Origin of the sequence: Chitinophaga sp. ARDCPP14 (genome assembly GCF_051362515.1) — a bacterium.
In the GTDB taxonomy this organism is placed as follows: Bacteria; Bacteroidota; Bacteroidia; order Chitinophagales; family Chitinophagaceae; genus Chitinophaga.
Genome location: NZ_JBKIXB010000003.1, coordinates 230687 through 288357, shown reverse-complemented (window position 1 = coordinate 288357; position 57671 = coordinate 230687). Strand labels below are relative to the sequence as shown.

Below are 57671 nucleotides of genomic sequence, written 5' to 3'. Positions count from 1 at the left end.
ATATTTACCATTTCTAAAAGGACAGGTCATGGAAGTAGGAATAGATAGCTTTGCCGCTACGAATGGTTTAAATAACAAGTCGGCTGCAGAAAGTAATATGGATGAAATGGCAGATCTGCTGGAGAGGATAGTGATGGCCGATCATGCCGGGCTGGATATATTTGGCATCGGCGAGCATCACCGGAAGGAATTCCTGGATTCCGCGCCCACCGTTATCCTGGCGGCTGCCGCAGCCCGTACAAAACATATCCGCCTGTCCAGCGCGGTAACTGTGCTCAGTGCCGCCGACCCGGTAAGGGTATTCCAGAATTTCGCCACACTGGATATTATTTCGCGTGGCCGCGCAGAAATGGTGGTAGGCCGTGGTTCCTTTATAGAAGCATACCCGCTTTTTGGTTATAGTCTCCAGGATTACGATGCGCTCTTCATCGAAAAACTGGATCTGCTTCTGAATATCCGCGATAATGAAGTAGTTACCTGGAAGGGCCGTTTCCGGCCAGCGCTGAATAATATTGCTATTTATCCGCGACCTGTACAAGACCCGTTGCCTATTTGGCTGGGTGTAGGCGGTACGCCGCAATCATTTGCCCGTGCCGGTACGTTGGGACTACCGCTCATGGTCGCTATTATAGGAGGGGAAACCCACCGTTTCCGCCCGTTGGTTGACCTCTACCGGGAAGCCGGCAGAAAAGCCGGGCATTCGCCCGATAAATTAACGGTAGGCGTGCATTCGTTGGGGTATGTTGCGGAAAACAGGCAACAGGCTGTCAGCGATTATTTCCCAGGCTACGCCGAAACTTTTACAAGGATTGGAAAGGAGCGGGGATGGCCGCCGGTTACACGAGCGCAGTTCGATGCCCAGGTAGGTCCCACCGGCGCGTTGCTGGTAGGCGGCCCGGAAGAAGTAGCGGAAAAGATCCTTCGCCACAGTGAAGCGCTGGGAGGCATCTCCAGGATTACATTTCAAATGGACAACGCAGGATTATCCCATGAAAAATTGCTGAAGTCCATTGAATTGATCGGCAAATACATCATCCCGCTGGTGAATATTGTTTAATGATTATGCACCCAGTTCGGTAGGCAAGCCATCCATACTCACCAGGTTCTTCTCGGCTTTATAGGCTTCCAGGCCTTCGGGACCTTTCTTTTCCGCCCATTTGGCGGCATGATCCCGCTCCCCGGTGTATTCATACAAGGGAACGCCAAAGCCACAGGAGGTTTGTACTTTATGGATATCCGCCACAATAATCTGGCGGGTGGCAGGCAACATCGTAAACAGGGCTGATAATTCCGGCCATTCCGCATCACCGGGCAACACCGTATAGCCTTTACCGTATAAGCGCAAAATATTAGGCGGTCCATCGAAGGCACAGAACATAAAGGTGATGCGGCCGTTTTCACGGAGATGTGCTGAGGTTTCATTCCCACTTCCAACAATATCGAGATAGGCGACCTTACTCGGGGAAAGCACCCGGAAGCTGTCCAGCCCCTTCGGTGAAAGGTTCACATGGCCCTGATCACTCAGCGGTGCGGAGGCTACAAAAAACAATTTCTGCGCAGCAATAAAGTCCTGGTGTACGGGCTTAATATCGTCAAAAAACTTTCCCATATAAGCGGCATTTAAGTGGACGTTAAAGGTACGAACATTTAACTACAGCAGTTTTTTCGCTGCATCTTCCCAATCCATGATCCGCTCATAACCTTCTACATGTACATTGTGGTGTCCATGATACAGCAACGGCCTGCCTTTGAAATTGCTGAAATTGCGGATCAGGTCATCTATCATGATGTCTGTTTGAACAATGGATTTATCGCCGCACAGGCAGTACTGCCGCCATTCCAGGAAAGGAAAATGTTCCTGCAACCAGTCGTATTTGTCTTTCAGGGAGGTAGGAAACTCCATTGCAGCAGAAACGATATACAATTTATATTTCTTATTCAGCTCTCTGATTACTTCCACTGCGTTCGGGAATATTTCCAGGTCACGGAAAAAGCCGGGTGTATTCAGGTATTCCTTAATCTTCGCTTTATGTTCTTCCGGCAAAATATCTGATAGTGTTTTGCCGTGCAGCTCTTCCGTGGTAAATGTTTTGCCGAAGTCCCTGTAGTACCATGCCCTGGCTTTTTTAATCGGGTCGGCAATGGTTTCGTCCATGTCTATGGCGAGCGATAATTGCATTGTTTCCTGTTTTTGTGGGGCTAATATAATAATAAAAAGGCAGTGAAAACGGAGGTATCCGGTAAGTCACTGTCATAAAAGAAAAAACGGCTGTAGTAATGGCATCAACATACCATCGCCGCAACCGTTTAATCAAAAAAATAAAATCCTAAAAAATAAAATCCTAAAAGAAAAATCAAATAAAATCCTAAAAAACAAAATCCCCCAAATCAACATAATCAGCGTAATCCTGAGAAAGACAACCTCCGCGTCTAAAGCCGCTTCAGCATAATATCGCGGTATTCCACTGTCATAGGCGGGCCCACATGCACCTGCACGCCCAGCAATCCTTTGGACTTCCCGTTTACAGTGTCGTTGTCGGTTACATCACTCATCAGTACACCGTTGATATAGTGTTGGAGATGGTTGCCTTTTACAACGAGCCGGCATTTATTCCAGTCTTCGCTTTTAATCAATGTTTGCAGCGAGTCAGAGCTACCGAGCGAACCGGTCACCACGGCGGCGCTCCAGGCGTTGTTTTTTACGCCGTTCTTCAGCGAGTCTGTTGCTTCCGGAATGGTGGTTTTCTGTCCGCGGTAGGCGAGGGTAGTACGTCCTCTTTCTTCGTAATTCTGACCGGTGTAGCGGTTGGCGCCATCAATATCGGCCTGGTAGCCTTTCAGCGCATGCGGCACATTCTCCACCATTACGCTGCGGTAGTTGATGCCGCTGTTGCCGCCGCTGGTGATTTTGAATTCACAGGTGAGTTCGAAATCAGCCGGCTGATCGCCCTGCCAGATGAGGAAGGTGTTGGTTTTAAGTAACGTTTCGGGAGTTACCTGACCAACAATATGACCGTTTTCTGCCCGCCAGTGAATAGAATCGCCTACCCATCCATTGAGGGTTTTGCCATCAAAAATCTGTACGAAGCCTTTATCGTTACCTGTGCTGTCGCCGGTATGGCTGTCGCCTGTTTTGCCCGCGCCATTCTGGCAACTGGCTGTCGTAAACAGCAGGCTGGCTGCGGCCAGCGGGATAAGCATTGCACTGGTTTTTTTCAGCATAATTAATATTTTATTGTGTTTTGTATTTTTTCGTATATCCTGGGGAGATAGAAAGAATGATGCGTATAACCGTTACCGGTAGTTAGGCAGCATTGGTATCTTTCCAGGTACCGGAAGCGGCAGAATCGAGTACGGCCTCACACACTTTTTGCGTTTCCAGCGCTTCTTTAAAAGTAGGAGAACAGGGTGTGCCGGTTTCCAGGCTTTTCAGAAAATCAGCTACCTGGTGTACAAAGGAATGCTCATAACCGATACCCAGCCCGGGTACCCACCATTTATCCATATAAGGCTGATCGCCATCTGTTACATGGATGGAGCGCCATCCGCGCACCGTAGAGGCGTCGGCGTTATCAAAGTATTCCAGCCGGTTCAGGTCGTGCAGGTCCCAGCGGATGGAGGCATTTTCGCCGTTGATTTCAAACGTATATAATGCTTTATGTCCGCGTGCATAACGGGTTGATTCAAAGAGGCCGAGCGATCCGTTGCTGAAGCGGCACAGGAAGGAACAGGCATCGTCGATGTTTACTTTTTCCACTTTACCGGTGAGCTGATGCATACGTTCTTTTACAAATGTTTCGGTCATGGCAGTTACGTTGGTAATACTGCCATTCAGCCACAATGCGGTATCAATGCAATGGGAGAGGAGATCGCCCACAACACCGGAACCGGCTACGTCTGCATCCATGCGCCAGAGGCCTTCGCCGCCCTGCGGCAGGTTGGCGTTAATGGTCCAGTCCTGCAGGAAGTTGGCGCGGTAGTGGAATATACGACCCAGCTTGCCGGAGTCAATGATCTGCTTGGCGAGGGTAACAGCCGGCAGCCGGCGGTAGTTGTACCACACGGTATTGGGCACGCCTGCTTTTTCAATTGCATCTACCATGCCGGCCGATTCTTCCAGTGTACGTGCCAGTGGTTTTTCGCAGAGGATCATTTTGCCGGCAGCAGCTGCGGCGATGGCTATTTCAGCGTGTTTGTCGTTCGGCGTACAAATGTCCACAGCATCTATATCATCGCGTGCAATCAGGGCTTTCCAGTCCGTTTCCACGGATTCATATCCCCATTGGGCGGCGAACGCTTTGGCCTTGCTTTCCGTGCGGGAACATACTGCTTTCAGTACCGGCTGATATGCCAGGTCCGGGAAGAAGTTTTTCACGCGCAGGTAGCCATTGGAGTGGGTTCTGCCCATAAAGCCACATCCTATTAATCCTATCCTCAGTTCTTTCTTTGTTGTCATAGTTGTCACGGGTTATAATTAAAAAACTATTCCTGCCAGCCGTGCTGTTGCCTTACAGCGATCATGGCGGCGAGGATATCGTTCCAGGTTTTCGCCTGGGTCATCACGGCGTTAGGGAACATACAACCATCCCAGCAGATATGTTTCACTGCCTTCGTGAGTTCTCCCTTGTCGTCGCGGAGCCAGAAGCCTGCATCTTCTGCAATATTCAATTTCCCGTTGGGATCAGTGGCGAGGCAGTGGCGGCCGGTTTTATCGTGGGAGCCGGTGCCATGCACGGTACCGTCATTCTGTGCTACGTGGAAATCGATCATCCATGGACGAAGGGCCTGTGTGAGCTTCCGGAGCCCGGCTTTGATCGCCTCGCGGTCGCTCCATTCAAAGTCGGCCGGCAGTATCCTGTCTTCCGGACTGTTATAACCCAGCAGGTACAAAAACGTATGCGACATATCTGCCTGGAAACCGATGTTGGGCCGGTCTACTGCTTCAAGGGTATCCAGCATTGCTTTCCAGCTGTGCATACCACCCCAGCAGATCTCACCTTCTGCGGCGAGTCTCTCGCCATAATCGGCAGCAACATCACATGCTTCCCGGAAGGTTTGCGCAATCAGCTTTGTGTTGCCTGCGGGATCTTTGGCCCAGTCTTCCGGGCTGCAGGCAGAGTCGATGCGTACCACACCGCTCGGCCGGATGCCGAGGTCACGGAGGCGTTTGCCCACATGGCACGACTTCCGCACCTGTTCTACAAATTTAGCCCTGTCTTCTTTGCTGCCCATTGCGGAACCGCCGCTGGGAGGCCAGATCGGCGCCACCAGGCTGCCTATCTCCAGGTTATAAGAGGAAACTTTTTCTACCAGTCTTTTCAGGTCATCGTCGGAGCTGTCTGCGGATACGTGCGGGTCAAACAACCCGATATCGATACCGTCAAACTTAACGCCATTGACTGCTGCGTTGGCTGTCATTTCCAGCAACGTATCAAACGAAATGATGGGCTCCGCGCCATCTCCTTTTCCTACAATGCCCGGCCAGGTGGCATTGTGCAGCTTTGGATAATTATTATCTTTCATAACGTCGTTTTTAAAAGATTATAACACGAGGTCGGGGTTACCCGGACCAAAATGTTTCAGCATCACAATCGGATCAGTAGCGGAGTGGTTGACGATTTTCACTCCTGCAACAGCCGCTGCTTCACTGATAAAAAACTCATCGTTGGTTAACTGTCCGTAGCGGATCAGCGCCGGCGTATCAATATCCCATACGCCCATTTTGCCGTGTCCCTGCATGAGGATGATGCCATAGGCGGCGCTGTCTTTAATGACTACCGTGGCGCCGGGCGCTACGGTTAGCTCTTTGGCGCTGAAAGCATCCGATTTATAGCATACCCAGTTCTCCGTATAACCATCCCCGTTAGCTGCTGTTACAGGCGGCATGAACCGGTTCTGGAACTGGTTGGGATCCACGTTCAATTCCCAGTCAATCACGTCCATCAATGCATCATAATCGCCGATGCTCTCTTTGGGCGTGCCGTTCCAGAGCAATACTTCGGGAACGATGGCTTCGTTTACGAGCGACTGATACATCGCAAATACATCGGAAGCTTTTTGTGGTTCGTAAGTACACAAGCTACCCGGCGCATGCAGCAGTCCCGGCGGAACATCCCATCCGGTGCCCGGTTCCAGGCGATAAGCCTGTGAGTAGTTCGTGATCTTATTATCTCCCTTGGTAAAATTCAACAGGCATTCCTTGATCTGTTCGCGGGTGGTGCCGGGAGCAATACCCATGAAAGTATAAGGGAAATCACCGCCATGATTATTCAGCTGTGGCGGAAAGTAGTAAGCCTCGGGCTTGCCGGCCTGTCCGATCAGCGCTGCCTTTTCATCATTGTGATGAATATGGTGGGGGAGCGGTCCCATGTTATCAAAGAACTTGGAATACATCGGCCACGCGCCATAAGTATCCCATAAACGTTTCCCGATCAGTTTATCTTTTAACGCACTAATGGCATCTTTCAGTAAAAATTGCTGCGTACCACTACTATCGCTTACTACCACCATGCTTAGACCTTCATTTTCGCCTGTTAAAGGGCCGTTCTTTGCCGGAGTGGTAGACGACAACCAACGTTCATCGATGCCGCCACGTTCGCCTCCCAGGACGTAATAATCGTCCGGGTGTAATTTGATCCGCCGTCCTGGCACGCAAAATGATCTGGGTACCCAGTTTGGTGCCAGCCGGAGAATCCCTTGTCCCTGTTCGAGTGCTTTTTCTGCTAAGCTTGTTTTTTCCATGAGCTTTAAAATGATTATAAAAGATCAGTGAGAAATGATTTGATGTCTTCGTTGGTATGCAACAGGTCTATCTGCAATTCATATTCACGGCGTTCGCCCGGTTCCATGAATAGCAGCGTACCTTCCCTGCGGGCCTTTGCCTGCCCGGTAGGCGGATGGGTGCCGGGTTCCAGCCCCATCACATATTCGCCCTTGCCCCAGTGCTGCCAGTTGGTAAGCACCGGTAACTGCGCTTTTTTAAACCGCAGTGAAAAAGCCAGTTGGAGCGCCGCGTTGTGTACACCACAGGTGCACCATCCGCCGGCATCCGCCACGGGGTCAATGATCGCGGCTTCTTCACCGCTGCCGGCATGACTATCCAGCGGCGCGAGGCATTTTTTATAGTTGTGATCCGCATTAAAAATGTGATCCGGATTGCCTTCCCGGGAAACCCAGTTCCCCTTCCAGCAAATGTCCGCCCCTTCGTCTACCAGCGGCCAGCCGAAATTGAAATGATACAATAACATATGCGGCGCCGTGATATTGCCCCTGTTCGTCACTTCATCATGTACCCGGATCTCCGCTTTACCGAGTGTGCCGGAAATAGTACGTTTCAGCATCAGCTTTGCGCCGAGGACGCTGGTTTGCAGCATGATCCCGGTAATGCTCATGTCCATCTGCCCGGCCACCGGGTCGGGTTGTATGATGGAAACAATTTCAGCAGGCGTATTGCTGATAGGTCCATGCAAACCACGTTCTCCGTATTCATCGGTTTCCGGACCGCCAACATGCATTAGTCCGCAGGTGGTAATCAATCCACCGCCAAAGGTTTGGAGCCAGTCCAAACCTTTGTTCGCCCCGCGGGTAGGTGCAGTAATACCGCCATGACTTAACCAGGCCAGGCTATGCTGATGATAAAACGCATCTGCAATATCCATGGCCCGGTCGATGACTACCTTATAACGCAGCCCGGTACCGGTATTGATCCAGGCAATGCGGGTGCCCCTTCCGGGGCCGTTGTCCAGCACCGCCGTTTCTATACCTCCCAGTTGAAAATGATTCGAGAGTTTATGTTGCCACGACTGATTATTCAATGCCATCCGCGCGTTATTTATCTTCCAAAAAAAATTATTTACGACCCAGCTGCTTGGGAGCAAGGAAAACAGAATCCTGTTTGTTGCCGCCGGATTTCAGATAAGCCATTAAGTCCCTCAGCTCTTCTTCATTCAAACGGTTAATTAACCCCGGCAGCATCACTGAAACTTTGGATGCTTTTGTTCCGGTTACATCTTTCTTCAGCAGTTCGCGCTGATCCTGTGTGGCAAATGGATTCTGTGAAATCACATACTTATCCTTGTCCTGGCTTACCAGCCGTCCTACTACGGAGCTGCCGTTCTTTAAAGAAAATACGGTGGCTTCGTACTGGTCGGAGATGGTTTTGCTGGGTTCAATAATTGCTTCGAGAATATCTTTATTGGAAAAACGTGTACCCAGCTGCGTTAGATCCGGTCCGGCTACGCCGCCTTCGCCACGCATACCATGACAGGAGCTGCACAAGGCAGTGGCAAACATTGCCCGGCCCTGTTCAAAGTCACGTTTGCCGGTAGTGCTGTCCACTATTTTAAGTGCTTCGTCTACTGTCCATCTTCTGCCCGGACCTTTCGGCTGCGCAAAGCCTGCGGCCAGGTTACCGCCGCTGTTTAACAGCGAATCGCCGGAAATCTGGTTGAAGTGTGCAAACTCTTTTTTCGGCACATTGGCTAACGCGTTTTTCCTGGCGTTGTTGATGAAGCCGATAAAACTATGCCCGCCTTTAAAAGTGAAGGCATTATAAAACCAATGGAAATATTGTTCCTGTAATTCAGGTGTCCAGCCGCTTTTAGCCTGGCTTAATACCGTTGCATACCAGGTTTGTTGTAAGGGTGGCATTTTAGATAACATACCGGCAATGTCCAGTCCATACTGCGGATTACGCATGATCAGGTCGGCTGATTTCATGGCAGTTTTGGCGGCAGCGGTATCATCTTTGGCGCTGGCCAGCAAGGCCATTGTCTTTTCTACCGCATTGGGTGCATTGATATATACCAGTACTTTACTCAGCGACCTGTTCAGATCGTTGGTAGTGGCAGGATACTGCGGATCAAGGTAGGCGGCTATTTGCGCAGATTGTTCTGCATCTGGTTTACCCATGCGTACAAATACGAGTTCAAAAGCACGCAGCAGGTCAATCTGCTGGGAAGGCGACAACTGCCCATAGTTGATAGTCATCAGTTGCGGCAGCAGGAGCTTCTTTACATCTTCCTTGCCCTGGCGTGCGAGCGCTATCGCTCCCTGGATCAGTGTTTCAGGATCTTTTTCCTGTAATACTTTATTCTGCCACTGACTTACCGGTTGATTTTCGATGGCTATCCTTGCAGCGAACCGGATAAAGCGGTCACTGTTTTTCAGGTAAGGCCATGCAAACTCAACTGCCCCTTCTTTTGCACCGCCGTGGTAGGCTTCCAGCTGTTTGCGGATCTTAGCGCCCTCTGTAGGCGCTGCTGCAGCCAAAGGTGCGTTATCTTCCTTATTGTCTTTATAGTATACGCGGTAGAGATCAGACTCCAGTCTGCGGCCACCGGTCAGGAAATACAATGCACCGTCAGGGCCGATCATACCATCCGTTAATGGCAGTGGAGAACCCGACAGGAATTCTTCTGCACCTGCCCTGTAAGAAGCGCCATCCGGTTGTAAGCTGATGGCATAGATGATACCAAAGCTCCAGTCGAATGCAAATAATGATTTGCGGTATTTCTCCGGGAACCGTGCATTGCCGCCATAGATCAGGTTGGTAGGGGAGCCCTGACCAATGTTGAGCAGCGGTGGTAAGTTATCGGGATAGGCGGGAGACCATTTCTCCGTACCCGGACGCCATCCGTATTCGCTGCCGCTGGTTACCTGGCATATACGGGTAGGACGGTACCAGGGGGTACCAAAATCCCATTCCATATCTGAGTCATAGGTGAACATATCACCGGCATCATTAAAAGTAAGATCAAAGGGATTACGGTAGCCGGAGCTGATGAGTTCCCAGTTGCTGCCGGTAGAATCGATGTGCGCTATCCATCCGCCATGTGTATTCACCGTATTATCATGACCGTTAGGATCTTTGATAAATGGTAACACGTTGTCGATGTTCCAGGATGGCGGCACTTTATAGTTATTCATCTCCGGAATTTTGGTAAAATTACCGGCAATCACATAGATGGATTTTTTATCCGGAGATAATACAATGCTGTGCGGGCCGTGTTCTCCTTCGCCTTCCAGTGCTTTCAGCAGGGTGATCTTATCAAACTGGTCGTCGCCGTTGGTATCCTGTAAACGATACAATCCGCTGCCTTTGTCGAAACGGTCGTCACTGTTGTGATTCACCATTACATACAAGCTGTTGAAGGCATACAGCAGCCCCTGTGCATAACCCATAGATACTTTCTGTGTGGAAGTATCATTGCCAATCCTTAGCTGTTCTATTTTCAGCTTGGCAGAATCTTCCCCTACGGCAGGGAGCTGCAACCGGTAAAGAAAACCATACTGATCGGACACGATCATGCGCCCTTTGTCATCAAAGGCCATTGACACCCAGGAGCCCTGGTTGTTGTCGCCCGGACTGTACAACCGCTCTGCCTTAAAATTATCAGGTAATTTCAGGGCATCGATTTTCGGATTGCCGGTTAGCTTGGTCTCTGACGTTGAGTCGTTTCCGTTATTGCAGGCCACACCGGTCATCAGAACGGTGGAAACCAACAACAGCAGCGGGAAAGCTCTTTTACGTAACGTGGTCATAATATAATCTTGAATAGGTTCCTGAGTTGATGCTATTGATATGGGAAAACGTTTACTATAGCTGTAGTAATATAGTAAACGTTTTCCCGTTTTTCCAACTTTTTTTACCAGCCGGTATTTTGTTCAAATCCATTCAACCTGATTTCTCTTTCAGGAATTGGAAATAATAACTGGAACGGCTGTATGTTATATGATGCCGGGCTGAGCCTGGTCAGCCTTTTCTTTTCTTCTATTCCGTGGGCAGTCATTACGGAAACGGCTTTACCGGTGCGAAGCAACTGATACCAGCGATTGTCTTCAAAGGCGAGTTCTACACGCACCTCGTGAAAAACAGTATCGCGGAAAGCGCTCTGACTTAAAGCCGGTAAAGGATCCAGCCCAGCCCGTTGACGCACGGGATTGATATACTGCAGCGGATTGCCGGTACCGGTTTCATTGATGGCTTCTGCAAGCATCAGCAACACCTGGGAGTAACGGTACACCGGCCAGTTTTCATTCGCACGGCCATCAAGCGCATAAGGCGGATGATAGAACTTCCGGATCAGCGGCAGTTTGCCACCAAAGGCAACTGATTCTGCGAAAGCAGCATTGGTCGGACTGGAGTACATAAAAATAGATGCATCCTTTCTTTTGTCCTTTGCATCGTACGCATTCACAATACTGGGAGTGGGCATGTTTACGCCGCCCAGGTTGCCATTGAAGCCGGTCAGGTCTTTTTTACCGTTGCGTGGACCGAAGTTGAAAATATAATTGCTGCTTTCTGTTTCGATGCCGGAGTTGTACTGAACTGAAAAAATGGATTCTGAATTGTTCTTCTTCGCCGGATCAAAATTATCTGCGTAGTTATCTACCAGTGAATAGTTCAGTGTGGTTACCTGTTGTAAGGTGGTTACTGCCTTTGGATAATCTTTCATGGTCAGGTAAACCTCACCCAGTAAAGTAAGTGCAGCACCTTTGGTAGCCCGGCCGATGTCGCCGCCGGAGTAGCTGGCAGGCAGGTTGGCAGCGGCTTCTGTGGCATCCGCAATGATCTGGGCATATACTTCTTCCACGGTGGCTTTTTTCGGAGTGGAAGCCTCATCCGGGCTTGCTACTTCCTTCACCAGCAACGGCACGCCGCCAAAAAGGCGCACCAGGTGAAAGTAGTACAGGGCCCGGAGGAATTTAGCTTCACCGAGATACTGCTTTTTAGTTGCGTCGTTGGAAAATTTTACGCCATCAATACGGGTAATGATTACGTTGGACTGCTGTATGTTTCGGTATATCTGCGTCCATACATTGTTCACATAGTTATTGGTAGGAGTGATCAGGAACTCGTCGATTTCTTCGCGTTGCTGAGCCCCACGGTCACTTTCATCATACTGGTAGTTGGTATTATCAGCTCTCATTTCCGCCATCGCCCAGTAGTCGCCGGTATAAAATTCCTGTAGTACGCCGTAGCAGCCATTCACCGCACGGAGTACCTGTGCTTCGGTAGTATAATAGTTGGATCCGCTGGAAAAAGAATTTGGCTTTACATCCAGCATGTTAGTACATCCATTCAGTGCGATCGCAAGCAGCGCGATAAAAGGTATCTTAGTTTTCATGTTGCTATTCTTTTTTTGACTGAATTAAAAGGAGAGATTGGCGCCCAGTGAATAAATTCTTGGAACCGGGTAACTGGAGTAGTCGATTCCAGGTACCAGTGCGCCGCTTCCACCTTTGCCCATGTAGTTGGTTACTTCAGGGTTACCGCTGTAGTTGGTAAACAGGATGGCATTCTGCACACTTACATATACCCTGGCACTTTCCACAAATCCCATCTTAGGAAGGCTGTAGCCTAGTGTAATATTCTTCACCCAGGCATAATTATTTTTCTCTACAGTCAATGAACTTACGTCGCGGTACATTACCCTGCCGCGGCCGGAACCATTGGTAGTAGGTACTTTGCCGTTGCCGGGGTTGGATTCTGATCTCCACCTGTTGGCTACATCTTTACGTACATTAAATACGCCATCGATATTGCCGTTGTAGTCATTAGTGGCATGTAAGCGATCGGCGCCCATAGAACCAACCACCAATACACGCAGGTCAAATTTTTTGTAGTTCAGGATATTGGTTAAACCCCAGTTAAAGTCGGGATATGGATTACCGATGATCGCGAAATCTTCCCGCGGATTAATCACACCATTGCCGCTGATATCTTTAAAGCGGATATTACCCGGAATAGCGCCGGGGAAAGCAGGGCCTTTATCTACTTCCGCCTGGTTCTGGTAAATGCCGTCAAATACATATCCATACAGCATGGCGAGTGGCTGGCCTACAATACTTACGTTGGTAGGATTGCCTTCACTGCTGTTACCGGAATAGATAGGGGCATTGTCTTTTCCTAATGCCAGCACTTTGTTGCGGTTGAAGGCAATGTTAAAGTTGGTGGTCCAGGTGAAAGATTTGGATTCTATATTACGGGAGGAGATACCAATTTCCAGTCCCTTGTTTTCCATGTCGCCACTGTTTTCTGTTACGGTGGTAAAGCCGCTGGACTGCGGTACTTCCACGTTTAACAGCAGGTCCTGTGTATTTCTTTTATAAGCATCGATGGTCAGGTAGATGCGGTCTTTCAGCAAACCAACGTCAACGCCTATATTTAATTCACGCATTTTTTCCCAGCCAAGATTCGGATTGCCGAGTGTGTTCATTACACGGCCACCATTCAGCGCACCACCCAGTACATAATCACTGGTGCCGATGCTGCTCATGTAGGTGTAGTTACCGATATTGAAGTTCCCGGAGAAGCCATAGGATGCCCTTATCTTCAGGTCGCTGAACACACGGGAGGACTTCATGAAATCTTCCTGTGAAACACGCCATCCCAATGCCACGGAAGGGAAGGTACCCCAGCGGTTGTTGGGGCCAAAGCGGGAAGAACCATCACTTCTCACAGTAGCGGTTACCAGGTATTTATCTTTATAAGCATAGTTTACCCTTGCCAGGTAAGATAATAATGCCCACTCTGTTTTATCTGTTACATTAGGATTATTGGTGAGGGTAGCTGCACCGTTGATGGTTTTAATATCATCGTCCGGGAAGTTGGCCGCATTGATGCCCACATTTTGTTCCTTCTGTGATTGTACACTGTAACCCAGCAACCCGGTAAAGGCATGCCCGCTGCCGCTGGTGTACTGGTAAGTGAGCGTATTTTCATTCAGCCAGTTCAGGTAATTTCCGGTGATGTAACCTCCGGAAGGAATACTTGGCGGCGCTGCATTGGTGTTACCAATAGTGGAAGGCCGGAAGAACTCAGCGCTTCCTTCCTGGTAATCTACGTTGAAAGTGGATTTAAATTTCAGGTTCTTTATAATTTCATATTCTCCGTAAGTGTTGAAAAGGATACGGGTGCTCTTGGATTTGTTGGTCACTTCATTGAGCATCATTACCGGGTTCGGGAGACCAAAAGTGCCCGGGCTCTGGATGTATTCATTATAACTGCCATCTGCTTTATAGATAGGCTCTATAGGACTCGCAATACCAAAAACGCCTTCACGGCCTTCCCCGTTGGTATTACCCTTGCGCGTGGTATAAGAAGGGGCTACGTTAAAGCCAACCTTGAACCTGTCGGAGAGATTGGCATCTACATTGGCTCTTACTGTGAAACGTCTGTAGCCGGAGTTGATGATCACCCCATCCTGGTTGTAATAACCAGCGGAGACATAGGTCCTGATTTTATCGGTACCACCACTCACGCTCAGGTTAATATCCTGCATGGGTGCTGTTCGCGTAATGGCATCAAACCAGTCGGTGCCTTTACCGATCAGTGACGGATTGCGGTAAACTTCGGGTATGTCAGCATCAGTAGGTTCGCGGTGTTCGGTGAAACGGATATTATCTTCAATCGCTTCTTTTCTGAACTGCGCAAATTCCTGTCCGTTCATCAGGTTCGGACGTCCTTTATCAGGGATGGTCTGAACGCCGTAATTGGCTGAAAGCTGCACCCGGGGAATACCGGAGCTGCCTCGTTTGGTAGTGATCAGCACTACGCCGTTGGCGCCTCTTGAACCATAAATAGCTGTTGCAGAAGCATCTTTCAACACCGCCATGGATTCGATATCCTGCGGGTTAATAGCGTTCATCGGATCAGATACCTGGTCGGAAGAAGATGCCAGCGGATAACCGTCCACTACGTAGAGGGGCTGGCTGCCTGCACCCACTGCGCCGATGCCGCGTACCTGTACCTGCGGACCGCCACCAGGAATACCATTGGAAGTACTCACCTGGATACCGGCAATCTGGCCGGCTAATGCCTGGTCGGGACCAGCCACCGGCATGTCTTTAATATTTCTCATGGTAACAATACCCACAGATCCCGTTACATCTTTTTTCTGCTGGGTACCATATCCTACAACCACTACCTGGTTGAGTACTTTATTACTTGGCTCCAGTTGTACGCTGATGCGGGTACGGTTGCCCACAGCATAAGTTTTGCTGGCATAACCGATGATGCTGAAAACAAGGGAGTCTGACGGACTGGCGGAAATCGTGTATCTGCCGTTGGCATCACTGAATGCACCCTGGCTGGTACCTTTAACGCCAACGGTTACACTTGGAAGCGGGGAACCCGTTCCTGCATCTGTTACCTGACCGCCAACGTTATTCTTCTGTGCATAGGTGAAAGTGCTGATGAATAACAGAGCGGAGCAAGTGATGCCAAAACGTGCGTGAAAGAAAGATCCTTTTTGATAAAGGGTGGAAGTTCTGATCATAACGAGTGGAATTTGGTTTGATGAAACGGCATTACTTAACGGAAATAAATTTAGCGGAAGAATAATACATTCCTGTCCTGTTGCGTCCTGTACTGTCCTGTACTGTCCTGTATCAGGGCATGTTAACGGTTATCAAAGAGGCGTTTGTAAAAGCCGGGAAAATATTGTTACTTTCCGTTGCATTTATTAAAATGCAGATAGTTAAAAACCTGATGTATGATCATGAACAGAAAGAGCCTGACACTGGTAGCCCTGTTTGCCATATTGGGCACTACGGCTTTTGCACAGAATACCACGGACGCTGATGCCGCCGCAAAGGAAAAGAAGCAGCGTGAGGAACTGATGAAGCAGGACTGGGCCTGTTTAAAGTGTTTTGAAGAAGCGAATGCCCAGGTAACCCCGCCCAAACCAGGCGAACAACGGGTGGTATTTATGGGTAATTCCATTACCATCGGATGGGGGAAGCTGAACCCGGAGTTTTTTGAAGGCAAGCCCTACATCAACCGGGGTATCAGCGGACAAACCACGCCACAGATGCTGATCCGCTTCCGTCCTGATGTGATTAACCTGAAACCCAAAGTAGTAGTGATCCTGGCAGGTACCAACGATATCGCGGGCAATACCGGCTTTACCCCGGTGGAAACAATTTTCGGGAACATTGTATCGATGGCGGAACTGGCCAAAGCAAACGGTATCAAAGTGGTGTTGTCTTCCGTAATACCGGCATTTGATTATCCATGGCGCAAGGGACTGGAGCCGGTTGGAAAGATCGCCGACCTGAATCAGCGCCTTAAAAACTACGCTGCTAAAAATAATTGCGTATACCTGGATTATTATACGGCGATGGCTGATGAAAGAAAAGGCCTGAAAGCCGAGCTCACCTACGATGGTGTACACCCTAACAAAGCCGGCTACCTCGTGATGGGGCCACTGGCGGAAAAAGCAATTGCCACCGCATTAAAGAAGCAATAAATTGAAAAGCCGTTCATTTATTCTTACCAGCGTTCTGGCAATGGCTAACAATTATTTACATAACTCCGCTGCAACGATATGTTATTTTTTTGTTGTAACGTTTTCTAATTTAGATATTTTGTTGTAGTTTCATTATTCACCAAAGAAAAGGAGGTATTCATGCTATCTACAGAATATTCATGGACACCTAAGGTTAATTTAGTTTAACCCGGGCGGCTCCATTAAAGAATCTGTTAACGCTTTGGCGTTAAAGGCATCCTGGCATAGCCGGGATGCCTTTTTCTTTGTTATATAATATTTTTTATATTTTTAGGAGATGTATAACGCGTTGGTGACCCCAAGGTAACAAACTATAACACATGGCTTTTATTATGGTGGACGTTGAAACAGACGGTCCCATTCCCGGCGATTACTCTATGATTTCTTTTGGCGCCGTGCTGGTAAATGAACAACTGGACCAAACTTTTTACGGTCAGCTGAAACCCATTTCCGATAAATTTATTCCCGAAGCACTGGCAGTTTCTAATCATACGCGGGAGGAAACCCTGGGCTTCAATGATCCCGCACAGGTGATGCAGGATTTTAAACAATGGATTATCTCCGTTAGTAAGGACCGGCCCATTTTTATCAGCGATAACAACGGGTTCGACTGGATGTTTATCTGCTGGTATTTTCATCACTTTACCGGTGAAAATCCATTTGGATTTAGCTCCCAAAATCTCGGCAGTTTGTACAAAGGCATTACAAAAGATACTTTCCAGACTTTCAAACACCTGCGCAAAACAACCCATACACATCACCCGGTAGATGACGCGAAAGGCAATGCCGAAGCCCTGCTTACCATGAAACGCGAAATGGGGCTGAAAATTAAACTGTAGCTACATCCGTAAACTTTTAACCGGGTTCGCCAGCCCGGCTTTCACCGACTGGTAAGCGATGGTAGCTCCTGCTATCAATACAGATACCAGGATGGCAATAATGAAAATGCCGCCGCCGATATGGGTCTGATAAGCGAAATTGTCTAACCAGCGCGCCATTACAAACCAGGCCACAGGTGCAGCAATGACGAAGGACACGATGATCAGCACAATAAATTCTTTTGCAAATAGCCCAACGATGTTCAGGAGGGAAGCGCCCAATACTTTACGGATACCCACTTCTTTGGTGCGCTGAACCGCTGCAAAGGCCACCAGGCCGTATAATCCAAGGCAACCGATCAGTATGGCAAGAGACGAAAAAAGCTTGAAGGCGGTATATAATTTTTGCTCCTGGTTATATAAATTGGCAATCCGGTCGTCCAGAAAGTCGTATTCAAACAGGTTCTCCGTAAAGAGCGCAGACCAGGTTTTATCAATACCAGAAAGGGTATTGCGCATATTTGCCGGTTGTATCTTTACGCAGGCGGTTCTAAAACCATTGGAGCTGTATTCCAGCACACAGGGTCTTCCTTTTTTATAACGTGATTCGCTTTGAAAGTTCTGTACCACACCCATAATCTGGGAGGGGCTGCCATTGATGTAGAAACGTTTACCAATGGCTTTTTCCGGTGTTTGTATGCCAATTTTGTGTAGCAGGGTTTCATTGACCAGCACCCGGCGCACGGTATCTGCATCTGTTAATTTACGGAGGTTTTCACCTGCCAGCAGTTTGATGGAAAACATATCCAGGTATTGTTCATCAATGGCTTTCATCTCTGTTACATCATCCTTGATGACACCGGCTTCAGGGCAGGTAAAGGCGGCATAATTACTGCCACCTACCGGCGGTCCGGAAGCAAAGCTCAGCTGCTTTACACCTGGATTGGATAATAATTGCTCCCGCAAAATATCGCGTTTTTCTTTGTCAGGAACCCGGAAAGAAACCACGGCATCTTTATTAAAACCCAGGTCCCGGTTCTGGAGGAAGTCCATCTGGTAGCCAACGATCAGCGTACCTGCAATCAGGATCTGTGAAATACCAAATTGGGTGGATACCAGGATCTTTCTTAAACCCAATCCCCGGAAGGTAATACCCGTATTGCTTTTAAGGGAGGCTGCCGGCTGAAAAGCAGACTGTACAAAGGCGGGGTACAGGCCCGCTAAAAGTATAACCGTTACCGTTATTGCTGCCAGCAACGCTGCAATGACCGGCTCCATCAATTGTGATACCCCGATCTTCACGTTCATCCAGGTGGCCACAAAAGGCAGCAAAATGCCTGCAGCTATTGTTCCCAGCACAACGGCAATCAACACCAGTAATGCGGTTTCAGACAGGAACTGGCGGATGAGTTGTCCACGGTAAGCCCCCAGCACTTTACGTACGCCTACCTCTTTAGCACGGCGTATCGCCTGTGCGGTTGCCATGTTGATGAAGTTAATACAGGCGGTAATAATGATAAACAATGCCACCATAGCAAGGCCCCAATAGGTTTCCCGGCTGGTGGTAGGACTGTCAGGACTACTCTGGTAACGCTGGTCAAAATGGATTTCTTTCAACGGTTGCAGCAACAGTTTTGTTCCGGCGGCAACATCTGCGCCCCAGTTTTTGGTAATAAAGGCGGGCATCCTGGCCTGCAACTTCGCCACGTTATAGTGTTCCGGCAGCAATACAAATGCATTGCCTCCATTGATGCTGTAAAACGAGGCCTGTGCCAGCGCTTCCTTCCGGATGGTTTCGTAGGAAACCAGGAATACGAAAGGCTGACTGGTATTGCCCGGCACATCTTCAATAACACCGGTTACTTTAAGATTAAACTGGTTGTTGAGGTTGATCACCTGGCCCAGCGGGTCTTTAGTGCCAAAGTATTTTCGGGCCATACTTTGCGTCAGTATCACCTGGTTCGGCTCCGACAACGCAGTACGTGCATCTCCTGCCAGCCAGTGGTAATCAAATATCTGCAGGAAGGCAGCATCTGCAAAAGCAAATCCTTTTTCATTGTATCGTGCATCACCGGCTTTTACCAGCCCGGTACCCTGGTACCAGTATTGCGATACCTGTTCCAGTTCCGGAAAATCGTTGCGCAGCGCAGGTACTACCGCCAGCGAGGTGCTGGGGTTATAATCGAGGGCATTGAATGTTACCCGGTAAATCCGGTCCGCTTTTTTGTGGAAGCTGTCGTAACTCAACTCATTTTTTACAATGAGAAAAATGATCAGGCAGGCAGCAATGCTAAGCGTTAAGCCAAATACATTCAGAAATGTATAGCTGAGATTCCGCGTGATCGTCCTGAAAGCTGTTTTAATGTAACTGCTGAACATGCAAATGCAATTTATAGGATGGAGCTAACTTGCTGCGAAGTAAATGCCATCATATTAAAATGCTGGTTTTCAGTATGTAAAGAAAGATTAAAAGAGGAGGGATGTCCGGTTTTGAAAAGGTGCGTGTCCGGTTCCGGACACTACTTTAATAACTTCTTCCGTAAAGAATATACATAAAAATCCTCCACCTTTTTACGCGCCCATGGTGTTTTACGGAGGAATTTTAAACTGCTCTGCACAGAAGGATTGCTGATGAAGCAGTTGATCCTTACCTGGTAGCCCAGTTCTTCCCAGCCATAGCTTTCGTAAAGATGTGTCACTATTTTTTCCAGTGTTAGTCCGTGCAGCGGGTCTTTGGATGCGCCTGGTGTTTCCATGTTGTTCCGTTTTTGATAGCCAAAGGTAAGGTAATTACAAAGATGCCCGCATGGTCACATAAAAGGGTACCTCTATCTGTGCCCTGGAGTTATCCAGTATCAGCTGTGCAGCCATTTCTCCCATACACTTAAAGTCGGTGGAAATAGTGGTGATGCCGTTGAGAATAAATTTTTTCAACGGTGTTTCATTATAGGAAATGATCCCTACATCCTTGCCTATCTTCAGGTTTAAGGAGATGATCCTCTCTATCAATAATACCAGGTCATTTTCCCGCAGGTTAATATATACATCTCCCGGCTGAATATCTTCTTCTCCTATCTCTTCCACCTTCTTGCTGTTGAAGGCATAGTTCTGACAGAATTGCATAAATCCTTCGTAAATTTCTTCCGGGTAATAGGTATTATCGGGGTAAATGATTTTTATAGTGTGGTATTGCTGCAGCTTGTCCCTGGCCTGTTCCAGGGCGCCGTAAATATCTTCCTGGAAATTCTCGTATACTGCGCCGTATTCGCCGGTTACGCCTTTTAGCTTTTTATCCAGCAAGATGAGTTTTTCTTTCGGGATGGTATTGATCACTTCATCTACGTGCTCCCATCTTTCCCGGAAGTGCGGAAGTATCACAATATGTGTATATTCATTAATATTCTGGGATAACAGTTTTTTAAAGAGACTGAAATCGCTGTTATAAATATAGAAGTCGATATTGGCCTGTTCTCCCAGCTTGTCTGCAAACGAATCATAGATGATTTTTTTGTGCTCGCTCAGTTTGTTGAACAGCAGCAGTATCTTAAATTGTTGGTCAAGATTGGTTTGCGACACATAGTAGCCTTTTCCGGGAACGGACCCCAGGATACCCAGTCCTTTCAGGTATTTGTATGCTTTCTCTGCGGTATCCCTCGAAATTTCAAAAGCGTAGCTGACTTCATTGATGGACGGCAGTATATCATCCTGCTGCACTTTTTTGTCCACAATAGCTTTGATGATAGAGTTGGCCAGCTGGTAATATTTAGGCGTGGCAGAAAAATCATCAATAAAAAGGTATTTAAAGATCGGATGTTGTTTCATGGCTCATCAGGTATTAATCCGCGGAATTAGCTATCAGGTGCTGACATGGCTGTTTTCACGACAATGATAGTGATTTAATTCTACAATTACTATCTCCTGCCGGAACCATGACAGTCCATGACAGTTTTAAAAGTTACATGTTTTATTTTTATGGAACATTCGTTTCCACGTTACAAATTACTACATCATTATGCAGGCTTTACTGGGAGTTTTATTTCATTTCATAGGTGGGTTCGCATCGGGAAGTTTCTATATCCCTTACAAAAAGGTAAAGGGGTGGAGCTGGGAAAGCTACTGGATTGTGGGCGGGATCTTCTCCTGGCTGGTAGTTCCGCTGCTGGCTGCCTGGTTAACCGTTCCGGGGTTTATGGATATTATCCGTAATACAGAAGGCACTGTTCTTTTCTGGACTTATTTCCTGGGGGTGCTGTGGGGTATTGGCGGTTTAACGTTCGGTTTATCCATGCGTTACCTCGGTATGTCGCTGGGAATGGCTGTGGCACTGGGCTTTTGTTCCGCCTTTGGTGCACTGATACCACCTATTTACCGTGGACTGTTTACAGATGACGCTAATACACTGGGGGCCATGTTTCACAGCAGCAGGGGATTGTACGTGTTATCAGGCGTGGCGGTATGCCTGGTGGGGATTGCCATTTGCGGGAAAGCCGGTATGTTGAAAGAAAAGGAACTCACCGGTGAACAGAAAACCGAAAGCATCCGCGAATTTGACCTCCGCAAAGGACTGGCCGTAGCCATTGTTTCCGGCATCCTGAGCGCCTGTATGAGTTTTGCCATTACTGCCGGCAACAGCATGGGCAAAGCCGCAGTAGCGAATAATGCCAACCCTTTGTTCCGGAACAATGTTATTTTTGTAGTGATTATGCTGGGAGGGCTCACCACCAATTTTATCTGGTGCATGCTGCTCAACAGGCGTAACCGCTCGTTCAACGACTATACGAATAAAAACACCCCGCTGGTGAAAAACTACCTGTTTGCGGCGATCGCGGGTACTACGTGGTTCCTGCAATTCTTTTTTTATGGAATGGGAGAAAGTAAACTGGGTAACGACGCCAGCTCCTGGATCCTGCACATGGCTTTTATTATCCTGATTTCCGGTATGTGGGGTTTTGTGCTGAAGGAATGGAAAAATGCCAGTAAAAAAACATTCATTACTATTTCCCTGGGTATATTCACCATTATTCTTTCTGTAGTCCTGGTCGGATATGGTAATTCTTTAGAAAATTAACCCTCCGCATTATCGCAATTAAAAACGTAAAAATTATAGAGTATGTCTTTAGATGGAACTACCACGCAATTCAGGCATGTCAGCTATTTATGGGATGAAGCAACAGCGGCCGCTATGGCTGGTGATGAAGTAGCCTTGCTGATCTATCGTTCCAATTTACTCGGCGCAGACCTCCGGTTGACCAACTACGGTGGTGGCAACACCTCCTGCAAAGCCACCGCAAAAGATCCTTTAACGGGAGAGCCCGTAGAAGTGATGTGGGTAAAGGGCTCCGGCGGGGACCTGGGCACGCTCAAAAAAAGTGGCCTCGCCGCTTTGTATGTAGATCGTCTTCGCAGCCTCCAGCATATTTACCGGGGAATAGCGCATGAAGATGAAATGGTGGAATTGTTTAACCACTGTATTTATGATCTCGCCTCAAAAGCGCCTTCCATTGATACCCCTCTGCATGGTTTTCTCCCTTTCAAACATATCGATCACCTCCATCCGGATGCTGCCATTGCTATTGCAGCGGCAAAAGATGGCCGGAAAATCACACAGGAGCTCTTTAACGGCACTATCGGCTGGGTACCCTGGCAGAAGCCCGGATTTGACCTTGGATTGCAATTAAAGCAGTGCCTCGACGAAAATCCCGGTATCCGCGGTATCATGCTGGGCTCTCATGGCCTGTTCACCTGGGGCGATACCGCCTACGAAAGTTATATCAATACCCTGGAAGTAATTGAACGCTGCGCAGAATACCTGGAAGAAAACACCGGCCGCCATAAACCGGTGTTTGGCGGCGCAAAAATACAGTCATTATCGCCTGACGACCGTAAAACCCAGGCCGCTGCGCTGGCGCCGGTTTTACGCGGATACTGCTCTTCCCAACAGAAAATGGTGGGCCATTTTACAGATGACGCGAGAGTGCTTGAATTTATTAATTCCAATGATCTTGACAGGCTCGCGCCCCTGGGCACCAGCTGCCCCGATCACTTCCTGCGCACGAAGATCAGTCCGTTAGTACTGAACCTGCTGCCGGATGCGGACCTGAAAGATATAGCCGCCATTAAAACATCCCTGGCGCCGTTATTTACCGCCTACCGGGAAATGTATAAAGAATACTACGATACCTGTAAACATCCGAACAGCCCGGCTATGCGCGATCCTAACCCCGTGGTGATCCTGTATCCCGGCGTGGGCATGTTCACGTTCGCAAAAGATAAACAAACCGCCAGGGTGGCCGCTGAATTTTATATCAACGCCATCAATGTAATGAAAGGCGCGGAAGCCATCTCTGAATATACTTCCCTGCCACGGCAGGAAGCATTTAATATTGAATACTGGTTGCTGGAAGAAGCCAAGCTGCAACGCATGCCCAAGCCTAAAGCGCTTACCGGCAGAATAGCACTGGTAACCGGCAGTGCCGGCGGTATCGGTAAAGCGATCGCTAAAAAGTTTGCGGAGGAAGGCGCGGTGGTGGTCATCAACGATAACGATGCGCAGCGACTGGCCTCTGCTACCGAAGAGTTTAATAAATTGTACGGGAAAGATGTGTTTGCCGCTGACCTGCTCGATGTAACCGATTCCGCATCCATCCGTAAAACCTACGACACGGCCGTGCTGGCCTTTGGCGGCATCGATATCATCGTAAACTGCGCCGGGTTATCGATCTCCAAACCACTGGAAGATCATACAGAAAAAGACTGGGACCTGCTGTACGACGTACTGGTGAAAGGACAGTTCCTCGTTACGCAAGCCGGCGTGGACATCATGCGCAAGCAGGACACCGGCGGGGATGTGCTGAACATCGTCAGCAAAAATGCGTTGGTTTCCGGTCCTAACAATGCAGGTTACGGATCTGCCAAGGCAGCGCAGCTACACCTGAGCAGGCTCAATGCCGCCGAGCTGGGAAAAGATCGTATACGCGTAAACGTTGTAAATCCGGATGCGGTAATTTCCGATAGTAAAATATGGGCAGGCGCCTGGGCTGAAGGCCGGGCCAAAGCATATGGCGTAAAGGTGGAAGAACTGCCCGCATTTTATGCGAAACGTACGCTGTTAAACGAAATCATTGTACCCGAAGATATTGCCAACGCCTGCTATGCTTTTGTAGGCGGCTTACTTAACAAGGCAACCGGCAATGTACTGAATGTAGATGGTGGAGTAGCAATGGCTTTTGTGAGATAAGTATGTTATTTTATCTACGTAAAAAAAGATTATCATGAGAATCGAAAAATACAGGATAGAAGAGCATAACCAGGCAGGAATGGCGGCGCAGCAGCGGGCATTTGAATATCTCTCGGGGGAAATTAAAAATGTTCCTGAAATATTGCAGCAGCTGATATCTTTCCAGGTGGGCATTCCCAGCTGGGCGCTGGGAACCGGCGGTACCCGCTTTGGGCGTTTCCCCGGCGGCGGTGAACCCAGGAACCTGGAAGAAAAGATCGAAGACATCGGGTTGATTCATCAGCTGAACCAATCCAGCGGCGCCATTTCCCTGCACATACCCTGGGATATTCCGTCCAATCCCGCGCATATTAAAGCCATGGCGGCGCAACACGGCCTCCGCTTTGATGCGATGAATTCCAATACTTTCCAGGATCAGCCCGGGCAGCAGCTGAGCTATAAATTCGGCTCGCTGCAGCATGTCAACAAAGACATCCGCAAACAGGCTATCGAGCACAACATAGAAGTGATCCGTCATGGTATAGAACTGGGCTCTGATGCACTCACCGTGTGGCTGTCCGATGGTTCCTGCTTCCCCGGCCAGCTGAATTTCCGCCATGCTTTTCAGAACACACTGGAAGGTTTGCAGGAAATTTATGCAGCGCTGCCGGATAACTGGAAAATGTTTGTGGAATATAAAGCCGCGGAACCAAATTTTTATTCCACTACGGTGGGCGACTGGGGGCAGTCGCTCCTGTACGCCAATAAACTGGGCCCTAAAGCCTATACGTTGGTAGATCTCGGGCATCATCTGCCTAATGCCAACATTGAGCAGATTGTAGCCCTGCTGCTGATGGAAGGTAAACTCGGCGGCTTCCATTTCAACGATTCAAAGTACGGCGACGATGACCTCACCGTAGGCAGCATCAAGCCCTACCAGCTGTTCCTGATCTTCAACGAACTGGTGGAAGGAATGGATGCCCGCGGCATGAATCATACTACAGATCTGGGATGGATGATAGACGCCTCGCACAACGTGAAAGACCCGCTGGAAGATCTGCTGCAATCTGTGGAAGCAATCATGATCACCTACGCACAGGCGTTGCTGGTAGACCGTAAAAAATTGCTGGCTGCACAACAGCACAACGATGTGGTTACCGCACAGGAAATACTGCAACAGGCGTTCCGTACAGATGTACGCTCTTTGGTAGCTGCCGCCAGGATACAGGCCGGCGGCGCATTGAATCCGCTGGCGTTGTACCGTGCTGAAAAAGTGAGGGATCACCTGATCCGTGAAAGAGGCGCTAAAACAATGGCGACTGGTTTGTAATTTAAATGTGTTTATGAGCGAAATTCCCGTTATTGCTATTTTTGATGTTGGAAAAACCAACAAAAAACTGTTTCTCTTTGATGAACAGTACAGGATCATCTTTGAGCGCACCGCCCGTTTTACGGAAACCGTGGATGAAGATGGCGCGCCCTGTGAAAACCTGGAAAGCCTCCGGCTTTCCGTATTTGATTCCCTGCGGGAAGTATTCAGCAGAAAAGATGTAACGATCAAAGCCATCAATTTTTCAACGTATGGCGCAAGCCTCGTATACATCGATGAAGAAGGGCGCCCATTAACTCCATTGTACAACTACCTGAAAGAATATCCGGAGACTTTAAGTCAGCAGTTCTACGGCAATTACGGTGGCAAAACCGCTTTCTCCGTGCAAACGGCGTCGCCGGTATTGGGAAGTCTCAACTCCGGCATGCAGTTGTACCGGTTGAAATATGAGCAACCCGAAGTATTCAGCCGCATGAAGTATGCATTGCACCTGCCGCAATACATGAGCTTCCTGCTGTCGGGTGTTGCCTGCTCAGATATCACCAGCATTGGCTGTCATACCAACCTGTGGGATTTTAAACAAAACAATTATCATTCGTGGTTAATAAAGGAAGGGGTGCTGGAAAAGCTGGCGCCTCTTTTTTCTTCGGGAGAAGTAATGCCCGCGGCCTTTCCGGGCAACAGCTATGCAGTAGGTACTGGTCTGCACGACAGCTCCGCCGCACTGATTCCATACCTGGTAAATTTTCATGAACCTTTTGTACTGATATCTACCGGCACCTGGTGTATCAGCTTAAATCCATTTAATGATACGCCGCTTACACCGGAAGAACTGGAAGCGGATTGTTTATGTTATATGTCTTTCCAGGGCAAGCCGGTAAAGGCTTCCCGGCTGTTTGCCGGTTACGAGCACGAACAACAGGTAAAGCGTATTGCAACACATTTTGATCAGCATACCGGCAGGTATCGTGGAGTAGAGTACGATGGAAACATCATCCGCAAGCTGAAGGAAAGAAATAAACAGGATGCGCCGCAGCTGGAAGCCGACAAGCAACGGATGCAGGCATCTGTATTCGGGCAGCGGGATCTGGATAGTTTTTCTTCGGATACAGAAGCCTATCATCAGCTGATGCTGGATATCGCCAATCAGCAATATATCGCTACCAGCAGGGTACTGAAAGGAGCCCGTGTAAAACGTATATTCGTTGACGGTGGATTCAGTAAAAATGCCATCTATATGAATCTGCTGGCTGCACTGTTTCCTGATATTGAAATCTTTGCCGCCTCCATGGCCCAGGCTACTGCGATGGGAGCCGCACTGGCCATCCATTCCGCCTGGAACAGCAAGCCCATGCCCAACGACCTGATAGAACTGAAATATTATTCGGTGACACATGATGCTACTTTATGAAGTTTTGATTATCATTACTGCCAATAAATAAACTTATGCGTGCCCTCTTTATCCTGCTCTTCAGCTTCGTTACCATTGTTGCCAACGCGCAAACCATAATGCCTTTATATAATGGCCTTCCTCCCGGCGGAATTGCCGCACCGGATGAGGAAGTAACCGACAAGGACAATAACCGTACAAATACCAGTGTACCTACTTTAACGGCTTACCTGCCGCCCAAAGACAAAGCTACCGGCACTGCGGTGCTGATTTGCCCCGGTGGTGGCTACCGCGCAGTAGTGCTGCAGCGGGAAGGTCTCAATATCGCCGAATACTTTGTAAAGCAGGGCATCGCTGCCTTTGTACTCAAATACCGCCTGCCAGATGATAAGATCATGCAGGATAAAAGTACCGGCCCTTTGCAGGATGCGCAGGAAGCGATGAAAATGATCCGGGCGCATGCCGCTGAATGGAACATCGATAATAATCGTGTAGGCATTATGGGTTTCTCTGCCGGCGGGCACCTCGCTTCCACAACAGGTACGCACTTCAATAAACCGGTGCTGGCCGCCAATGCCGGCATCAATCTGCGCCCCGATTTTATGATCCTGGTATACCCGGTGATCAGCATGGAAAAGAACCTCGCACATCCCGGTTCCCGTTTGCGGCTGCTCGGCAGTCAACCGGGAGAAGAAGCTATAAGGAATTACTCGAACGACCGGCAGGTAACGCCTCAAACACCGCCAACTATCCTCTTTCATACCGGCGATGATACTGTAGTAGATGTAGATAACAGCCTGGTGTTTTACCAGGCCCTGCGCCATCAGCACGTGCCAGCGGAAATGCATATTTACCCCGAAGGCAACCACGGCTTTGTGTTGAAGCTGCCGGTAGATGTATGGATGCAGATCACCATGAAGTGGCTTGGTAGAATGGGCATGCTCAACCCCGGTAATCCTTTACTACAGGGAGGTACAGGACAGTTATACTGATAACGTTTTTTACTTTGGGAAATACTGCAATGGGTTCGTTGGCGGATAACAGTCCGGCAACCGGGTGCCTGTCGCTATAACTTTTACGGTTAAACGAATTTTCAAATACTATGATAAGAAAATATGCTGCCGCTGTGTTGCTGTTAACCGCTGCATTAACTGCCAGCGGACAACAAACGCCTTTGCAGCGTGGTTTTATAACGCCACCAGACAGTACAAAGCTAAGTGTATACTGGTATTGGATGAGTGATAATATTTCACAGGATGGGGTAAGGCAGGATGTGGAAGCTATGGCGAAAGTAGGCATTGGCCGGGCTTTTATCGGTAATATAGGTTATCCGAAAGAAGAGGTTCCTTACGGAAAAGTAAAGCTGTTTTCCGATGAATGGTGGAAGGTAACACGAACGGCTATACGCACTGCCACTGAAAAAGGACTGGATATCGGCTTGTTCAACAGCCCCGGCTGGAGCCAAAGTGGCGGCCCCTGGATAAAGCCATCACAATCGATGCGCTACCTCGCCGGCGAAGAAATTACTGTTCATGGTCCACAGGAATATAACCAGCAACTGCCGCCAGGACCTGCTGATTTTCAGACGGTGGCTGTAATGGCTTTCCCGGTGCCAGGCGGCGATGGAGATGATATTGGGAAACATACGCCACACATCACTTCTAACATCGCGTTCCGGGATATTGAAAAACTGACAGACGGAAATACTACCGAAGAAGTAATTGTTACCACGCCTGTTGCCCGCCCAACACCCGCGCACATCGATCTGGAGGTAACCGGCGACTTCACTGCACGAAGCCTCATCATTTACCCGGCCCAAAAACCTTTCAAAGCACAATTTGAACTGCAGGTGAAAGAAGGGGACATCTGGCGAACAGTGAAGAGCTTTGAGTTGGACCGCAGTAATCCGCAAAATAATGTAGGCTTTAAACCGTATGCACCAGTCGCCGTTTCCTTTAATGCCACCACCGGCAGGCAGTTCCGGCTGTTGATCAGCGAAGGCAATCCTTCGCTGGCAGAAGTAAAGCTGCTTTCGGCGCCACGCATCGAACGCTTTGAAGAAAAGCAGCTGGCCAAAATGTTCCAGACGCCACTGCCGCTATGGAACGAATATCAGTGGCCACCCGAGCCGGAAATATCCGGCGCCGGTTTGATCATCGATCCCACCAAAGCAATTAATCTCACTAAAAATTTATCCGCCAACGGTACGCTTACATGGAAGGTGCCTGCGGGCGACTGGCTGGTGGTGCGCTATGGCATGCTGCCCACCGGCGTCACCAATGGTCCTGCTTCACCGGAAGGAACCGGGTTGGAAATAGATAAGATCAGCGATAAATGGTCGCAGTACCACTACGATGCCTTTGTAGGTAAGATCCGCAAAAGCATCCCCGAAGCAGAGCGTACTTCATTGAAGTGGGTAGTGGCAGACAGCTACGAAACCGGTTCGCAAAACTGGACCGATGATATGGCGGATGATTTCCAAAAACAATATGGCTACGATCCGTTACCATGGCTGCCGGTATTATCCGGAAGGGTAGTGAGCTCGCCTGATCAGTCGGACCGCTTCCTCTGGGACCTGCGCCGCCTGGTTGCCGACCGCGTGGCTTATAAATATGTAGCCGGTTTGCGCAAAGCCAGTCATAAAGATGGTTTGAAGCTATGGCTGGAAAACTATGGCCACTGGGGCTTCCCATCAGAGTTTCTGAAGTACGGTGGCCAGTCGGATGAAATAGGCGGTGAATTCTGGAACGAAGGAACACTGGGCAATATCGAGTGCCGGGCTGCTTCTTCCGCGGCGCATATTTATGGTAAAACAAGAGTGGCTGCCGAGTCTTTTACCGCCGGTGGTAATACATACGGCCGCTATCCCGCGTTGCTGAAGCGCCGTGGCGACTGGTCCTTCACCGAAGGGATCAATCACAGCCTCCTGCATGTATTTATTGAACAGCCCTATGATGATCGCGAACCCGGTGTAAACGCAGGTTTTGGGACAGAGTTTAACAGGAAGAATACCTGGTTTTACCAGGGGAAAGCATTTATAGATTATATCAGGAGATGTAATTTCCTCTTACAACAAGGCAAAACAGTAAATGATATTGCTTACTTCATCGGGGAAGATGCGCCTAAAATGACTGGTGTAAGAAATCCTGAACTGCCGAAAGGATACTCCTATGACTACATCAATGCGGAAGTAATCCTGGAGCGCCTGCGTGTAAAGGATGGCAGGCTGGTATTACCGGACGGTATGAGCTATCGTTTGCTGGTACTGCCGCAACTCGAAACCATGCGGCCGGAGCTGCTGGAGAAAATTGCGCAGCTGGTAAAGGAAGGCGCCACCATCCTGGGACCCGCGCCCAAACGCTCTCCGAGCTTACAGCAATACCCAGCGGCAGATACCAAAGTACAGCAGCTGGCCACGGAGCTGTGGGGCCATGGCCAGGAGCGCCAAAGGAAATATGGCAAAGGACAGGTGCTCAGCGGGATGGACATGCCGCAGGCATTGAACATCCTGCAGTTGCCCGCGGATGTGGCACAACTGCCGGAACAGGTGTTGTATACCCATCGCAGTACTGCAGATGGACAAATATATTTTGTTACCAACCAGTCGGACCAAAACATCACATTATCGCCTGTCTTCCGTGTGCAGGGTAAACAACCGGAATGGTGGGATGCTGTGACCGGCGAAACCCGCGACCTGAAGGAGTTTACACCACAGCCGGCACATACCGTAGTGCCGTTAACGTTAGCCCCTTACCAAAGCGGTTTTGTAGTATTCCGTAAGAAGGCGGCGGCAACAGGCAAAGGAGTTAATTTCCCCGGGGCAATCACCTTAACCCAATTACAGGGGCCATGGAAAGTGAGTTTTGATGCGGCAAAGCGTGGCCCCGCTCAACCGGTGATTTTTGACCAGCTGACAGATTGGAGTACCCACACCAATGAACAGATCCGTAATTATTCCGGTACCGCTGTTTATGAAATTACTTTTAAGGCAGATGAACTACCGGCGGAATCCACACCATACCTGGATCTTGGCGCCGTGAGTGTAATGGCGGATGTAACCCTGAACGGGGTGCCGCTGGGCAACGTATGGACAGCGCCTTACCGGGTAAATGTAAAACAGGCACTGAAGAAAGGAGAGAATAAACTAACAGTAACGGTAGTAAATACCTGGGTAAACCGCCTCATAGGAGATAGCAAACTACCTGCTGCCGAAAGGAAAACATGGAGTAACGTGAACCCATATACGCCGAAAGATGCTTATCAGACTTCCGGCCTGATGGGTCCTGTAAAACTCATCGCAGTAAAATATTAATTACATTCAAAGGAACCTGATCACATGAAAATATATAACCGGATCTTAGAGGTAGCCATCATAATGCTATGTGCCGTTTCTTCCCGGGCCCAGTTGCCACCGGTATTCGACAGCAGCCGTATGGCTACAGTCCATGCAACAGCTACCGTACGGCGCTATTTATCTCCCGAAAAAATTATATGGCAAACACCTAATGCAGGTACAAATATTATCAATGCACAACGCTTTCTGCTGGCAGGCAACGGACAAGCCGACCTGGCAAATCAAAACATGTGTGTGCTGAAAAGCACAACCACCGTGCATCCTGCCTTGCTGTTCGATTTTGGGAAAGAGTTGCATGGCGGCTTGCAACTGGTTACCGGGATGTATAAAACCGGTAAGCCGGTAAAGTTGCGGATACGCTTTGGTGAATCCGTGAGTGAAGCGATGAGCGATATTGAACCGGGAAAGAATGCCACCAATGATCACGCCATGCGCGATATGATAGTGGAAGTGCCGTGGCTGGGCAAGCTGGAAGTAGGCAATACCGGTTTCCGTTTTGTGCGTATTGATCTGTTGGATGATAATACGGAGCTGCAACTCAAAGAGGTAAGGGCCATCTTCATATACCGCGATCTGCCCTACCTGGGCTCTTTTAAATGCAGTGATACGTTACTGAACCAGATCTGGATGACGGGCGCATACACCGTTCATCTGAACATGCAGGACTATTTATGGGATGGCATTAAACGCGACCGCCTCGTATGGATCGGCGATATGCACCCCGAAACCTCTGCTATCAGTGCAGTTTTCGGGTATAACGACGTGGTGCCAAAGAGCCTGGACCTTTCACGCGATATAACGCCGCTGCCGCAGTATATGAATGGCATGGTGTCGTATTCCATGTGGTGGATACTTATTCAGCGCGACTGGTACCAGCACACCGGTAACCTTACTTATCTGCAACAGCAGGCCGGGTACCTGAAAGGATTACTGGATCATCTCTCAAAGAAAATAGATGCCAATAACAGTGAAGACCTGCACGACGGCACACGTTTCCTCGACTGGCCCTCCAGCGAAAACAAGCCTGGCATCCATGCAGGACTACAGGCAATGATGATCATGACCCTGGATGCCGGCGCTGCATTGAGCAAAGTACTGAAGGATGACGCTACCGTGAAGAAGTGCGAAGCCGCTATTGCCCGGCTGAAGCAAAATGTACCCGATGCCAATGGCTCCAAACAGGCCGCCGCCTTAATGGCATTGTCAGGTTTGGCGCCCGCAAAAAAGATGAACGATGAAATTATCGGCGTTGGTGGCGTAAAGGATTATTCCACTTTCTATGGATACTATATGCTACAGGCAAAGGCCAAAGCGGGCGATTACCAGGGAGGGCTAAACGATATCCGGACCTACTGGGGCGCTATGCTGAAGCTGGGCGCCACTACGTTCTGGGAGGACTTTAACATGGACTGGCTTCCCAATGCTTCCCGCATTGATGAGATAATGCCTGCCGGGCAAAAAGATATTCACGGCGATTATGGCGCTTATTGTTATAAAGGTTTCCGTCATAGTTTATGTCATGGATGGGCCTCCGGGCCAACTCCATGGCTGACGGAACACGTACTTGGTATCTCCGTGATAGAGCCGGGGTGTAAGGTGATTAAAGTAGCGCCCCATCTTGGGGATCTGCAATTTGCAGAGGGAACTTTTCCCACGCCTTATGGTATTGTAACGGTGAAGCATACACGCCTGGCGAACGGGAAGATTAAATCAACGATTAACGCGCCTGCGCAGGTAAGAGTGATCAGGGAATAAGTTTGTTTTTTTACTGAAGAAAAAAAAGAACGGCGCTCATAGCAGGCCGTTCTTTTTTATGTATAGTGCTGAATGTATTTACACTACCGGATGTATCCAGGGGCTTCTGTACGGTCTTTCTAACAAGGCCGTAGCCGCCGGATCGCCGGTGATAATCCGTTTTTGCGGATCATAAACTACAGGGCGTCCTGTTTGCATGGATATGTTGGCGAGGATACAACTGGCGGTGGAAATATGCCCTTCTTCTATATCAGCAACCGGCCTGCTGCCATTTTTGATGGCGCCCAGGAAGTCCAGCATATGCAGGCGGGTGGCCGGTGCCGCATTTAGTTCAATAGCGGGTTCCGCCAGGTCTTCCGGGTACTTTTCCTTTTCAAATACTACATCTTTATGGATAGGAGTGCCGTTGCCTTCAGGGATAAAGTCGTACGACATAGTGCTGGCGGCAAGGGTACCTTTCTCTCCATACAATTTAAAAGACCAGGGGTATTTGGGATCAGCAGCTGTTCCCCAGGTGCGGTGTTGCCACACACAGTTTAGTCCGTCGTATTCAAAAATCGCCGATTGGGTATCTGATATATTCGACTTGCCTTCTTTCTGTACGTAGATCCCGCCGGTGGAGCTGATGCGTTTAGGCCAACCGAGTTGCAGCATCCAGCGCACGGTGTCGAACATATGCACGCACATATCGCCCATGATGCCATTGCCATATTCCATAAAGGTGCGCCACCAGCGTACATGAGGCAATCCGTCGTATGGCCGCAGGGGAGCGGGGCCGGTCCACATTTCATAGTCGAAGTATTCCGGCACCGCCTGCACGGGCGGATTGCCATTGTTGCGCATGTGATAGTAGCAGCACATTTCCACATGCGATATTTTGCCGAGCAACCCGGCATCAACAATATTCTTTTTAGCATCAATAAGGTGTGGCGTGCTTTTCCGCTGGGTACCCACCTGCACCACCCGGTTATATTTGCGGGCGGCGGCCACCATGGCTTCACCTTCTATTACATCCACGCTGATAGGTTTTTGTACATACACATTGGCGCCGGCTTTGAGTGCATCAATGGTTTGCAGGGCATGCCAGTGGTCAGGGGTGCCTATCAATACGATGTCGAGTTCATTTTCGGATAACAGTTTACGGTAGTCGGCATACAGACGCGGTGTTTCACCGGAGGCCTGCCGTTTGCGCACCATCTCTGCAGCGGCTTGCAGCATATTTTTATCTACATCGCAAAGCGCCACTACTTTTACGGGCGCTACCTGGATAAGCCGGAATAAATCGCTTTTACCATACCATCCTGTGCCTATCAGCGCTACCCGCAAAGGTTTTGCCGGGTTAATAAAATCAAGCGCACTGGCGCCGATGGCAGAAAGCGCGAGCGAAGCCGTGGCCCCCTTCAGGAAACGGCGACGGTTAATGTTGAAATTCTCCATAGCGTGGAATAATTAAATAAGGTTTACAGAACTATAGGAGAGAAAGATAAGAATTCAGCCGAAGAAATTATAGCCTGTGCCTAATATATTGGACACAGCTGAAAGCTACGGGTTAATGCGTATTTTTGCGCCTCTTTAAACCGGACACCTTTAATTTTCTCTGATGAAGCCTTTTGCAGGTTTATTTGATTTCTCGCAGCAGCCCGATTATAAATCGGAGATATTGGCCGGGCTCACCGTAGCCATGACCATGATCCCCGAATCCCTGTCCTTTGCCATACTGGCGGGGTTTCCGCCGTTGGTGGGGTTGTACGCGGCTTTTATCATGGGATTGATCACCGCTGTTTTTGGCGGCCGGCCAGGCATGGTATCCGGTGGCGCGGGGGCTACGGCGGTGGTGCTGATTGCGCTGATGCAGTCGCACGGATTGGAATATGTATTCGCGGCGGTGCTGCTGGCAGGTGGATTGCAGTTGCTGGTGGGCATATTTAAACTGGGCAAATTTATCAGGCTGGTGCCACAGCCGGTGATGTACGGATTTGTGAACGGACTGGCAGTGATCATTTTTATATCGCAGTTCCGGCAATTTAAAACGATGGTGGGCGGGGAACTGGTATGGATGAGCGGAAATCCGCTGTGGACCATGATCGGGCTGGTAGCATTGACTATCGCCGTAGTCCTCTTCTTTCCAAAAATAACAAAAAAAATACCCGCCTCCCTGGTGGCAATTATTGTAGTGTTTGCGGTAGTGCTGGCATTGGGCATTTCAACCAGGACGGTGAAAGATATTGCCGCGGTGAGTGGTGGTTTCCCGCCATTCCACTTCCCGCAGGTACCCTTTACTTTTGATACGTTACAGGTAATATTTCCCTATGCGTTGATCATGGCAGGAGTGGGGCTTACAGAGAGTTTGCTGACCTTAAACCTGGTGGATGAAATGACCGGCACGAGGGGGAACAGCAACCGGGAAGCGATGGCGCAGGGCAGTGCCAATATGCTCAACGGGGTTTTCTTTGGCATGGGTGGTTGCGCCATGATTGCACAAACATTTGTAAATCTTTCTGCGGGCGCAAAACTACGACTGTCGGGGATTATAGCATCGTTGACAATCCTGGCGGTGGTGCTTTTCGGCGCGCCGGTGATTGAGCGTTTGCCAATGGCGGCGTTAACCGGTGTGATGTTGATGGTGGCGATCTCTACTTTTGAGTGGGCCAGCTTCCGGATTATTAATAAAATGCCAAAGGCAGATATTTTTGTGGGAATACTGGTGGCGGCAATTACGGTATGGTTGCACAACCTGGCGCTGGCAGTGCTGATAGGCGTCATTATTTCAGCGCTGGTGTTTGCGTGGGAAAGCGCCAAACGCATCCGTGCGCGGAAGTATACAGATGAACAGGGCGTTAAACACTATGAAATTTACGGCCCTTTGTTTTTTGGATCGGTGGCAGCGTTTAATGAAAAGTTTGATGTGATTAATGACCCGGCGGAAGTGGTGATTGATTTTAAAGACAGCCGTATTGCAGATATGAGCGGTATTGAAGCATTGAATAAATTAACAGCGCGCTATCAACAGGCCGGTAAAACGCTGCATTTACGGCACCTGAGCCCGGATTGCCGGCAGTTGCTGAAAGATGCAGCGGGTGTGATTGAAGTAAATATTATTGAAGATCCAGGGTATATGGTGGCGGTGAAATAAACAGGCTATTCATCTGCGTGTCTTTTTAGAATGTTGTCGATCATCGGTTTAAGGGTGTTGTATTCTTCTGTGGTAAAACCCATGCTGCAACTGATCTTTTCAGGGATGTCCGCTGCTTCCTGTTGCAGCTGCCGGCCGGCGGTGGTTAAATGAATATTCACGATACGTTCATCTTCCTTGCTGCGTACACGTTTGATAAGCTTTTTTATTTCCAGCCGTTTCAGTAAGGGCGTTAATGTGCCGGAATCCAGCATCAGCTGCTGCCCCAGCGCTTTTACAGACAAGATATCATGTTCCCACAGCGCGAGCATAACGAGGTACTGCGGGTAAGTGAGATCCAATGCGCCAAGCAAAGGCTGGTAATGTGAAGTTACCAGCCTTGACAGGGCATAAAATGAGAAGCAAAGTTGATTTGATAATTTCAGTTGTTTCAAAGTAGCTTATTTAGCAACACAAAATTACGCCAATGTTTCCATTAAAATCCGGGCTACGGCTTCAGAGGAGCCTGGATTCTGGCCGGTGATGAGCAATCCGTCCTTCAGCGCATAAGAGTGCCAGTCCTGACCTTTGCTGTAAATACCTCCCAGTTTCTTTAACTCATCTTCTAACAGGAACGGCACTACATTGGTTAGCTGTACTGCTTCTTCTTCCGTATTACTGAAACCCGTTACTTCTTTTCCTTTCACCATTGGCGCACCATCCTGGTCCTTTACTTTGAGCAGGGCAGCAGGAGCGTGGCATACAAATGCAACAGGTTTATGCTGACGGTAGAATGTTTCAATCAGTGCAATGGAGCTGGGATCATTGTGAAGATCCCACATGGGGCCGTGGCCGCCGGGATAGAATACTGCATCATAGTCGGATGCATCTGCTTCGTTTAGCTTAAGGGTAGCAGCGAGCTTTTGCTGTAACGCCTCATCGCGTTTGAAGCGGGTGGTAGCTTCCGTCTGGAATTCGGGCAGCTCACTTTTCGGATCAATAGGCGGCTGTCCGCCTTTGGGAGAAGCCAGTGTAACTTCAGCTCCTGCATCCGCCAGCACATAATAGGGGGCAGCAAATTCTTCTACCCAGAAACCGGTTTTATGGCCGGTATTACCCAGTTCGCTGTGGGATGTCAGTACGATTAATACTTTCATGAGATGGAGTTTAGATCAATGCTAATTCTACTTCAATATTACCACGGGTAGCATTTGAGTAAGGACATACGTGATGGGCTTTTTCCAGCAGTTCCTGTGCCAGTTTTGGTTCCACATCCGGAATCGCTACCAGTAGCTTTACTGATAACCCATAACCACCGTTATTGTTCTTGCCCAGGCTAACTTCTGCATTTACCTGTGTGGTGCCTGCAGTTACCTTCTGGGTCCTGATCACCAGGTTGAGGGCGCTGTCGAAACACGCAGCATAGCCCGCTGCAAACAGTTGTTCAGGGTTGGTATACGCACCGCCGCTGCCGCCGAGTTCCTTTGGCATTCTTACTTCCAGGTCCAGTACGCCGTCTGATGAGGTTACATGTCCGTTTCTTCCGCCGGTGGCGGTAGCGTGTGCCGTGTATAATTTTTCGATCTTTCCCATGAGTATTTTATATTTATTGTGTAAAATTAGATTGTGTACAATTAAAATCCAAATTTATTTTGGGGAAGAGTAACGAATCTACTTTTTAACACCTTCGCCCAGTTCTCCCCATCACATTCCACCACCCCGTTTCCCATCTCCCGAAAAAAATTATACACGTTAAAAAAATATTCCTTTACTTTGCGTCATAATGACGTAAACAAAATTTATACCCTGCACTTGTGCAATGGAACTGTTAACCCCGCCAACATTCCTGCGCCCCGGTGAAATACTAAAACAAATTCGCTCATCATGAAGTACGATAACAACTGGCTGATCGCAAAGTATCAGGCCAAAGAAAAAATAAAATTCCTATTCTTCTGGGGGCATCGCCCATCTGCGGATGGCAGCGTTACCCAAAGCTGTTTCAGTCAGTGGTGGCACGCTCCTTTCACAGTGGATGGCATCACCTATAAAACGGCAGAACACTGGATGATGGCGGGTAAAGCCAGGTTGTTCAACGATGATGTAACCCTGCAGCGGATCCTGCTGGTGAACACACCGGATGAAGCTAAAAAGCTAGGCCGACAAGTGAAGAGCTTCGACGCCGCTAACTGGGACGCACATAAATTTGACCTGGTCGTGAATGGAAATCATCATAAATTTTCACAACACCCGGCATTAAAAACTTTTTTACTCAATACACATGAACGTATCCTGGTAGAAGCCAGCCCAATGGACCGTGTATGGGGCATTGGTATGGCTGCCTCCAATGAACATGTGGAAAATCCCCTGCAATGGCGCGGTCATAACCTGCTCGGTTACGCGCTCATGGTAGTACGGGACCAACTTAAATAACATGAACAACAAATCTATCAGTAAACTACTGAGCTTTATTCTCCGGCATAGTCCGGATACCATACAACTTACGCTCGATGCCCACGGCTGGGCAAATGTGAACACGCTCCTGCAGCAATGCAAAGCAAACGGTCATCATTTCACGATGGAAGAACTGGAAAGCGTTGTGGCGGAAAATGACAAGCAGCGTTTTTCCTTCAATGAAAGCAAAACAATGATCCGTGCCAACCAGGGACATTCCCTGGAAGTATCGCTGAACCTGCCACCAGCTACACCGCCGGAATTTCTTTACCATGGCACCGTAGCAAGGTTTTTGGAACAGATACGTACAACCGGGTTACAGAAAATGAGCCGGCAGCATGTACATCTTACCAACGACAGGGCCACCGCAGAGAAAGTAGGCAGCAGGAGAGGGATACCGCATATCCTCACCATCCGCAGCGGCGATATGCATAGAGACGGCATACTGTTCTACCTCTCCGATAACGGTGTATGGCTTACGGATGAAGTGCCTGTAAAGTATATCCAATAAATGTTATCTTGTGAAGATGTCAGGTGAATTGATCTGGAGAAATATTACTTTGCAGCACGCCAATAATTACAAACCTATATGTCTAAAAAGCTCTATCAACACATTGATAAAACAATCCTTAAAGGATTACCAAATCCTTCAAAGGAAAAATATGAGATGAAGATAAAGGTGCCGGAGTTCACTTTCCTCGGCGTGCAGGAGCAACCCGATTTTGCGAAGCTCTACATCACTTTTTATCCAAAAAATAAGATCATAGAACTGAAGTCGCTGAAACTTTATGTATATCATTTGCGTGATATCATAGTATCGTACGAGCGACTCATCAATATCATTTATGATCATATGATGGAAGTGTATGAAGCTGATCGCCTGCGTATCACGCTCATCTGCAATCCCAGGGGGGGTATCAGTTCCAAGCTGGTGATAGATTCCGACTGGAAAGACAGGGGAGGCACTGAGCGTTTTAAAGATTATCCTGAACGGGATGAAGAGTGGGGCATCCTCATGTAATTGTTAAAAACAATCTGACGAAGCCCGCCCGTTGTGCGGGCTTTGTTTTTTTATCAGTATTTTTGAAAAAATAATCATTATGTCTATCACTACAGAAGCAGAACTCGATGGCATGAAAAGAGTGAGTGAAGCAGTAGCCGTTACGCTGAAGGAAATGAGGAATTATGCCAGGCCGGGTATGACCGCCAAAGAAATAGATGAATATGGAGGAGAGATATTAAATGCATTAGGTGCTAAATCGGCGCCGAAGCTGACCTATGGCTTCCCGGGCTGGACCTGTATCAGCGTGAACAATGAAATTGCACATGGCATTCCATCCGATAAAAAAATACTGCAGGAAGGCGACCTGGTAAACATCGATGTATCTGCGGAGCTGAATGGCTACTGGTCAGACAATGGCGGTTCATTTGTGTTCGGCGAAGATATTCATCAGCACCAGGCACTGGTAAGCGCATCAAAGGCTATTCTTTATAAAGCCATCCAGTATATCAAAGGTGGCACACGCGTGGCAGACGTAGGCAAACTGATAGAAACAGAAGCAAGGAAATCTGGCTACACCGTGATCCGCAACCTCGCCGGACATGGCGTTGGCAGAAGCCTCCACGAATCGCCGGATGATATCCTTAACTGTTATGTCCGTTTTAACCGCACCCGTTTTAAAAGGAATTCCGTAGTAGCGATAGAAACCTTTATCTCCACCGTTTCATCCTTCGCCAATCAAAGTAACGATGGCTGGACACTGGTTGGAAACAAAGGCGGTTTTGTAGCGCAGCACGAACACACCATCGTGGTTACTGACCGCGAACCGGTGATCCTTACCGCTGCCAATGAAATATGGAACTAAGCTTATTTCAGTTGTAATGTTACCGCGCGGATATTTTTCCGGTCGTCGGTATACGTGATATGCACCAAACCATCTGCGGTGGCGATAATGGCTGGATAGCTGTATTCGCCGCCTGCACGTTTCTCCAGCTGATACACATCTTTCCAGGTAATACCGTCTTTTGAAACGGCCAGTCGCAGCTCATTGCGGCCGTCAGACCAGTCGCTTCCGCCTTTCGTAGGGTTATATACCAACGCCATCGCGCCGTTGGGAAGGGTTACCGCATCAATGCCTGAATTGGGATTGGGCAGTTTCAGTGCGGTAACGGGTGTCCAGCTGGCGCCCTGGTCGTTCGACCAGCTCGTGGCAATTACATGCTGCCGGCTGCGGAACAGCAACTGGAGCCGTCCATCGCGGTGGGTAAGTATAGTCGGCTGAATAACGCCGAACGTGTCGCAATCTATAACCACCTTTTGCCATTGATGTCCCGTGCTGTCGCTGATTTCCATATGCGATACCCAGTGGTTGCCCTTTACACTTTCTGTGCTGGAAGGGTGCAGCAGCCGTCCATCCGGGAGTTGTATACATTTGTTTTTAATAGGGCCTAACATGCCCTCCGGTAATTTTTCGGGAGATGACCAACTGCTGCCGTCATCACTGCTGTAGCGGGCCATGCCCCACCACTCCCGTGGATTTGGACCCACTTTATAAAACAGGCAAAGTAAACCGGCCCGGGTACGGAACAGTACCGGGTTCCAGCAGGGATAGCGAAGCGTGTCGTTAATAATACCATCTGCCAGCTTTACGGGCGCCTGCCATTTGCCGGCGGTAAAGCGCGACGACCAGATCTCCACATTTTTACTTCCTTCCTCATCGCCGCCAAACCAGGCGCTGAGCAAATCCCCGGAAGACAACGCCGCAATGGTAGACGCATGACTGGATGGCGTAACCGGCACCGGCATAATGAGCTCATTACGCACAGGCACTGCTTTGGTTTGTGCTTTGGCCGGGAAATACAGGACTGCCGGCAATAACAAAGAAAGATAAAAACGCATAGGTGCTGAGGTATGTTTAAGTTGTTAAAATAAGGAATGCACGGGGATTATCATAAAGATTGGTAAATTTGCCGCCTTATGTCATTATATACAACAAAGGGAACCGTTACCATCACCTGTAACAAACGCCTGACACCTTACCTGGAGCAGGAAGTAAAAGATCTGGGTTTTACTGTAGACGAAACATTCGTTACCGGTGTGCGGTTGAATGCCTCTCTCAATGAGTGTATCCGCCTTAACCTGAACCTGCGTTGCGGCAGCCAGGTGCTGTACAGCCTGAAACAATTTGAAGCAATCGACGGCGACGAAATATACAATCAGCTGAAATCCTATCCCTGGGAAACGATCCTTCCGGAAGATGGTTACTTCTCCATCACCAGCAATGTGCAGAATGAAACGATCAACAACAGCATGTTTGCCAACTTAAGGGTAAAGGATGCAGTAGTGGACCGTATGCGGGAAAAAACAGGCAAGCGTCCATCCACTGGTGCGGAGCTTACCGGTGCAGTAATCCACCTGTTCTGGAAAAATGAAAATGCTGAAATATTTGTAGATACTACCGGCGACTCGCTCGCACGGCATGGATACCGTAAAATACCTGGCCGCGCTCCGATGCTGGAAGCATTGGCGGCATCTACCATCCTGGCTTCCCGCTGGGACCGTAAAGCGCCTTTCATCAACCCGATGTGTGGTTCCGGCACCGTTGCCATTGAAGCCGCATTAATCGCTACCAACAGCCGTCCCGGTCTTTTCCGCGATAACTATGCCTTTATGCACCTCCGTGGCTTTGATGAAAATGTGTACCTCGATGAAAGAGGACTGCTGGAAAAACAGATCGTGGAAGTACCGGAGCTGCGCATTATCGCTACCGATCTGAGTGAAATGGCGATTGTAAACGCCCGTAAAAATGCAAAGGCTGCGGGCGTGGAAGATATGATTGAATTCCGCGTATGCGATTTCGCCAGCACAGAAGTGCCGGAAGGCGCTGCCGGCGTGGTATACATGAACCCCGAATACGGATTGCGCCTTGGAGAAATTGAAGCGCTGGAGGAAACATATGGCCGTATCGGTGATTTTATGAAGCAGCAATGCGGTGGTTACTTTGGATACGTGTTCACCGGGAACCTGGAACTGGCTAAGAAGATAGGTCTTAAAGCCAAACGCAGGATAGAGTTTTACAACAGTACGATCGATTGTCGCCTGCTGGAATACGAGCTGTATGCCGGTACCCGCGACGCGCGTAAACTCTAAATGATAGCGCCGGCAGGGTATTAAAGCCCTGCCAGCTTTTCGTTTATCCGTTAACGAAAGACATAAAAAAAAACGCTGCCTATAAAGCAGCGTTCATAAAATAAAGCGTTTTATACTTATACTACCTCACTCACGTTAATCGGTCTTGAGAAACTCTCTTCCAGTGAAATAATCGTTTCCGTTCTTTCTATTCCCTTTATATGCTGCAGATCGTCCTGCAATATTTTACGCAGCTCCCCGCTGTCTTTGCAAATGATTTCTGCAAACATGCTGTAAGAACCGGTGGTATAGTTCAGTCTCACGATCTGCGGAATTTTTAACAGCTGCTTAGCGACGTTTTCATACAATGAACTTTTCTCCAGGTAAATACCAATAAACGCCAGTACATCATACCCGATAGCACGCAGGTTAACCTGTAAACGGGTGCCTTTGATCACACCCATTTCATGCAGTTTCTTGATGCGGACGTGGATAGTGCCGCCGGACACAAAGAGCTTCTTACCCAACTCTGCATAGGAGATACCGGCGTCAGTGGACATTTCCGAAATGATCTGTAAGTCTAATTTGTCAATATTTAATGGTTGACTCATTTTGGTGATGCGATTTAGAATATTTTCTAAAAATAGGTATTTTTTTGAAATAATCGCAAAAATTATCCCGGTGCTGATCCTCAATAAATTCACGGCCCGGGCAGGAGCAAAACGATATTCGCTTTTTTTGATTAAATTAATGGAGGAGTTCATAAAACACTATCCATGAAGGAAGACGTCACGAGTAGAACCGCGCAATATATGGCCCTATTCCGGGCGCTGGAAACCACCCGCTCGCGGGACCAGCGGTTGTTCACCGATAAATTCGCATCCTGGTTCCTGGACAGCAGGCTGAAAATAGGCGTATGGCTTTGCCGCATACCAGGCTGGCGGTCCTTCGCCGAATGGATTATCCGGAAGAAGATCCCCGGCGCTTTATCCTCCGGCATCGCCCGTACAAAGTATATCGACGACCTCCTGCTGCAGGCGGTGGATAACGGCGCCCAGCAGGTGTATATTCTAGGCGCTGGTTTTGATACACGCGGACTGCGGCTTCCTTTTCTGCGCCAGCTGAAAGTGGTGGAAATCGATCATCCCAATACGGCCGCCTATAAGCTGGCAAAATTACGCGCACATAAACTGCCAGCCAAAGTATACTATTACCAGATAGATTTTAACCGGCAAAGCCTCGACCAGCTGAGCGCACTGAATAACTTTGATTTTACGGTGCCTACCGCCATTATCTGGGAGGGCGTAACCAATTACCTGAACAAGGAAGCGATCGACAGCACCTTTGCATTCCTGCAGCGGTTCGAACCCGGTTCCAGGGTTATTTTTACCTATGTACACCAGGCCGTACTGGATAACCCTTCGGCATTTTATGGTGGCGAAAAACTGCTCAAAGACGTAGCAGAGCTGGAAGAACGATGGACATTTGGTTTTGAACCGGCAGCATTACCCGCATACCTTCGCCAATATAACTTTCGCCTGCTGGAAGACCTCGGCGCCAGCGAATACCGGAAACATTACTTACCCGGCCGTTCGGAAAAAGGATATGAGTTTTACAGGGTTGCCTGTGCGGAACGCATAGAAGATTAAGCGTTTATACCTTTGTGTAGGAATTCAGCTTTTCCTGCAGCAGCCGGCACAGCTCATTGAACCGCGCTGGTTTGGTAACAAAATCCGCTGCACCCAGCGATTTTGCTTTGGCTATTTCATGCTTTTCATCACTGGTGGAAAACATGATCACCGGGATATCCTTCAGGTAAGGAGTAGCTTTTATTTTTTCAAGGAAAGCAAAGCCATTCATTAATGGCATATTCATATCCACGAATATAAGGTCCGGCGTAAATGCACCGTTGCGGAGCAGGTCAAACGCTTCCTGGCCGTTACCGGCGGTGGTAAGGGTGATTTCGTCCCTGATGGTGCCAAGCGCCAGTTTAAAAAACTCCTGGTCGTCCTGATCATCGTCCACCATCAACAGCGTCGTTAATCCCCGTTTACTATTTGCGTTCATATTCATGGTAGCTGGCATATAAATGTACATCTTATTACACTTACAGACAGCCGATTGTTAAAAGAGGATTGTCATTTTTTGAGCTAAACTTTTTATTGGGTGTCTTGTTGTTCTAATGAAGCCTGTAGATACATAAAACAAATTTTATGAAAGCAATTATCAAATCCATGCTGGTGGGCATAGTGCTATTATGGGGCGCGTGTGGTACCACCGTGCATATGACAGGAACCTGGAAAGCCCCGGAAGCCCCTGCAGAAGGGTATCATAATATACTGGTGGCCTCACTTACTTCCAATGTGGGAGCGCAGCAGGTGGTGGAAACCCAGATGGCGGCAGCCCTTCAGAAACGGGGTGCTGTAGCCGGGAAAGGACTGGACCTGTTTCCTCCTAAATTCAATCCGCTAACAGAAAAAGATAAAAGCGCTGCTACGCAGAAAATGCAGGATGCAGGGTACACCGCCGTATTAACCACCTCATTGGTTAATAAGGAATCCCAAACGAGATATGTGCCAGGCACCGTTTCCTATGCTCCTTATCCTGCATACGGCTGGTATGGCCGCTTCTGGGGATATTATGGCTATATGTACGGCTCGGTGTATTCTCCGGGCTATTACACCACCGATAAAAGATATTTCCTGGAAAGTAACCTGTATGACCTGAAACAGGACGGAAAGCTGGTATGGTCGGGTCAGTCGGAAACCTATAATCCGAATAGCCTCGAGTCATTTGCCAAAGCCTTTGCTACCCAGGTGTCTGATGCGCTGGAAAATGGAGGGTTATTGAAAAGATGATCAGTGACTGTTATCGTAATAAGTATTGTCTTTTTCAATTTTCCCATCATCTATGGTGAATACGGTGCAGATGGGCAGTCGCCACTTTTTGCCATCAGGGCCGGTGGCTGATGAAATGAATTCTACGGTAATATGATTTTTATCTCCATATACATTCACCACTTCATCATGAATATCGGGGAATTGCTGTTGCAGTTCTTTGTATTTTTGGGCGGTTTGTTCGCGGGTGCGTTGCACGGGATCCGGTCCAAAGGATGGATCAAGGAAAGTGGCGGTATCCTTATAACAGGCTGCCAGCTTTTTCCAGTCGTGTTCATTGAAAGCCTCAAAGAGATCCTTTACAACAAGGGTATTGGAATTGGCCAGGCTGATCTTGGCTCCGGGTTGTACACATCCTGCAAAAGAAAGCGCCATTAACAGTATCAGGGAAATTTTCATGCATGATCACTTTTGAGATATTACAAATTACGAAGAAGCGCGGGAAAATGAATTTATAATTTTAATTTGCCGACTTAATTATAAATCAGTTTTTTATGGAGATGTCAGCACCCGATCCGGAAATGTTGCAACAGCTGGTAGTGATGAAAATGCCGTTTGGAAAGTATAAAGATGTGGTGCTTTGTGACCTGCCGGTGAGTTACCTGGAGTGGTTCCAGCGGAAGGGCTTCCCGAAAGGCAAGCTGGGAATGCTCCTCGAAACGATGCTGGTAATAAAAATGAACGGTCTTACCCAATTGCTCGATCCCCTGAAAAAGAAGCGATATCCTTAATGCCTGCGCAGGCGGAAATAAAAAGCGGTTGTTGCCATCAATGGAAACAACCGCCTGAACGAGGTATAATATTGGCAGTGATACTCATCAGAACCAGCTGGTGTTCTTTTCTTCTTCTTCCTGGCCACCGGTTTCAGCATCCACCGCAGCCGACACTTTGATTTCTTCAGCTACCGGGGTGTGACTAAGATCGGCTTTCAGAACGGGCTGCACGTTTTTACGGATAGCGCCTTCCACCACAGCTCCTTCTTCTATTTCCAGCACCATCGCATTCACATCGCCTTTTACCAGCGCTTTATTGCTGATATGGGCTTTGTTGGTGATATATACATCGCCATACACTTTCCCATGCACCACCAGGTCGGCAGCATATATATGCCCACGGATGCTCGCTGTTTCACTAACCACCAGCTTACCACTGGTTTTTACATCGCCTCTTACATTCCCATCAATCCGGCCGGAAACTGAAGCATCTATACTACCGTTCACGGACACTGTTGCAGGAATACGAAAGGCTCCGGGAACAATTATATTTCGGAAAATATGTCTGACATTGATCACAAGTATAAATTAGAGGGTGATGGGATTAGGTGTAGCAGGAGTATGCTGTGTTACATCTTCAAAAGTAGACACAATAGAACTGGAATTACCCAGGTCAAGCCCCACGCTTCTTTGAGGTTTATTATCTGAAATTCTCAATGAATTATAAAGATAACCGATACTCATGAGCTTTTCAGGTTCAGGAGCAACTTCTACCGGAATAAAGTCACGGAATTCTTCTACAAAGGCATCTGTGAGTTCACGATAGTAAGCGCCACCGCCCATCAGGTAAATCTTTTCACAGGTTTCAAAATCCAGATCTGTAAAATAACTGCGCATCAGCGGGGAAACTACTTCCCTGTAATACTGTGTGAGCACACCTTTACGCATATCACGCAGATCGATCCGCTTGCGGTTGGTGAAAATAGACCCCTTCATGAAAGCATCATCCACCTGGTGTTCGTTTTTCATTTCCAGGTAGTGTTTCTGGTTCAGCTCACGGGTAAGGTTGTTAATGGCATAACGGATACCATGGGAACTGAAGCAGGTACGGTGAACCAATCCGTCGCCGGTGGCCATGCCGCCTTCAATAGTACCAAACCCAAAACTGATGGCAATGAAGTTGTCGAGCTGGGGTTCATTGATACTTTTCTTCAATCCTATGATACCACCCACGATTTCAGGGATCACTTCATACTTCTCAATATCAAACATGGCCTTCTTAAAAGAACCTTTGGTATTGTAAGTTTGCGTATCGTAGTCAATCAGGAAATGCCGTTTACTTAAAAACTGTTCCGCAGCGTTTTTGTAAATATTGTAAGTAGAGAAGGGGAACCCTACGGTAAGGGCAATGGGTTGTTGTACTTTATCAATGGTGTTCAGCAAAGCAGCTTTAAACAGTATTTCATAATCCTCTTCTGTGGGCGACGCATTGGTAACTCTGCCGGGATTGATCCCACCTCGTTTTGCCAGGTTGCCTACCAGGTACCAGGCTTCATCCTTTTTAATTTTTAATCCGTTGAGAAGATCCTTACTTGAATTTTCTGTGTTTCCGAATGCGGTTTCAAAAACGCTTGGGAAGCTGGTTGTTGATACTTTCATAGTGCTTTGTTATAATAACGAATGTAGCCGTGACTCTCCGTGAAGGAGGGTTTTCATCGGGATTGAAATAGCGGTTAAAGATATAAAATATTAGAATAAGGGGGTGACAACCAGTGAATTTATGCTAAATTTAATACAGCGATGTTACATTTCAAAATGCATCGCCGCCGGTAAAGCGTTCCCTGCTGATAATAAACAACCCGGCTTTATCGTTTAGAAGATGTCCCCCTTTGCCTGTATTCACTCTTATTTTCATTTGTATGAAATACCTCGTATTGGCTGCCGGTATCTGTTTGTGGGCCTGTCATTCTTCGCAGAAGGTGTACCAGGCGCCCGCAGTGGGAGCGGAGGCCCAGTTTGACCGGGGGCTCCGGCCGGAGAAACACCCCAAGTATCTCTTTGATAAAAAAACAATGAACGATATGCAGAAGCAGGGCACTGCAACGTCTTACTCCCCCAAACGCCGCAATACTGCACCTACTATCCCGCTGCCCGGGAAAGGAGCCAACGGTAAAGACAGTACGAATTCAGCCACCGACAGCCTGCATACCAACGCAGCTGACAGTTTACGTATCCCTGCCGATTCTCTTAAAGTGCCGGTAGATACCACTCATATCCCATAGCGCTTCTTTCTGCCATGCCGTTTCCGGGTTATTCCCTACTTTTGAAGCCACCGCTTTTATATCACTTATGAGAAAATATGGTATTTTATGGCTGCTGCTGGCAGCATTTCAGCAGGCAACCGCGCAAACCCCTTTATATATGCCCCTGACCATCAAAAAGGCATATGACAATCAAACCCGCAGCTATAGTGGCGCCCCGGGCGCCAGGTACTGGCAGAACAAAGCCGGGTACGATATTAAGGTGGCCTTTGACCCGGCAACAAACGGTATATCCGGCTCGGAACAGATCCGCTATACCAACAACAGCCCGGATACCTTAAAGGTCATTAACTTCAAACTGTTTCCCAATCTCTTCCAGAAAGGAGCCGTGAGAAATATGGCGGTTTCCCCGGAAGACCTGACCAACGGCGTTGTAATAAAGAATATGAAGGTAAATGGTGAAGCGAAGCCGGTACCAGCTATCATCCGCGGCACCAATATGCCGGTGTATATCAGGGATCTTTACCCAGGGCAGTCGGTGCAGTTTGATCTCGACTTTTCCTATACCCTGAACGAAAATACACACATCAGAACCGGCGCCGTGGACTCCGGCGCCAGTTTCATCGCCTACTTCTTTCCGCGTATTGCGGTATACGACGATATCAACGGGTGGGACCAGATCCCTTACACGGGTACGCAGGAGTTCTATAACGACTTCAGCGATTTTCGTGTAGCCATTACGGTGCCCGGCAACTACGAAGTATGGGCGACCGGCGACCTCAAAAATACCGCAGCCGTATACAACGATAAATATGTACAACGCATCGCTGCTGCTGAAAAGAGTAACGACATCATCGCGGTGATCGACAGCAACGATGTGCGGGAGGGGAATATCACGCGGCAGCGGAACGCCAATACCTGGCAGTATGAAGCAGCCAACGTCACCGACTTTGCTTTCGCCGTCAGCAACCACTATTGCTGGAACGCCACCAGCGTGGAAGTAGACGCTACCACCAAAAGACGCACCCGTGTGGATGTAGCCTTTAACCCACAGCATGCGGATTTCTTTGATGTGATACATTACGCCCGCGCCACCGTGAATAAGATAAGCCACCACTTTCCTAAGTGGCCGTTCCCGTATTCGCACGAAACGGTGTTCGACGGACTGGACCAGATGGAATACCCCATGATGGTAAACGATAACCCGCTGGCCGACAAAGCCCAGACCATAGAGTTAACTGACCATGAAATTTTTCATACGCTCTTTCCCTTCTACATGGGCACCAATGAAACACAATACGCCTGGATGGATGAAGGATGGGCCACGATCGGCGAATGGATCATCTCTCCATTGATCGACAGCTCCATCGTGGATGACTACGGCATGTCGCCCTATAACTTCATCGCGGGCAAAGAGGCGGACCTGCCCATCATGACGCCCTCCAATCAAACTACGGACGCCTATATGACCAATTCCTATCCTAAACCAGCCCTGGGTTATCTCTATATAAAAGACATGCTGGGGGATACCCTTTTCCTGAAAGCGCTGCATTATTATATGTCGCAGTGGAATGGGAAACACCCCCAGCCATACGACTTCTTCTACTGTATGAACACTGGCGCCGGCAGGAATATGGACTGGTTCTGGAAAAGCTGGTTCTTCGACAATGGCTTCCCCGACCTGGGTATCACACGGGTTACGCAAAAAGGGAAACAAGGAACAATTGAAATTACTTCCATCGGAAATAAACCGGTTCCGGTTGATGTTACCCTCTTTTTTGACGACAACAGCACCATGAAGTTACACCGGAGCATCGCGGTATGGGAGAAGGGCAACAAAACAACGACGCTTCCCTTTTTATCTCTCAAAAAAATTAAAAAAGTAACACTGGGAAGCACCTGGACAGCAGACATCAACAAACGGGATAACACCTACGAAATAAAATAACCGGCTATAGTTTATCGTAATAGAGATAGTACAATTTCTGGTAACTGCCTCCAACAATACCAAGCCCGCCCTGTGTATTGCTTTTGAGCTGAATGGCCTGTATAAGGCTGTTCAGCCCGGGATTGCGCTTCACCTTCTCATAGGTAAGCAGGAAATCATAATATTCTTTTGAGACAGATTTTACATATACCAGCACCCTTCCTACGGGCGCAATGGCTTCAGCAGGATTGGAGCTGAGGGCCGTGGCATTAATATAAAAATAAGTGGTAAGCGGCTTACCGGCTTGCGTAAACAAAATGCTGTTATAGTTTTCATTCAAACCGCCGATCTGGTTATTGTCAGCATTTTCATCCTGTGTATAGCAGGGAATGCGCAGGTAATCATTGAGGAAGCTGCTGTCTTTTTTAGGATTGCAACCAGGCATATGCTTTACACGCTGGTAGAGAGAATCGTGCTCACTCTTCTTATATCGCATACCCCTATACGAAAAGGTAGTATCCGTGATAACGCTTTGCTTCAGGGCCTCCATTACCAGGTATTGTTTCACACCGGGAATGGGATTCACGGTAAAATGAAAGCGTAACACCGGGCGTCCGTTAAGCAAGGTACGGAGCGTGTCCAGCAGTTCCACTTTAAAAGGCGGAGGGATGGAAGCCATGGCGTTAACGGTTTTCAAGCCAGGCACTGTCACCCGTATTTTATAATTTTTGCCTGCATCCAGTGTAATTTTACCACGGTATACGCTCATGGCATTGCTGGAATCTTTCACATACGTAAGTGCTTCCAGCGGTTGTCCGTTTTTGTCCATCAGCTGTACATCCGCATTTTCTACCAGGTCAAAGCCGGTGTTGATACCTGGACCTACCGGTTTGCTTTTGCCTACCCGCACTTCCGGTATATCGTTGGCCACCAGCTCGCTGTATACTACCTCCCTGGGAACGGCATTGTTGGGAGGAAGCGGCAGTTCCTGCTCACAGCCCGTTAGCAGCAAAATATTTAAAACCGGTATTAATATAAACAGGTATTTCATGATTAAAATTTGAACGTATAAGTCAGATACGGCAATGTTCTGAATAAACTATACTGATATAACTGTAACGGGTACACGTCGCTGTAATCCAGGTAAGAGAACTGGTCAAAGCTCACGATAAAAGGATTCGTGCGGTTATAAATATTATAAACGCCCGCGGTAATCACATGATGAAAACGTTTTTCGTTACCCAGGTTTAAGGTGGCCCCGAGATCCAGGTGATGTACAGGGTTTAGCCGGTAGTTATTTAACCGGGAAATATAAGGCAAATAGTTTACCTGGAAAGTAGAGAACGGGGAATAACGTTCGTCCAGGTAGCCTTTGATATTGCGGCTCCAGTCGAAATCCGGGAATATCTGCACCGGCAGGGTGAAAGGTGCACCGGAGGCGAATTTCCAGGAAGCGGATAGACTCCATTTCGGATTAAACCGGTATTTGAGCGCCAGGGAAATATTGTGGCGGCGGTCTTCTTTATAAGGGAACATCTTCCCGGCATTCAACCGGTCGAACTGCCGCCAGGCCCACGACAGGGTATAAGAGAAGATGCCTGTCAGCTTGCCTTGTGTTTTTTCCAGCAGCACTTCGCTGCCATAGTTATAGCCGTTGCCGGCGATCACTTTTTTCTCCCAGAGATCCGAGTTATCGAAGATATTCAGTACGGTGTTGGTGGTAACAATATTTTTCAGTTGTTTATAATAGAGGTTCACATTGAAGCGCCATTGGTTGCTCCACTGCCGCTGATAGGCGATGCTGTAGGAGTATGCATGCTCCGGTTTAATATTCTCGGTACTCGGTACCCACAGATCGGTGGGGAGGTTGATAACCGGCGTGGTTAACTGGTGCACAAACTGTGTCATTTCAGCAAATGATGCCTGTAAATACTGTGAATGGGGCAGTTTCCACCGCAGCATAAGTCGGGGCTGTAAACTGGGGTAAAAAGAGGTACGCTGCGCCAGTGCCCCGAAATGCAGTCCGGGCCGCACGATCAGCCGGTCGTTCAATAAGCGGAGTTCATCCTCTGCGTATGCGGAGAACTCCGACATATAATAAATAGGCGCTTTCCGCTGCGTAGCTTCTCCCGCGGAGATGTTATTATGATAAGCCGTAGGTGCAAAGTTGTGATAGGTATAAGCACCGCCGAAAGAAATATGATGACTGTTGCTCACTGCATATTCCGTTTCGTTCCTGATGGCCACGTCCCTGATCCGGGAAACGCCTTTCCCCCGCACAAACAGGGAGTCGTAGAAGGAGAGGGGGATGATCGAATTCTGCGTAAAAACGTTATAAAAACGGCTGTAGGTAGCAGTGGTGCTGGAGAATATTTTTGGATTCACTACTTTGGTCCATTTAACGGCAGCAGTAACATTGCTCCAGTCAAAATTGTAATCATCAAACAGCTGGATAACCGGGTTCTCGCTCCTGATAAACATTTTATCCTGTCCTTTATAGAAGCTGACATAGATCCTGTTTTTGTTATCGATGACCTGATTGAGTTTAAAGTTTACATCATAGAGATAATATTTACCATAATCTTTCAGATAAGCCCTTCCATAAAGGGCATCTACCAGGGATCTTCTTACAGACAAAGAAACAGAGCTGCGGTCTTTTACAACGGGACCTTCCAGGAGGAAGCTGCCGGAAACGGGGCTCACGGTAGCGCTGCCATGCCACTCTTTCATATTCCCGTCTTTTGTACGGATATCCACTACTGAGGAAAGGCGGCCACCATAGCGCGCCGGGAAGGCATCTTTATAAAGCGACACATCTTTTACCGCATCTCCGTTGAAGATGGAGAAAAGCCCGAACAGGTGACCGGTATGATAAAGTGGTACCCCATCCAGGAGGTACAGGTTCTGGTCTGCGCCTCCGCCTCTGACCAGCAGGTTGCTGCTGCTTTCGAGGGAGCTGCCGGTACCGGGATACAGTTGCAGTGATTTCAGCACATCCTTTTCGCCCAGTAGTGCCGGGAAGTTGGATACATAGCCAACGGGCATATTGATGTAGCCGGGTTGGGAATTAACGGTTTCATTTTCGCCGTTTACCACTACTGTTTGCAGCATGCTGCGGGCTTCCATGTGTATATCCAGCTGCCCGTCGTCCGGCGGTGGAAGATGTTGAAACACGGGTTTGTACCCGATATGTGAAAACACCACGCCCAGGCAGGTGTCCGGCACTTGCAGGCTATAGAAGCCATAGGCATTGGTTTCAGTGCCTTTCCGTGTAATGGGATCGTATACAGAAGCGCCGATGATCAGCTCATTACTGTTTATTTCTTTTACAAATCCGCTGATGGTATAATATTGTACCTGGGAGGTTTCGCGGAGCAGGAATATTTTCCCGTTGAGGGCAGCCACCTGGATACCGGTACCCTGGAGAATAACCTTCAGTACGTCGCCGGTAGTGTGTTCTGTTCCGCTGAGCTGTACTTTTTTATTCAGGTGTAAAAAGCTGGAGCTATAAGAAACGTTGATACCGGTAACTTTCTGGAGATCCTGGATATAAAATAAAATGGTCCCCTGCCGGGCAGCAGGGGTATAGCTTTCATGGAGAATGTCCTTTCCATTGTGCTGTGCCTGCAGGAATTGAAACGGGAACAGTAACAACAGCATTCCATAAATAAGGAAAAGCGGGTTTTTTGTTCTACTGGGTGATGACGATAGAGTCGCCGTCCTGTTGATAGTGGAACCCAAGCAATAGTTGTAATTCATGCAAAACGTCATCGCAGGACTGATTTCGGAATGTAATCGTAGCTTTTTGCTGCGATGCGGTTTCCCTGTATTTTTCATCAACCCTGATATCTTTTGCGTAAAAGTCGGCTAATTGTGGCAATATTTCAAGCAGTGTCTGGTCATTAAATTGCAAAATACCTGTTTTCCAGGCGATGAAATTCAGGTTGTGATTATTATTGGCAGATAACTGTCCGTTGCCCCATACACCCCGTTGGCCACTATTCAGTACTATGGCGGTGGTATCGCCTTCCAGACTTAGTTTTACGCTGCCGGAAGCAACGGTAACGGCTGTAGTGTCTTTTCCTGTTTGCACGGTAAAGGAGGTTCCCAAAACTTCAATCACGGATTGATTGGGCGTTTTCACCAAAAAAGGATGGTCCGGATCACTGGCTATTTCAAAAAAGGCTTCTCCTTCCAGTTCCACAATACGCTGGTTGTGGTGATAGCCATTGATATACCGGATCATTGCGCCCTGCCGGAGGGTTACCATTGATTTATCAGGTAACTCCAGGCTTTTTATTTTGCCGTCATTCGCGGCCAGCTCATGTTTTTTAAGCGAGGAGCGTGTTTCCAGCCACCATGCGCCTGCTGTAAGTAATATCAGGATGGCTGCCGCAGCAGCATATTTGGTATAAAGTGCTTTTACACGGGACGGCGCCAGCTGTATTGCCTGGTCCGTTTTATCCCAGGCAGCGGCCGTGTTGTATTCCCGTTTGGGCGCCACTGCAGCGGGACTGTCCCCCCATAGTTTTACCAGTATTTCATATTCTGCCCGGTTTTCGGGAGAGGCTTCCAGCCAACGTTGCAGGGCAGCGGATTCCGCTTCTGTACATTGACCAGACAGATTTTTAGCAATCAGCTCATGCAGGTAGGTATCAAAATGCTCCATAATACAGTGTGCTCTACTTAAATAACGCTCATTAATATAACAACCCTCTACAGGGGCATGAATATTTTTAGTAAAAACAAGATACTAACGGGCAGCCCATATTGCTGTAAATATTTCCGCAGCAGCTTCAATGCCCGTCCCATATAGTTTTCAACTGTTTTAGCAGAAAGGCCGAGTTTGGTTGCCGTCTGTTGATGTGTCATTCCCTGCAATCTGCAGCAGGTGAATACTTCCCGGCATTGCGGGGGAAGGTTGGCAATAGCCTCATATACCAGCTGTTCATAGTAAGGCTTTGCATTTTCAATCTCTTTAGCACCGGGATCTTCTGCCGTTTCTGCCAGCCATTCAAAGCCTTTGTTGCCAGCTTCCTCGGTACTTTGCTTGCGTAACACAGAAATAGAATTATTCCTCACCGCACGAAAAAGGTATGCTTTTATATTAGGTATGTCTATCAGCTGCCGGTGTTTCTCCCAGAGCTTAATAAAGGTTTCCTGCACCACATCTTCCGCTGCTGCATCGTCTTTCAGGAAACTATAGGCATAGTTACATAAGTCATTGTATTGTGAATGAAATAATTCTTTATACGCCTGGTAAGAAGGTGATGTAATCATTTAACCTTCAGGAAGTTTTAGTATATGAAATGATCGCTGCGAAAGTAACTATCTTTTTGAAAACAATTACAGTTTACACATTACAGATTATATTTTTATTTGGTAGAAAAGATTAAAAAAAAGTGGAGAGGCCAATAGAGGGATACCGGATTCTCTGCGTCAGCAATATAACAGCTATGCCTATTATGTTTGTTAGAAGTTAGTTTTTTTTAGTTGTGTTTTTAAACGGGGTTGCATATGGTTCTATGCAACCCTATTTTAATTTCCCCCGCGCGGATGTTGTCTTTCTCAGGATTAACGGTGATTTTAAGGATTAAAAGGATTTGAACATTTGGGATTTTAAAAGATTCGGGGAGATATAAGCGAATTTTGTCTTTCTCAGGATTAAGCTGATTAAGCTGATTGTACTGAATTCTTTTTTTAAATTTAAAAAGATGGATTGCTACTCGCTTATATCTCCCCGAATCTTTTAAAATCCCAAATGTTCAAATCCTTTTAATCCTTAAAATCACCGTTAATCCTGAGAAAGACAAAATTCGCTTATATCTCCCCGAATCCTTTAAAATCCCAAATGTTCAAATCCTTTTAATCCTTAAAATCACCGTTAATCCTGAGAAAGACAAAATTCGCTTATATCTCCCCGAATCTTTTAAAATCCCAAATGTTCAAATCCCCCAAATCCTTAAAATCACCGTTAATCCTGAGAAAGGCAACATCCGCGTAAATCCCGCGGATTACGTATTTTTAAGTAAAACCATGTAAGATGTCCGGACCTCTCACGAAACTAAAGAATGCGTACCACCTGTTGAAGAGCATTGATTTCGCCATGCTGGCTAAACTATCCGAAAAAGTAGATCTCCCGAAGGTGATGGAGTCGGTAGGGAAAATGGATGATACGCAGCTGAACGGCTTAATGAAAATGCTCACCAGTGGCAGTAAGAAGAAAGAACTGCCGCCTATTGAAGGCGATTTCTATGATCTCGGGGCAAAGCTCAATGCGGAAGACAGGGCACTGCAGCTGAAGGTGCGGGCATTTATGGAAAAGGAAATCAAGCCTATCGTTAATGAATACTGGCTGAAAGCGGAATTCCCTTTTGAAATCATCCCGAAATTCAGGGAGCTGAATATCTGCGGGGTTACTTATGAAGGATACGGATGTCCTAACCGGTCGTTCCTGATGGAAGGGATCATTGCCATGGAAATGGCGCGTATAGATGCTTCTGTAGCTACTTTCTTTGGCGTTCAGAGCGGATTGGCCATGGGATCTATTTATATGCTGGGCTCTGAAGCACAGAAACAGGAATGGCTGCCGGGAATGCAACAGCTGAATATTATCGGCGCTTTCGGACTTACCGAACCGGAAGTAGGTTCCGGCACCGCCGGCGGACTAACCACAACGGCTAAACGGGAAGGCGATACCTGGATACTGAATGGCCAGAAGAAATGGATTGGCAACGCCACCTTTGCTGATGTAATTGTGATCTGGGCAAGGGATGTGGACGATAACCAGGTGAAAGGATTCCTGCTGAGAAAAGATACGCCCGGTTTCAGCGTGGAAAAGATCCATGATAAAATGGCGCTGCGTATTGTCCAAAATGGATTGATCACCCTGAAAGATTGCCGCATAGCGGAATCCGACCGCTTACAACATGCTGCTTCCTTTAAAGATACTGCCCGTGTACTTCGCATGACCCGCGCCGGTGTGGCCTGGGAAGCGGTGGGCTGCGCCCGTGGCGCCTATGAAAA

Annotated in this window: 49 protein-coding genes (1 of these 49 cut by a window edge); 22 read left to right on the top strand and 27 right to left on the bottom strand. The window is 48.2% G+C overall.

The window, feature by feature from the left end:
* Positions 1-28: 28 nt before the first annotated feature.
* Positions 29-1057: an LLM class flavin-dependent oxidoreductase gene (locus ACLHR0_RS10290; protein WP_436486324.1), complete on the top strand. Its 1029-nt coding sequence runs from the start codon at positions 29-31 to the stop codon at positions 1055-1057.
* A gap of 3 nt (positions 1058-1060) precedes the next feature.
* Here ACLHR0_RS10290 and ACLHR0_RS10285 read toward each other — a convergent pair whose 3' ends face one another.
* The 10 genes from ACLHR0_RS10285 to ACLHR0_RS10240 form a co-directional block, all read right to left on the bottom strand.
* On the bottom strand, positions 1061-1609 hold the full coding sequence (locus ACLHR0_RS10285; protein ID WP_436486322.1) for a pyridoxamine 5'-phosphate oxidase family protein: 549 nt from the start codon (positions 1607-1609) through the stop codon (positions 1061-1063).
* A gap of 42 nt (positions 1610-1651) precedes the next feature.
* Entirely contained in the window at positions 1652-2179 is a 528-nt protein-coding gene (locus tag ACLHR0_RS10280; protein ID WP_429048181.1) for a 5' nucleotidase, NT5C type, read from the bottom strand.
* Between the two features lie 251 nt (positions 2180-2430).
* Positions 2431-3222 (bottom strand): 3-keto-disaccharide hydrolase, encoded by a 792-nt coding sequence (locus ACLHR0_RS10275; RefSeq protein ID WP_436486319.1) that lies wholly within the window; start codon positions 3220-3222, stop codon positions 2431-2433.
* A gap of 82 nt (positions 3223-3304) precedes the next feature.
* On the bottom strand, positions 3305-4456 hold the full coding sequence (locus ACLHR0_RS10270) for a Gfo/Idh/MocA family protein (protein ID WP_429048177.1): 1152 nt from the start codon (positions 4454-4456) through the stop codon (positions 3305-3307).
* Positions 4457-4482: 26 nt separating this feature from the next.
* The gene (locus tag ACLHR0_RS10265; RefSeq protein WP_436486317.1) at positions 4483-5523 is read right to left on the bottom strand and encodes a sugar phosphate isomerase/epimerase family protein; all 1041 of its coding nucleotides are present in this window, start codon (positions 5521-5523) and stop codon (positions 4483-4485) included.
* Between the two features lie 18 nt (positions 5524-5541).
* A complete protein-coding gene (locus tag ACLHR0_RS10260) occupies positions 5542-6741 on the bottom strand; it encodes a class I mannose-6-phosphate isomerase (protein WP_436486315.1) in 1200 nt (399 codons plus the stop codon).
* 14 nt (positions 6742-6755) lie between these two features.
* The gene (locus tag ACLHR0_RS10255; RefSeq protein WP_436486313.1) at positions 6756-7820 is read right to left on the bottom strand and encodes an aldose 1-epimerase family protein; all 1065 of its coding nucleotides are present in this window, start codon (positions 7818-7820) and stop codon (positions 6756-6758) included.
* 28 nt (positions 7821-7848) lie between these two features.
* On the bottom strand, positions 7849-10542 hold the full coding sequence (locus ACLHR0_RS10250; RefSeq protein ID WP_436486311.1) for a c-type cytochrome: 2694 nt from the start codon (positions 10540-10542) through the stop codon (positions 7849-7851).
* A 104-nt stretch (positions 10543-10646) separates the two neighbouring features.
* Entirely contained in the window at positions 10647-12128 is a 1482-nt protein-coding gene (locus ACLHR0_RS10245; RefSeq protein ID WP_370910869.1) for a RagB/SusD family nutrient uptake outer membrane protein, read from the bottom strand.
* Between the two features lie 24 nt (positions 12129-12152).
* Positions 12153-15281, bottom strand: a complete 3129-nt coding sequence (locus ACLHR0_RS10240) for a SusC/RagA family TonB-linked outer membrane protein (RefSeq protein ID WP_436486309.1) — start codon at positions 15279-15281, stop codon at positions 12153-12155.
* A 216-nt stretch (positions 15282-15497) separates the two neighbouring features.
* Here ACLHR0_RS10240 and ACLHR0_RS10235 point away from each other — a divergent pair, with 216 nt between their 5' ends.
* Both ACLHR0_RS10235 and ACLHR0_RS10230 read left to right on the top strand, forming a co-directional pair.
* A complete protein-coding gene (locus ACLHR0_RS10235) occupies positions 15498-16253 on the top strand; it encodes an SGNH/GDSL hydrolase family protein (RefSeq protein WP_370910871.1) in 756 nt (251 codons plus the stop codon).
* A gap of 359 nt (positions 16254-16612) precedes the next feature.
* Positions 16613-17131, top strand: coding sequence for a 3'-5' exoribonuclease domain-containing protein (locus ACLHR0_RS10230; RefSeq protein ID WP_436486306.1), 519 nt, complete (start codon positions 16613-16615; stop codon positions 17129-17131).
* Here ACLHR0_RS10230 and ACLHR0_RS10225 read toward each other — a convergent pair whose 3' ends face one another.
* From ACLHR0_RS10225 to ACLHR0_RS10215, 3 genes are all read right to left on the bottom strand, one after another.
* Positions 17132-19489: an ABC transporter permease gene (locus ACLHR0_RS10225; protein WP_436486304.1), complete on the bottom strand. Its 2358-nt coding sequence runs from the start codon at positions 19487-19489 to the stop codon at positions 17132-17134.
* Between the two features lie 140 nt (positions 19490-19629).
* Positions 19630-19866, bottom strand: a complete 237-nt coding sequence (locus tag ACLHR0_RS10220; protein WP_370910874.1) for a VF530 family DNA-binding protein — start codon at positions 19864-19866, stop codon at positions 19630-19632.
* Between the two features lie 34 nt (positions 19867-19900).
* Positions 19901-20932 (bottom strand): GntR family transcriptional regulator, encoded by a 1032-nt coding sequence (locus ACLHR0_RS10215; RefSeq protein ID WP_370910875.1) that lies wholly within the window; start codon positions 20930-20932, stop codon positions 19901-19903.
* Between the two features lie 190 nt (positions 20933-21122).
* Here ACLHR0_RS10215 and rhaT point away from each other — a divergent pair, with 190 nt between their 5' ends.
* From rhaT to ACLHR0_RS10180, 7 genes are all read left to right on the top strand, one after another.
* Positions 21123-22178 (top strand): L-rhamnose/proton symporter RhaT, encoded by a 1056-nt coding sequence (rhaT, locus tag ACLHR0_RS10210; RefSeq protein ID WP_436486301.1) that lies wholly within the window; start codon positions 21123-21125, stop codon positions 22176-22178.
* A gap of 42 nt (positions 22179-22220) precedes the next feature.
* The gene (locus ACLHR0_RS10205; protein ID WP_436486300.1) at positions 22221-24347 is read left to right on the top strand and encodes a bifunctional aldolase/short-chain dehydrogenase; all 2127 of its coding nucleotides are present in this window, start codon (positions 22221-22223) and stop codon (positions 24345-24347) included.
* 34 nt (positions 24348-24381) lie between these two features.
* A complete protein-coding gene (locus ACLHR0_RS10200) occupies positions 24382-25656 on the top strand; it encodes a sugar isomerase (protein WP_429064551.1) in 1275 nt (424 codons plus the stop codon).
* Positions 25657-25669: 13 nt separating this feature from the next.
* Positions 25670-27067 carry an FGGY-family carbohydrate kinase gene (locus ACLHR0_RS10195; protein ID WP_436486297.1) on the top strand — a complete coding sequence of 466 codons (1398 nt, stop codon included), beginning with the start codon at positions 25670-25672 and terminating at the stop codon, positions 27065-27067.
* A 35-nt stretch (positions 27068-27102) separates the two neighbouring features.
* Positions 27103-28038, top strand: a complete 936-nt coding sequence (locus ACLHR0_RS10190) for an alpha/beta hydrolase (protein ID WP_436486295.1) — start codon at positions 27103-27105, stop codon at positions 28036-28038.
* Between the two features lie 110 nt (positions 28039-28148).
* Positions 28149-31358, top strand: a complete 3210-nt coding sequence (locus ACLHR0_RS10185; RefSeq protein ID WP_436486293.1) for a glycosyl hydrolase — start codon at positions 28149-28151, stop codon at positions 31356-31358.
* A gap of 24 nt (positions 31359-31382) precedes the next feature.
* Positions 31383-33155, top strand: a complete 1773-nt coding sequence (locus ACLHR0_RS10180) for an alpha-L-rhamnosidase C-terminal domain-containing protein (RefSeq protein ID WP_436486291.1) — start codon at positions 31383-31385, stop codon at positions 33153-33155.
* A gap of 78 nt (positions 33156-33233) precedes the next feature.
* Here ACLHR0_RS10180 and ACLHR0_RS10175 read toward each other — a convergent pair whose 3' ends face one another.
* Positions 33234-34592, bottom strand: a complete 1359-nt coding sequence (locus ACLHR0_RS10175) for a Gfo/Idh/MocA family oxidoreductase (RefSeq protein WP_436486289.1) — start codon at positions 34590-34592, stop codon at positions 33234-33236.
* Between the two features lie 163 nt (positions 34593-34755).
* On the opposite strand from ACLHR0_RS10175, the gene ACLHR0_RS10170 reads away from it, so the two are divergent.
* On the top strand, positions 34756-36288 hold the full coding sequence (locus tag ACLHR0_RS10170) for a SulP family inorganic anion transporter (protein WP_436486287.1): 1533 nt from the start codon (positions 34756-34758) through the stop codon (positions 36286-36288).
* 5 nt (positions 36289-36293) lie between these two features.
* On the opposite strand, the gene ACLHR0_RS10165 is transcribed toward ACLHR0_RS10170, so the two are convergent.
* Genes ACLHR0_RS10165 through ACLHR0_RS10155 form a run of 3 tightly spaced genes read right to left on the bottom strand, consistent with a single transcriptional unit; the run spans position 36294 to position 37860 of the window.
* Positions 36294-36722 carry a MarR family winged helix-turn-helix transcriptional regulator gene (locus ACLHR0_RS10165; RefSeq protein WP_370910885.1) on the bottom strand — a complete coding sequence of 143 codons (429 nt, stop codon included), beginning with the start codon at positions 36720-36722 and terminating at the stop codon, positions 36294-36296.
* Between the two features lie 24 nt (positions 36723-36746).
* Positions 36747-37424, bottom strand: coding sequence for a type 1 glutamine amidotransferase domain-containing protein (locus ACLHR0_RS10160; RefSeq protein WP_436486285.1), 678 nt, complete (start codon positions 37422-37424; stop codon positions 36747-36749).
* 10 nt (positions 37425-37434) lie between these two features.
* Positions 37435-37860, bottom strand: a complete 426-nt coding sequence (locus ACLHR0_RS10155; protein ID WP_436486283.1) for an organic hydroperoxide resistance protein — start codon at positions 37858-37860, stop codon at positions 37435-37437.
* A 291-nt stretch (positions 37861-38151) separates the two neighbouring features.
* On the opposite strand from ACLHR0_RS10155, the gene ACLHR0_RS10150 reads away from it, so the two are divergent.
* From ACLHR0_RS10150 to map, 4 genes are all read left to right on the top strand, one after another.
* Positions 38152-38697 carry an NADAR family protein gene (locus ACLHR0_RS10150; RefSeq protein ID WP_436486282.1) on the top strand — a complete coding sequence of 182 codons (546 nt, stop codon included), beginning with the start codon at positions 38152-38154 and terminating at the stop codon, positions 38695-38697.
* 1 nt (position 38698) lies between these two features.
* Complete coding sequence (locus ACLHR0_RS10145; RefSeq protein ID WP_436486280.1) at positions 38699-39229, top strand: RNA 2'-phosphotransferase; 531 nt, start codon at positions 38699-38701, stop codon at positions 39227-39229.
* 78 nt (positions 39230-39307) lie between these two features.
* The gene (locus ACLHR0_RS10140) at positions 39308-39739 is read left to right on the top strand and encodes a preQ(1) synthase (protein WP_370910890.1); all 432 of its coding nucleotides are present in this window, start codon (positions 39308-39310) and stop codon (positions 39737-39739) included.
* Between the two features lie 79 nt (positions 39740-39818).
* Entirely contained in the window at positions 39819-40583 is a 765-nt protein-coding gene (gene map / locus ACLHR0_RS10135) for a type I methionyl aminopeptidase (RefSeq protein ID WP_436486278.1), read from the top strand.
* A 2-nt stretch (positions 40584-40585) separates the two neighbouring features.
* Here map and ACLHR0_RS10130 read toward each other — a convergent pair whose 3' ends face one another.
* Positions 40586-41617, bottom strand: a complete 1032-nt coding sequence (locus tag ACLHR0_RS10130; RefSeq protein ID WP_436486276.1) for a sialidase family protein — start codon at positions 41615-41617, stop codon at positions 40586-40588.
* A 78-nt stretch (positions 41618-41695) separates the two neighbouring features.
* Between ACLHR0_RS10130 and ACLHR0_RS10125 the strand changes: the two genes are divergently transcribed.
* Positions 41696-42868 carry a THUMP domain-containing class I SAM-dependent RNA methyltransferase gene (locus ACLHR0_RS10125; RefSeq protein ID WP_429048130.1) on the top strand — a complete coding sequence of 391 codons (1173 nt, stop codon included), beginning with the start codon at positions 41696-41698 and terminating at the stop codon, positions 42866-42868.
* Between the two features lie 116 nt (positions 42869-42984).
* Here the strand turns inward: ACLHR0_RS10125 and ACLHR0_RS10120 are convergent, their stop codons facing one another.
* On the bottom strand, positions 42985-43458 hold the full coding sequence (locus tag ACLHR0_RS10120) for an Lrp/AsnC ligand binding domain-containing protein (protein ID WP_079472010.1): 474 nt from the start codon (positions 43456-43458) through the stop codon (positions 42985-42987).
* Between the two features lie 165 nt (positions 43459-43623).
* On the opposite strand from ACLHR0_RS10120, the gene ACLHR0_RS10115 reads away from it, so the two are divergent.
* Positions 43624-44496 (top strand): class I SAM-dependent methyltransferase, encoded by an 873-nt coding sequence (locus tag ACLHR0_RS10115; protein WP_436486273.1) that lies wholly within the window; start codon positions 43624-43626, stop codon positions 44494-44496.
* A 4-nt stretch (positions 44497-44500) separates the two neighbouring features.
* Here ACLHR0_RS10115 and ACLHR0_RS10110 read toward each other — a convergent pair whose 3' ends face one another.
* Positions 44501-44920, bottom strand: coding sequence for a response regulator (locus ACLHR0_RS10110; protein WP_370910895.1), 420 nt, complete (start codon positions 44918-44920; stop codon positions 44501-44503).
* A 140-nt stretch (positions 44921-45060) separates the two neighbouring features.
* On the opposite strand from ACLHR0_RS10110, the gene ACLHR0_RS10105 reads away from it, so the two are divergent.
* On the top strand, positions 45061-45705 hold the full coding sequence (locus tag ACLHR0_RS10105) for a hypothetical protein (protein WP_436486271.1): 645 nt from the start codon (positions 45061-45063) through the stop codon (positions 45703-45705).
* Here the strand turns inward: ACLHR0_RS10105 and ACLHR0_RS10100 are convergent, their stop codons facing one another.
* Positions 45706-46143, bottom strand: coding sequence for a nuclear transport factor 2 family protein (locus ACLHR0_RS10100; protein ID WP_436486269.1), 438 nt, complete (start codon positions 46141-46143; stop codon positions 45706-45708).
* Between the two features lie 95 nt (positions 46144-46238).
* Here ACLHR0_RS10100 and ACLHR0_RS10095 point away from each other — a divergent pair, with 95 nt between their 5' ends.
* Complete coding sequence (locus ACLHR0_RS10095) at positions 46239-46475, top strand: DUF3820 family protein (protein WP_370910897.1); 237 nt, start codon at positions 46239-46241, stop codon at positions 46473-46475.
* An 87-nt stretch (positions 46476-46562) separates the two neighbouring features.
* On the opposite strand, the gene ACLHR0_RS10090 is transcribed toward ACLHR0_RS10095, so the two are convergent.
* Together ACLHR0_RS10090 and ACLHR0_RS10085 are read right to left on the bottom strand one after the other, a co-directional pair.
* Positions 46563-47036, bottom strand: coding sequence for a bactofilin family protein (locus tag ACLHR0_RS10090; RefSeq protein WP_370910898.1), 474 nt, complete (start codon positions 47034-47036; stop codon positions 46563-46565).
* 9 nt (positions 47037-47045) lie between these two features.
* Complete coding sequence (locus ACLHR0_RS10085) at positions 47046-48116, bottom strand: hypothetical protein (RefSeq protein WP_429048123.1); 1071 nt, start codon at positions 48114-48116, stop codon at positions 47046-47048.
* 260 nt (positions 48117-48376) lie between these two features.
* On the opposite strand from ACLHR0_RS10085, the gene ACLHR0_RS10080 reads away from it, so the two are divergent.
* Complete coding sequence (locus ACLHR0_RS10080) at positions 48377-48739, top strand: hypothetical protein (protein WP_429048122.1); 363 nt, start codon at positions 48377-48379, stop codon at positions 48737-48739.
* A gap of 67 nt (positions 48740-48806) precedes the next feature.
* Positions 48807-50666, top strand: a complete 1860-nt coding sequence (locus ACLHR0_RS10075; protein ID WP_436486266.1) for a M1 family metallopeptidase — start codon at positions 48807-48809, stop codon at positions 50664-50666.
* 4 nt (positions 50667-50670) lie between these two features.
* Here the strand turns inward: ACLHR0_RS10075 and ACLHR0_RS10070 are convergent, their stop codons facing one another.
* Genes ACLHR0_RS10070 through ACLHR0_RS10055 form a run of 4 tightly spaced genes read right to left on the bottom strand, consistent with a single transcriptional unit; the run spans position 50671 to position 55925 of the window.
* Complete coding sequence (locus tag ACLHR0_RS10070) at positions 50671-51696, bottom strand: DUF4249 family protein (RefSeq protein WP_436486264.1); 1026 nt, start codon at positions 51694-51696, stop codon at positions 50671-50673.
* Between the two features lie 2 nt (positions 51697-51698).
* Positions 51699-54305 carry a TonB-dependent receptor gene (locus tag ACLHR0_RS10065; RefSeq protein WP_429064570.1) on the bottom strand — a complete coding sequence of 869 codons (2607 nt, stop codon included), beginning with the start codon at positions 54303-54305 and terminating at the stop codon, positions 51699-51701.
* 31 nt (positions 54306-54336) lie between these two features.
* Positions 54337-55314 (bottom strand): FecR family protein, encoded by a 978-nt coding sequence (locus ACLHR0_RS10060; RefSeq protein WP_436486261.1) that lies wholly within the window; start codon positions 55312-55314, stop codon positions 54337-54339.
* 47 nt (positions 55315-55361) lie between these two features.
* Positions 55362-55925: an RNA polymerase sigma-70 factor gene (locus tag ACLHR0_RS10055; RefSeq protein WP_436486259.1), complete on the bottom strand. Its 564-nt coding sequence runs from the start codon at positions 55923-55925 to the stop codon at positions 55362-55364.
* 763 nt (positions 55926-56688) lie between these two features.
* Between ACLHR0_RS10055 and ACLHR0_RS10050 the strand changes: the two genes are divergently transcribed.
* Positions 56689-57671, top strand: partial view of an acyl-CoA dehydrogenase family protein gene (locus tag ACLHR0_RS10050; protein ID WP_436486258.1) — the 5' portion only. Its footprint extends 376 nt past the window's final position; 983 of the gene's 1359 nt are visible here — the first part of the coding sequence; its start codon is at positions 56689-56691; the stop codon falls past the right edge of the window.

What these genes read in the sequence shown, in the direction of transcription:
- ACLHR0_RS10200 (WP_429064551.1), top strand. Translation starts at nt 24,382, where the DNA reads ATGAGAATCGAAAAATACAGGATAGAAGAGCATAACCAGGCAGGAATG.
- ACLHR0_RS10130 (WP_436486276.1), bottom strand. Translation starts at nt 41,617, where the DNA reads ATGCGTTTTTATCTTTCTTTGTTATTGCCGGCAGTCCTGTATTTCCCG.
- ACLHR0_RS10245 (WP_370910869.1), bottom strand. Translation starts at nt 12,128, where the DNA reads ATGAAAACTAAGATACCTTTTATCGCGCTGCTTGCGATCGCACTGAAT.
- ACLHR0_RS10290 (WP_436486324.1), top strand. Translation starts at nt 29, where the DNA reads ATGGAAGTAGGAATAGATAGCTTTGCCGCTACGAATGGTTTAAATAAC.
- ACLHR0_RS10160 (WP_436486285.1), bottom strand. Translation starts at nt 37,424, where the DNA reads ATGAAAGTATTAATCGTACTGACATCCCACAGCGAACTGGGTAATACC.
- ACLHR0_RS10150 (WP_436486282.1), top strand. Translation starts at nt 38,152, where the DNA reads ATGAAGTACGATAACAACTGGCTGATCGCAAAGTATCAGGCCAAAGAA.
- ACLHR0_RS10195 (WP_436486297.1), top strand. Translation starts at nt 25,670, where the DNA reads ATGAGCGAAATTCCCGTTATTGCTATTTTTGATGTTGGAAAAACCAAC.
- ACLHR0_RS10230 (WP_436486306.1), top strand. Translation starts at nt 16,613, where the DNA reads ATGGCTTTTATTATGGTGGACGTTGAAACAGACGGTCCCATTCCCGGC.
- ACLHR0_RS10225 (WP_436486304.1), bottom strand. Translation starts at nt 19,489, where the DNA reads ATGTTCAGCAGTTACATTAAAACAGCTTTCAGGACGATCACGCGGAAT.
- ACLHR0_RS10215 (WP_370910875.1), bottom strand. Translation starts at nt 20,932, where the DNA reads ATGAAACAACATCCGATCTTTAAATACCTTTTTATTGATGATTTTTCT.
- ACLHR0_RS10055 (WP_436486259.1), bottom strand. Translation starts at nt 55,925, where the DNA reads ATGATTACATCACCTTCTTACCAGGCGTATAAAGAATTATTTCATTCA.
- ACLHR0_RS10175 (WP_436486289.1), bottom strand. Translation starts at nt 34,592, where the DNA reads ATGGAGAATTTCAACATTAACCGTCGCCGTTTCCTGAAGGGGGCCACG.
- ACLHR0_RS10240 (WP_436486309.1), bottom strand. Translation starts at nt 15,281, where the DNA reads ATGATCAGAACTTCCACCCTTTATCAAAAAGGATCTTTCTTTCACGCA.
- ACLHR0_RS10275 (WP_436486319.1), bottom strand. Translation starts at nt 3,222, where the DNA reads ATGCTGAAAAAAACCAGTGCAATGCTTATCCCGCTGGCCGCAGCCAGC.
- ACLHR0_RS10250 (WP_436486311.1), bottom strand. Translation starts at nt 10,542, where the DNA reads ATGACCACGTTACGTAAAAGAGCTTTCCCGCTGCTGTTGTTGGTTTCC.
- ACLHR0_RS10070 (WP_436486264.1), bottom strand. Translation starts at nt 51,696, where the DNA reads ATGAAATACCTGTTTATATTAATACCGGTTTTAAATATTTTGCTGCTA.
- ACLHR0_RS10100 (WP_436486269.1), bottom strand. Translation starts at nt 46,143, where the DNA reads ATGAAAATTTCCCTGATACTGTTAATGGCGCTTTCTTTTGCAGGATGT.
- ACLHR0_RS10220 (WP_370910874.1), bottom strand. Translation starts at nt 19,866, where the DNA reads ATGGAAACACCAGGCGCATCCAAAGACCCGCTGCACGGACTAACACTG.
- ACLHR0_RS10170 (WP_436486287.1), top strand. Translation starts at nt 34,756, where the DNA reads ATGAAGCCTTTTGCAGGTTTATTTGATTTCTCGCAGCAGCCCGATTAT.
- ACLHR0_RS10095 (WP_370910897.1), top strand. Translation starts at nt 46,239, where the DNA reads ATGGAGATGTCAGCACCCGATCCGGAAATGTTGCAACAGCTGGTAGTG.
- ACLHR0_RS10255 (WP_436486313.1), bottom strand. Translation starts at nt 7,820, where the DNA reads ATGGCATTGAATAATCAGTCGTGGCAACATAAACTCTCGAATCATTTT.
- ACLHR0_RS10125 (WP_429048130.1), top strand. Translation starts at nt 41,696, where the DNA reads ATGTCATTATATACAACAAAGGGAACCGTTACCATCACCTGTAACAAA.
- ACLHR0_RS10265 (WP_436486317.1), bottom strand. Translation starts at nt 5,523, where the DNA reads ATGAAAGATAATAATTATCCAAAGCTGCACAATGCCACCTGGCCGGGC.
- map (WP_436486278.1), top strand. Translation starts at nt 39,819, where the DNA reads ATGTCTATCACTACAGAAGCAGAACTCGATGGCATGAAAAGAGTGAGT.
- ACLHR0_RS10190 (WP_436486295.1), top strand. Translation starts at nt 27,103, where the DNA reads ATGCGTGCCCTCTTTATCCTGCTCTTCAGCTTCGTTACCATTGTTGCC.
- ACLHR0_RS10110 (WP_370910895.1), bottom strand. Translation starts at nt 44,920, where the DNA reads ATGAATATGAACGCAAATAGTAAACGGGGATTAACGACGCTGTTGATG.
- ACLHR0_RS10060 (WP_436486261.1), bottom strand. Translation starts at nt 55,314, where the DNA reads ATGGAGCATTTTGATACCTACCTGCATGAGCTGATTGCTAAAAATCTG.
- ACLHR0_RS10260 (WP_436486315.1), bottom strand. Translation starts at nt 6,741, where the DNA reads ATGGAAAAAACAAGCTTAGCAGAAAAAGCACTCGAACAGGGACAAGGG.
- ACLHR0_RS10105 (WP_436486271.1), top strand. Translation starts at nt 45,061, where the DNA reads ATGAAAGCAATTATCAAATCCATGCTGGTGGGCATAGTGCTATTATGG.
- ACLHR0_RS10085 (WP_429048123.1), bottom strand. Translation starts at nt 48,116, where the DNA reads ATGAAAGTATCAACAACCAGCTTCCCAAGCGTTTTTGAAACCGCATTC.
- ACLHR0_RS10120 (WP_079472010.1), bottom strand. Translation starts at nt 43,458, where the DNA reads ATGAGTCAACCATTAAATATTGACAAATTAGACTTACAGATCATTTCG.
- ACLHR0_RS10065 (WP_429064570.1), bottom strand. Translation starts at nt 54,305, where the DNA reads ATGCTGTTGTTACTGTTCCCGTTTCAATTCCTGCAGGCACAGCACAAT.
- ACLHR0_RS10080 (WP_429048122.1), top strand. Translation starts at nt 48,377, where the DNA reads ATGAAATACCTCGTATTGGCTGCCGGTATCTGTTTGTGGGCCTGTCAT.
- ACLHR0_RS10115 (WP_436486273.1), top strand. Translation starts at nt 43,624, where the DNA reads ATGAAGGAAGACGTCACGAGTAGAACCGCGCAATATATGGCCCTATTC.
- ACLHR0_RS10145 (WP_436486280.1), top strand. Translation starts at nt 38,699, where the DNA reads ATGAACAACAAATCTATCAGTAAACTACTGAGCTTTATTCTCCGGCAT.
- ACLHR0_RS10180 (WP_436486291.1), top strand. Translation starts at nt 31,383, where the DNA reads ATGAAAATATATAACCGGATCTTAGAGGTAGCCATCATAATGCTATGT.
- ACLHR0_RS10270 (WP_429048177.1), bottom strand. Translation starts at nt 4,456, where the DNA reads ATGACAACAAAGAAAGAACTGAGGATAGGATTAATAGGATGTGGCTTT.
- ACLHR0_RS10185 (WP_436486293.1), top strand. Translation starts at nt 28,149, where the DNA reads ATGATAAGAAAATATGCTGCCGCTGTGTTGCTGTTAACCGCTGCATTA.
- ACLHR0_RS10235 (WP_370910871.1), top strand. Translation starts at nt 15,498, where the DNA reads ATGATCATGAACAGAAAGAGCCTGACACTGGTAGCCCTGTTTGCCATA.
- ACLHR0_RS10280 (WP_429048181.1), bottom strand. Translation starts at nt 2,179, where the DNA reads ATGCAATTATCGCTCGCCATAGACATGGACGAAACCATTGCCGACCCG.
- ACLHR0_RS10155 (WP_436486283.1), bottom strand. Translation starts at nt 37,860, where the DNA reads ATGGGAAAGATCGAAAAATTATACACGGCACACGCTACCGCCACCGGC.
- rhaT (WP_436486301.1), top strand. Translation starts at nt 21,123, where the DNA reads ATGCAGGCTTTACTGGGAGTTTTATTTCATTTCATAGGTGGGTTCGCA.
- ACLHR0_RS10285 (WP_436486322.1), bottom strand. Translation starts at nt 1,609, where the DNA reads ATGGGAAAGTTTTTTGACGATATTAAGCCCGTACACCAGGACTTTATT.
- ACLHR0_RS10205 (WP_436486300.1), top strand. Translation starts at nt 22,221, where the DNA reads ATGTCTTTAGATGGAACTACCACGCAATTCAGGCATGTCAGCTATTTA.
- ACLHR0_RS10140 (WP_370910890.1), top strand. Translation starts at nt 39,308, where the DNA reads ATGTCTAAAAAGCTCTATCAACACATTGATAAAACAATCCTTAAAGGA.
- ACLHR0_RS10075 (WP_436486266.1), top strand. Translation starts at nt 48,807, where the DNA reads ATGAGAAAATATGGTATTTTATGGCTGCTGCTGGCAGCATTTCAGCAG.